Origin of the sequence: Parasphingomonas zepuensis (genome assembly GCF_036663735.1) — a bacterium.
GTDB lineage: Bacteria > Pseudomonadota > Alphaproteobacteria > Sphingomonadales > Sphingomonadaceae > Sphingomonas.
On the sequence record NZ_JAXOJO010000002.1, the window covers coordinates 224,496 to 282,166 of the forward strand.

General features: G+C 63.7%; 46 protein-coding genes and 1 tRNA gene (1 of these 47 only partly in view). 33 read left to right on the forward strand and 14 right to left on the reverse strand.

The features are described 5' to 3' along the window. The 18 genes from U1769_RS07545 to U1769_RS07630 form a co-directional block, all read left to right on the forward strand. Positions 1-6,256, forward strand: the 3' portion of a protein-coding gene (locus U1769_RS07545) for a hypothetical protein (RefSeq protein WP_332714325.1). The gene continues 3,914 nt to the left of window position 1, outside the view; the window shows 6,256 of its 10,170 coding nt (coding positions 3,915-10,170); its start codon lies beyond the left edge, outside the window; it ends in the stop codon at positions 6,254-6,256. Between the two features lie 117 nt (positions 6,257-6,373). Further along, positions 6,374-7,078, forward strand: coding sequence for a hypothetical protein (locus tag U1769_RS07550; RefSeq protein WP_332714327.1), 705 nt, complete (start codon positions 6,374-6,376; stop codon positions 7,076-7,078). 75 nt (positions 7,079-7,153) lie between these two features. Further along, positions 7,154-7,876: a hypothetical protein gene (locus U1769_RS07555; protein ID WP_332714329.1), complete on the forward strand. Its 723-nt coding sequence runs from the start codon at positions 7,154-7,156 to the stop codon at positions 7,874-7,876. A 32-nt stretch (positions 7,877-7,908) separates the two neighbouring features. After that, positions 7,909-8,619 (forward strand): hypothetical protein, encoded by a 711-nt coding sequence (locus U1769_RS07560; RefSeq protein WP_332714331.1) that lies wholly within the window; start codon positions 7,909-7,911, stop codon positions 8,617-8,619. Between the two features lie 160 nt (positions 8,620-8,779). Continuing rightward, on the forward strand, positions 8,780-9,316 hold the full coding sequence (locus U1769_RS07565; RefSeq protein ID WP_332714333.1) for an RNA polymerase sigma factor: 537 nt from the start codon (positions 8,780-8,782) through the stop codon (positions 9,314-9,316). After that, a complete protein-coding gene (locus tag U1769_RS07570) occupies positions 9,313-10,395 on the forward strand; it encodes a FecR family protein (RefSeq protein ID WP_332714335.1) in 1,083 nt (360 codons plus the stop codon). Before U1769_RS07565 ends, U1769_RS07570 begins: the two co-directional genes overlap by 4 nt. Before the next feature lie 79 nt (positions 10,396-10,474). Then, on the forward strand, positions 10,475-13,654 hold the full coding sequence (locus U1769_RS07575; protein ID WP_332714337.1) for a TonB-dependent receptor: 3,180 nt from the start codon (positions 10,475-10,477) through the stop codon (positions 13,652-13,654). Positions 13,655-13,795: 141 nt separating this feature from the next. Continuing rightward, positions 13,796-14,755 (forward strand): DUF6282 family protein, encoded by a 960-nt coding sequence (locus U1769_RS07580; protein ID WP_332714339.1) that lies wholly within the window; start codon positions 13,796-13,798, stop codon positions 14,753-14,755. A 44-nt stretch (positions 14,756-14,799) separates the two neighbouring features. Beyond that, positions 14,800-15,753 carry an amidohydrolase family protein gene (locus U1769_RS07585; RefSeq protein WP_332714341.1) on the forward strand — a complete coding sequence of 318 codons (954 nt, stop codon included), beginning with the start codon at positions 14,800-14,802 and terminating at the stop codon, positions 15,751-15,753. Between the two features lie 39 nt (positions 15,754-15,792). After that, positions 15,793-16,308, forward strand: coding sequence for a nuclear transport factor 2 family protein (locus tag U1769_RS07590; RefSeq protein ID WP_332714343.1), 516 nt, complete (start codon positions 15,793-15,795; stop codon positions 16,306-16,308). Positions 16,309-16,772: 464 nt separating this feature from the next. Then, a complete protein-coding gene (locus tag U1769_RS07595; protein WP_332714345.1) occupies positions 16,773-17,621 on the forward strand; it encodes a MipA/OmpV family protein in 849 nt (282 codons plus the stop codon). A 161-nt stretch (positions 17,622-17,782) separates the two neighbouring features. Further along, complete coding sequence (locus tag U1769_RS07600; RefSeq protein ID WP_332714347.1) at positions 17,783-19,267, forward strand: efflux transporter outer membrane subunit; 1,485 nt, start codon at positions 17,783-17,785, stop codon at positions 19,265-19,267. Continuing rightward, complete coding sequence (locus U1769_RS07605; protein ID WP_332714349.1) at positions 19,264-20,412, forward strand: efflux RND transporter periplasmic adaptor subunit; 1,149 nt, start codon at positions 19,264-19,266, stop codon at positions 20,410-20,412. Before U1769_RS07600 ends, U1769_RS07605 begins: the two co-directional genes overlap by 4 nt. After that, positions 20,409-23,477 (forward strand): efflux RND transporter permease subunit, encoded by a 3,069-nt coding sequence (locus U1769_RS07610; protein ID WP_332714351.1) that lies wholly within the window; start codon positions 20,409-20,411, stop codon positions 23,475-23,477. Before U1769_RS07605 ends, U1769_RS07610 begins: the two co-directional genes overlap by 4 nt. A gap of 257 nt (positions 23,478-23,734) precedes the next feature. Then, positions 23,735-24,358 (forward strand): MlaA family lipoprotein, encoded by a 624-nt coding sequence (locus tag U1769_RS07615; RefSeq protein ID WP_332714353.1) that lies wholly within the window; start codon positions 23,735-23,737, stop codon positions 24,356-24,358. Positions 24,359-24,700: 342 nt separating this feature from the next. Then, positions 24,701-25,264: an RNA polymerase sigma factor gene (locus tag U1769_RS07620; protein ID WP_332714356.1), complete on the forward strand. Its 564-nt coding sequence runs from the start codon at positions 24,701-24,703 to the stop codon at positions 25,262-25,264. Continuing rightward, on the forward strand, positions 25,239-26,228 hold the full coding sequence (locus U1769_RS07625; protein ID WP_332714357.1) for a FecR family protein: 990 nt from the start codon (positions 25,239-25,241) through the stop codon (positions 26,226-26,228). Before U1769_RS07620 ends, U1769_RS07625 begins: the two co-directional genes overlap by 26 nt. Before the next feature lie 16 nt (positions 26,229-26,244). After that, positions 26,245-28,569 (forward strand): TonB-dependent receptor, encoded by a 2,325-nt coding sequence (locus U1769_RS07630; RefSeq protein ID WP_332714359.1) that lies wholly within the window; start codon positions 26,245-26,247, stop codon positions 28,567-28,569. Between the two features lie 278 nt (positions 28,570-28,847). On the opposite strand, the gene U1769_RS07635 is transcribed toward U1769_RS07630, so the two are convergent. Continuing rightward, a complete protein-coding gene (locus U1769_RS07635) occupies positions 28,848-29,600 on the reverse strand; it encodes a DUF2334 domain-containing protein (RefSeq protein WP_332714361.1) in 753 nt (250 codons plus the stop codon). 331 nt (positions 29,601-29,931) lie between these two features. Here U1769_RS07635 and U1769_RS07640 point away from each other — a divergent pair, with 331 nt between their 5' ends. From U1769_RS07640 to U1769_RS07660, 5 genes are read left to right on the forward strand one after another with little or no spacing between them, the layout of a single operon-like run. Further along, on the forward strand, positions 29,932-31,101 hold the full coding sequence (locus U1769_RS07640; protein ID WP_332714363.1) for a glycosyltransferase: 1,170 nt from the start codon (positions 29,932-29,934) through the stop codon (positions 31,099-31,101). A 30-nt stretch (positions 31,102-31,131) separates the two neighbouring features. Then, positions 31,132-32,070 carry a hypothetical protein gene (locus U1769_RS07645; protein ID WP_332714365.1) on the forward strand — a complete coding sequence of 313 codons (939 nt, stop codon included), beginning with the start codon at positions 31,132-31,134 and terminating at the stop codon, positions 32,068-32,070. Then, positions 32,051-32,569, forward strand: a complete 519-nt coding sequence (locus tag U1769_RS07650) for a DUF2141 domain-containing protein (RefSeq protein ID WP_332714367.1) — start codon at positions 32,051-32,053, stop codon at positions 32,567-32,569. Before U1769_RS07645 ends, U1769_RS07650 begins: the two co-directional genes overlap by 20 nt. Before the next feature lie 13 nt (positions 32,570-32,582). Next, entirely contained in the window at positions 32,583-33,743 is a 1,161-nt protein-coding gene (locus tag U1769_RS07655; RefSeq protein WP_332714369.1) for a glycosyltransferase, read from the forward strand. 8 nt (positions 33,744-33,751) lie between these two features. After that, positions 33,752-34,861, forward strand: coding sequence for an LptF/LptG family permease (locus U1769_RS07660; protein ID WP_332714371.1), 1,110 nt, complete (start codon positions 33,752-33,754; stop codon positions 34,859-34,861). 218 nt (positions 34,862-35,079) lie between these two features. Here U1769_RS07660 and U1769_RS07665 read toward each other — a convergent pair. From U1769_RS07665 to U1769_RS07690, 6 genes are all read right to left on the reverse strand, one after another. Beyond that, a tRNA-Glu gene (locus U1769_RS07665) sits at positions 35,080-35,154 on the reverse strand. Positions 35,155-35,223: 69 nt separating this feature from the next. Then, positions 35,224-36,366 (reverse strand): L-lactate dehydrogenase, encoded by a 1,143-nt coding sequence (locus tag U1769_RS07670; protein ID WP_332714373.1) that lies wholly within the window; start codon positions 36,364-36,366, stop codon positions 35,224-35,226. A 62-nt stretch (positions 36,367-36,428) separates the two neighbouring features. Continuing rightward, entirely contained in the window at positions 36,429-37,592 is a 1,164-nt protein-coding gene (locus tag U1769_RS07675; protein ID WP_332714375.1) for a lactonase family protein, read from the reverse strand. Between the two features lie 69 nt (positions 37,593-37,661). Beyond that, on the reverse strand, positions 37,662-38,690 hold the full coding sequence (locus U1769_RS07680; protein ID WP_332714376.1) for a hypothetical protein: 1,029 nt from the start codon (positions 38,688-38,690) through the stop codon (positions 37,662-37,664). A gap of 219 nt (positions 38,691-38,909) precedes the next feature. Then, on the reverse strand, positions 38,910-40,283 hold the full coding sequence (locus U1769_RS07685; RefSeq protein ID WP_332714378.1) for a class II 3-deoxy-7-phosphoheptulonate synthase: 1,374 nt from the start codon (positions 40,281-40,283) through the stop codon (positions 38,910-38,912). A 164-nt stretch (positions 40,284-40,447) separates the two neighbouring features. Further along, positions 40,448-41,881 carry an 8'-apo-carotenoid 13,14-cleaving dioxygenase gene (locus U1769_RS07690; RefSeq protein ID WP_332714380.1) on the reverse strand — a complete coding sequence of 478 codons (1,434 nt, stop codon included), beginning with the start codon at positions 41,879-41,881 and terminating at the stop codon, positions 40,448-40,450. A 56-nt stretch (positions 41,882-41,937) separates the two neighbouring features. Here U1769_RS07690 and U1769_RS07695 point away from each other — a divergent pair, with 56 nt between their 5' ends. Beyond that, positions 41,938-42,516: a TetR/AcrR family transcriptional regulator gene (locus U1769_RS07695; RefSeq protein ID WP_332714382.1), complete on the forward strand. Its 579-nt coding sequence runs from the start codon at positions 41,938-41,940 to the stop codon at positions 42,514-42,516. Between the two features lie 79 nt (positions 42,517-42,595). Continuing rightward, positions 42,596-43,648: a methyltransferase domain-containing protein gene (locus tag U1769_RS07700; RefSeq protein WP_332714384.1), complete on the forward strand. Its 1,053-nt coding sequence runs from the start codon at positions 42,596-42,598 to the stop codon at positions 43,646-43,648. An 8-nt stretch (positions 43,649-43,656) separates the two neighbouring features. Here U1769_RS07700 and U1769_RS07705 read toward each other — a convergent pair whose 3' ends face one another. The 6 genes from U1769_RS07705 to cysS form a co-directional block, all read right to left on the reverse strand. Further along, positions 43,657-45,549 (reverse strand): asparagine synthase-related protein, encoded by a 1,893-nt coding sequence (locus tag U1769_RS07705; protein WP_332714386.1) that lies wholly within the window; start codon positions 45,547-45,549, stop codon positions 43,657-43,659. 426 nt (positions 45,550-45,975) lie between these two features. Beyond that, positions 45,976-46,236 (reverse strand): PqqD family peptide modification chaperone, encoded by a 261-nt coding sequence (locus U1769_RS07710; RefSeq protein WP_332714388.1) that lies wholly within the window; start codon positions 46,234-46,236, stop codon positions 45,976-45,978. After that, positions 46,236-47,135 carry a sulfotransferase domain-containing protein gene (locus U1769_RS07715; protein ID WP_332714390.1) on the reverse strand — a complete coding sequence of 300 codons (900 nt, stop codon included), beginning with the start codon at positions 47,133-47,135 and terminating at the stop codon, positions 46,236-46,238. The genes U1769_RS07710 and U1769_RS07715 overlap by 1 nt, the downstream gene beginning before the upstream one ends. After that, positions 47,132-48,046 (reverse strand): hypothetical protein, encoded by a 915-nt coding sequence (locus tag U1769_RS07720; RefSeq protein WP_332714392.1) that lies wholly within the window; start codon positions 48,044-48,046, stop codon positions 47,132-47,134. Before U1769_RS07720 ends, U1769_RS07715 begins: the two co-directional genes overlap by 4 nt. A 104-nt stretch (positions 48,047-48,150) precedes the next feature. Next, positions 48,151-49,086: a D-2-hydroxyacid dehydrogenase gene (locus U1769_RS07725; protein ID WP_332714394.1), complete on the reverse strand. Its 936-nt coding sequence runs from the start codon at positions 49,084-49,086 to the stop codon at positions 48,151-48,153. Between the two features lie 252 nt (positions 49,087-49,338). Next, positions 49,339-50,787, reverse strand: a complete 1,449-nt coding sequence (gene cysS, locus U1769_RS07730) for a cysteine--tRNA ligase (RefSeq protein ID WP_332714396.1) — start codon at positions 50,785-50,787, stop codon at positions 49,339-49,341. Between the two features lie 246 nt (positions 50,788-51,033). Between cysS and rpsU the strand changes: the two genes are divergently transcribed. The 8 genes from rpsU to galU all read left to right on the forward strand — a co-directional run bounded on the left by rpsU (position 51,034) and on the right by galU (position 56,540). Further along, on the forward strand, positions 51,034-51,240 hold the full coding sequence (gene rpsU / locus U1769_RS07735) for a 30S ribosomal protein S21 (protein WP_034160206.1): 207 nt from the start codon (positions 51,034-51,036) through the stop codon (positions 51,238-51,240). 94 nt (positions 51,241-51,334) lie between these two features. Next, positions 51,335-51,955: an FKBP-type peptidyl-prolyl cis-trans isomerase gene (locus tag U1769_RS07740; RefSeq protein ID WP_332714411.1), complete on the forward strand. Its 621-nt coding sequence runs from the start codon at positions 51,335-51,337 to the stop codon at positions 51,953-51,955. A gap of 66 nt (positions 51,956-52,021) precedes the next feature. After that, positions 52,022-52,645, forward strand: coding sequence for an FKBP-type peptidyl-prolyl cis-trans isomerase (locus U1769_RS07745; RefSeq protein WP_332714413.1), 624 nt, complete (start codon positions 52,022-52,024; stop codon positions 52,643-52,645). Between the two features lie 124 nt (positions 52,646-52,769). Next, complete coding sequence (locus U1769_RS07750; protein WP_332714415.1) at positions 52,770-54,179, forward strand: cytochrome ubiquinol oxidase subunit I; 1,410 nt, start codon at positions 52,770-52,772, stop codon at positions 54,177-54,179. Next, positions 54,176-55,183, forward strand: coding sequence for a cytochrome d ubiquinol oxidase subunit II (gene cydB, locus U1769_RS07755; RefSeq protein WP_332714417.1), 1,008 nt, complete (start codon positions 54,176-54,178; stop codon positions 55,181-55,183). The genes U1769_RS07750 and cydB overlap by 4 nt, the downstream gene beginning before the upstream one ends. Further along, positions 55,183-55,302: a DUF2474 domain-containing protein gene (locus U1769_RS07760; RefSeq protein ID WP_332714419.1), complete on the forward strand. Its 120-nt coding sequence runs from the start codon at positions 55,183-55,185 to the stop codon at positions 55,300-55,302. The genes cydB and U1769_RS07760 overlap by 1 nt, the downstream gene beginning before the upstream one ends. A 45-nt stretch (positions 55,303-55,347) precedes the next feature. Continuing rightward, entirely contained in the window at positions 55,348-55,674 is a 327-nt protein-coding gene (locus tag U1769_RS07765) for a hypothetical protein (protein ID WP_332714421.1), read from the forward strand. After that, entirely contained in the window at positions 55,671-56,540 is an 870-nt protein-coding gene (galU, locus tag U1769_RS07770; RefSeq protein ID WP_332714423.1) for a UTP--glucose-1-phosphate uridylyltransferase GalU, read from the forward strand. Before U1769_RS07765 ends, galU begins: the two co-directional genes overlap by 4 nt. Positions 56,541-56,960: 420 nt before the next feature. Here the strand turns inward: galU and U1769_RS07775 are convergent, their stop codons facing one another. Continuing rightward, a complete protein-coding gene (locus U1769_RS07775; RefSeq protein ID WP_332714425.1) occupies positions 56,961-57,398 on the reverse strand; it encodes a FecR family protein in 438 nt (145 codons plus the stop codon). Positions 57,399-57,671 lie beyond the last annotated feature (273 nt).

A 57,671-nucleotide genomic window follows, 5' to 3' on the forward strand; every position in this document is an offset into this window, starting at 1 on the left:
GACGCTCAACGTCCAGAATCTGTTCAACTTCGAGATCACCTATACGAAGATCAGCGACAGCATCGGCCTGTTCTATGCCGAGTTCAGCCTGCCGGACAGCCTGCGCACCTATCAAGTCGGCGCGGCGTCACTGACGCTCCCGTCGATCGGGGTCAGCGTCTACACCAACGGCAACTGGAAGCTCGACGTCGGCTTCCCCAATGGCGACGACTGGAGCAAATCCTTCCGGGTCGAGGCGCAGGCCGGGCCGGTGCCCGTCACCGGAGCGGGCGGATTCTATATCGCAAGCCTCAGCTCGGCGACGACCGACGTGTTCGTTGGCGATTATGCGAGCATTCTAGCCTTCGGTTTCGCCGCCCGTCTCGGCGTCGGCAAGAATTTCGTCGCCGGCCCGCTCAAGGCCGGGGTCAGCGTCACCTTCTTCGGTATCATCCAGGGGGCGGCCGGCTATCACATCGCCAGTTCCGACGAACTGTTCAAGAAGCCCGATGCGCTCGCGCTGAACGGCCAGTTTGGCATCATCGGTGAAATCTACGGCTCGATCGACTTCGTCATCATCAAGGCGAGCGTCAATGTCCGGCTTCAGGCGAGCATCGGCATCGTCCTGAAATATGAGCCGCTGGCGGGCAATGACGGATCGATCCTGCTCTATGTCCAGGCAAGCGTCAGCGTCAGCGTATCGGTCGAGATCAACCTGTTCCTCTTCTCGATCACGATCAGCTTCAGCTTCAACGCGTCGTTCCGGTTCGACTGGCAGCTGGCCGGGCCGAGCCAGAATGCCGCGCGGCTCGAGTCCCGTAGCAGCTTCCGCCACGCCCGCATGCTGGCGCTGGCGGCGGACGATACCGTCACCATCTTGCCGCTGATCCCCGGCTTCACGACCGCGCTGCCGATCTGGTTCACGCCCGAAGGCACTGCCGTGTTCGCTGATTCGAGCACAGCCGGCGTGCCCTGGGTCGTCTCGTCGCTGGCGCTGCAATATGATCCGGCCCCGCCGAGCAGCACCACTTACGCGAGCTTCATGCCGTTCGAGAAGGTGACCACGCAATTGGTCACTTGGGCCGTGGGCCGGGCGCTCGGCGAAAGCGGCTGGAACTATAATGTCGAGCAGACCGCGCTTTCGGATCTTGACCAGGACCCGGAGCATCTGCTCGCCGGCATCGATTATCAGGCGTTGCTCGATGCTCTGGCGGTATTCAGCACGGCGACCCTCGTTGTCCCCCACGAACCGGACGGCACGGTCGTCAGCGCGGCGACCTTCCCGATGTTCCCGTTCCTCAACATCGCGACGACCGGGCGCATGGCAGGCGGGTCGGCGGCCGAGCTCAATTATGTATTCGCTTCCAAGAACATCGTCTCGGCGACGTACATCCAGGCCCTCGACGCCTATTTCAATCAGCTGTTCGTCAACCAGAGCAATGGCGCCGCCCCGATCCCCGCGCCGGCTCCTGAAGCCGCGACGACACCGCTCGTCCAGGAAATCTTCACCGAATATATGAACGGCCTGATCCGCGGCGGCGTGAACCAGCTGCTGCAGACGATGCAGAATGGCCAGCTGGCGAACGCGACGATCGACACGCTGATCCTCGACGCCGTCAAGGCCGGCCAGTTCGCCTCGCTCTCCGGGCAGATGTCGAGCTCGTTCCGCGGCGGCGTGCGACTGCCCTTTACCGCAGGGCTGACCGTGCCCGGCGGCACTGCGCTCCCCACGACCAATCCGCTTTACGCCCTGCTGTGGCAGGAATTCCCGGTGGGTGATCTGGGCAGCAGCGGCAAATATTCGATCACGCTCAGCGACCCCGACCAGAGCCAGGCCTGGCTGACGGTGACGGCGAGCTGGGATCTGACCAGCGACTGGCTCAAGCTGTTCCAGGGGATCTTGCCCTCGGCGATCGTCGCACCCTCGTTGCCGGCTCAGCTTCCCTTCACCGATATCGGGCCGCAATCCTTTGCGTTCAGCAATGCGATCGTCTGGACTCAGCCGACCGGCACGACGACCAGCCTGCGACCCTTCCCGTCGAGCCTGCAGACGCTGCAGGCCGCGCAGGGTGCGCCGATCAACATGCTGGTCGAATCGCGCGAGGGCGGGGCGCCCTATCTGCCCGGCGGCACGCCGCTGGAGTCCGGCAGCTTCGACTGGGCGACGCAGATCACCCTGCGGGTGTCGCAGGTGCCGGACGCTCTTGGCCAGCCGCTGAAGGACGTGTTCGCGCTCAACGGCGCGAGCGAGCAGGACGAACAACTGCTCGAACAGATATTGGAGGCGCTTTCGGGCGGAGACCTGATCGCCTCGATCCAGATCCTCTACCAGACGGCGGCGGGATCGAGCGGGCTCACCTCGCAGACCGTCACGCCGGCCGACGTCTTCGTCCTCCGGACCAACAGCACCACGGTTTCTGCGCCGCCGACCTTCTCGGCGCTGGCGCTGGCGGCGGTGCCGACCCCGAGCACTCCGGTCGGCGCGCAAATCGACGAGTATCAGCCGTTCCTCGAGATCGTCCAGCAGGCGGTGGTGACCAACGCGCCCGGCTATTATCTGCGCTATCTCGACAGCAGCAACAACAGCCTGCCGACGACCCTGTTCACCTCGGGCCCGGCGCCGCTGACTATCCTGATCACCTATCTGTCGGACACGACGCTCAACACGTCGGCATCGCCTGCCAGCGTCCGGCCCTTCTACAACGCGATCACGATCGACAATGCCGATCCGGCGTTGATCTACTATGCCGAGACCACCGATCCGGCGCTCACCACCCAATACAGCACGGTCGCCGCCGGCTGCATGGGCGTCGTCATGACGCGCGACGATTCCTCGATGAAGGTCGCGCCCTCGACGAAGCTGCTCAAGACGGCGGGCGTGGAGCGTGGGCGGCTCTATCAGCGGTCGGAGCTGATCGGCGCGCTGGTCGCGGGGGGCCTCGAGGATGAGGCCGAACTGCACGCCGTTCTTGCCGATGCCGGCAGCGGACCTGCGCAACTCAACGCGCTCTACAGCCTCGTCACCTATCAGGTCGCGGCGACGACAGGCTTCATCGCTAGCAATGTGTCGGCGCCGATCCAGCCCCAGCAACCCGATTCAGCCAGCAGCGCGGCCGACGGGCTTACGGGCCTGTCCGACGATACACGATCCTACCGGGTCTATGTGCCGCTTTACGGCCTGGCAACGGCCAACCAGCCGATGCCGGAGATTCCAAACCGCTATACGAGCATCGCCGACCCGGTCAGCATGGCCTTCTTCCAGAATGACGCCTTCGGCAACCAGATGCCGGGCTCGCTGCCCTTTGCCGGTACCAATTATTATTTCGATCCGATCGTGCCGGTCGATCAGTGGCAAGGCATCGTCTCGGTCTATGATTTCGATACCGCGAGCGGGCCGCAGCGCAACAGTTTCACGGTCTATCTGACGCCGAGCAAGGCAGCGTTCGACGGCTTCACGCCCGACCAGATCGCGTCGTCCCTGCAAAGCTGGACGACGATCCAGGACCAGATCACCGGCCCGGGAATCAGCTTTACGATCGAAACCAACCTGGCGCTCCAGGCCGGCGGCGGCCTGGTCGAGGTGCAACTGAGCGGGGCACAGTCGGCTGCCGTCGTCGCGATGGTCGGCAAGATGGTCGCCTGGCTCGAAAATCCGACCAGTGCCTTCCCGGCCGATCCGGTCGTGCTTACGGTTGCCGCGACGGGCGTGGGGACGATCCCGCCGATCTTCGAAATGGTCGTTCTGCTGGTCGTCGAGCGCGATCCTGCGCTGATTTCGCCGTTGCTCAAGGATCAGTTCGGCAACGTCACCTTCCCGTCGGCACAGCGCGCCAATACCACGATCGGGTCGACCGTCGGCAGCTCGCTGCCCGACGGCACGTCAGTCCCCATCACTGACTTTGCTGCCAATTTCGTCAAGGCTTTCCCGGCCTTCGCCCTGTCCGTCGGGCTCGGCGGCGCAAGTGAAACCGCGAGCACGTCAAAGGCGCAACGCAACGCCCGCCAGCTGCGCACCATGGGTGTGCAGGCCGACAGCAACGGTTCGGGGCAGGCAGTCCCGCAATCACTCTGGGCCGTCCAGCAATTGCTGCTCGACGTCTCGATCGGTGTCGGCGCCAAATCGGGCCCTTATTACGCCTCGCCGACGCCGCTCGACAACACGATCAACAGCGCCGTGGTGCCGCTGCCGACTCTGCCGGCCGGGCTGCCCGGTACCTTGCCGTCGAGCCAGCTGTTCACTGACGTCGATCTCGACGTCTTCAACAGCAGCTTCTTCGAAGCAGTCGATCTGATGCTCACCCCCGCACTCGCTGCGGCCGCCTTCGAGCAGGCACGCGATGCCTATACGACGATTGCCAACGGGCGGAGCCAGCTTGCCGATCTCTATTCGAGCAATGAGATCGACTGGCTGTTCGATGCCAATGCACCCTTTACCGGTCCCGCTACGCAACTGACCATGGCGCAGGACGCGTTCGGCCAGCAGATGCGCGCGGCGCTGGCGACCGCTTATACGACCGATACGATCATCCAGTACGGCGTGTCGTGGACGAAGCCGCTGCCGGCCGGGATCGACGGCATGTACGAATTGTTCGGCGCGGTTCGCCCGGCCTCCGGTGATGTGCTGCAAAAGGGCTTCACGATCAGCGCGCCGCACGTGCCGATCAATTCGAACGGCTCGAGCGTCCTGACCTTCCTGTTCGGCCTCAACGATGTGCGCGATGTCGCCAGCGTCAGCCTGGATCTGGCCTTCAACATCACGCACATCCAGCATTTCCTCGAGCCGGCCAGCGCGACGCCGGCCGACGAGGCGCGGCCGTCGATCTGGCTGCAGCTGGTCGATACCGCAGCAGCGCCGCATATCGGGCCGGCCGGCGAGGAGACGGTCATTCCGCTGGTGCTGCGCGCCTATCCGACGCCGCCGACGCTGATCAGGCAGACGGCGATCCAGGGCGGGGGAACGCTTCAGGCGCCCAACAGCAACCCGCTCGTCGAGGCCGCGGCGTGGCATCTCCAATATGCCTATCAGGTCCAGCTCACTGCGCACGACCAGATCCTCACGGCCGTCACCTACAACAGCGATCTCAGTGTCGCGAACGGCGGTGGAGCGCCCGCCCCGACGAGGCTTGCCGGCACGCCGGTCCAATATACGCTGTTCCAGTCGCTCGCGCGCTTCTGGGCGGCCTATGCGGTGCTGCAACCGATCCTGACGACGCCGACGGGCGCCAACTGGGTCGCTGCGATCGAGAGCTTCGCGGAACTGGTGGAGTCCGTCGTCAACAACTCGACCTGGACGCCCACTCCCAGCGCGCTCGCCGTGGGGGGACCGCTGGTGCGGATCACCGATCACTATTCGGTATCCGATGTGGCGCAAAGCGGGGCCAGCCGGGTCGCCACGCTGGGCTGGGCAGAGGCTGAATCGAGCTTTGCCGGCGTGACGGTTTCGATCGAGGCGCTCGATCCATCCAGCCTGGCGGCCTATCCCGATCAGACGCAGCAACGTCTGCCGCAATCGGTTGCCGTCACCTACACCCCGCAGCCGCCATTGGCCGACAACTGGATCGTGCACCAGATCGAGATCGACGACCTCAATGTCCTCGCCGCCGAAAACGCGCTGGCGGCAGTCCAGATTGAGCGCAACCTGATCGAGATGAGCGATCCTGGCGGCAACGAGTGGTTCGCCAAGGCCGAATTCGTCTACATGACGCCAGTCGTCAGCGCGACCCAGCCGATCACGCCGTTCGTCGACAATGCGACACCGATCAATGTCGCGACCCTGCCGGATGGCGGCGTCTGCAGCGCCTGCACCGCGACCAGCGGGACGGGCACGGCGAGCCTGTGCCAATATGTCTACAGGATCATGAACGGCCTGCTGGCGAATGATGTGTCGGGGGCCGCCCTGGCCGGCGCGCGCCTCGCCGCGGGGCTCGATGACAGCACGCCGCGGCGCATGAAGATGGCTTGCAGCTTCCAATATCCGGTGGCGAGCGTGGGTGGGGTGACGTCGGCCAATCCGGTGATGCCGCTGGTCCCGATCGTGTTGGCGAGATCCTTCCTGATCAACGGGAGCGACCCGGCGCAGCTGGGCGAATTCTCGGCGCTGTTCGCGGAGGCGATCACCACCTGGGCGACCGCCAACGCAATCGCCTTTGGCGCCGCGGAACAGGCCGGCGCTCAGCTCGTGTTCGACCTCACGCTCTTCGCTGAGCTGAGCGGCGTCAACACGCCCGTCCTTCGGCTGCGCGCACTGCAGCTGAAGACAGCGGACGTCACGCCGTGAGCCGCCATCACGAGAGGGAGAGTTAGCCGGGCCGCGAGGACGCGGCCGATAGCCGGGCGACCGAACGTCGCGCCGGGCACAGCAGATTTCGACGAAGCATAAAGCAGGAGGTTAGAAATGACGGAAAACCTATATACCCTTATCGACCAGAACACGGTCGCCGCTGCCTGGAACGGCAGCCCGCAGGTGCTGCTGACCAGCCAGAATACGGTGATCCCACAGACTCCCAATGGAACCACGATTTTCGCCGCGACCAACCAGGCGCTGCAAAACAATCAGGGCCAGATCTCGCTGACCTCGGGCGGCGGCGCACCGACGATCCTTGATGTCCCGGCGCTGACCAGCCAGCCGACGATCAACATCAACAACTGGAAGGCCAACAACCTCAGCGCCACCAATATCAGCCTGAACAACACCACGCCGATTCTGGTTCAGGCGGTCGGCCCCGGCATTCCCGGCATCACGCCGCTGCCGCTCGTCATCGGAACCCCTTTGCTGCTGGCATTGGGCCAGTCGGCGCAGGGCAATGCCTCGCCGCAATATATGCAGCTAGTAATCCAGGTGACCGGGCCGACGCTCGGCATCATCGGGTTCATCGGCGGCCCGCCGGATCCGAGCGGCAATAACGGCTACGTCGTCGCCGTAAACGCAACCTCCAATACCGGCCCCGGCACCGGCTTGCCAGCGCCTGCCGGCTATTATGCGACGACCACGTCCAACACCTATGCCTACCAGTTCAACTGGGGCAGCTCGCTGGTGTTCGTGTCCAATCTGTCGCCGAGCACGGCACAGACGGTCAGCATCCTGCTGCGCGCACTCTAGGCTCGATCAAGCCGGCCGCGCGGGCGCAAGCACGCGCCCGCGCGGCCGGCCAATCGGGCATCGACGGGGAGAGACATGCACCATCTACGCAAGCAGCGAGTGCCTTTTCAGATCATCGGCCAGAATGTGGTCAATGCGAGCTGGAACGGCATCGGCACGACGATCGCCGTGAACCAGTCACTTGCGATGCCGCAAACCCCGAACGGCACCACGATCCTTGGCTGGGTGAATCAGGCGCCACAAAATACTGCCGGACAGCTGTCAGTCACATCGGGCAGCAGCGCGCCATGCATTCTGGATGCGCCGGCACTGGCCGCGCAGCCGAGCGTGCTGATGAACAATTGGAGCGCCAATAATCTCAACGTGACCAATATCAGCGTGAACAATAACACGCCGATCTGGGTGTGCCTTTATGGCCCGGGCATTCCCGGCCAGTCGCCGATGACGCTGAAGACCGACGGAACGCCGCTCGGGCTCGCGACCGGGCAGAGCGCGATGGCGACCGCGTCGCCGCAATTTATGCGGCTTGCCCTGAGCGGAACGAGCCCGAAATTGTGCATTTTCGCCATTATCGGCGGTCCGCCCGATACCACCGGCAACAATGGCTATGTCATTGCCGTGAACGCTGCGTCCAATACCGGGCCCGGGACGGGCCTGCCCCCGCCGGCCGGATATTATGCGACCACAAGCAGCAATATCTATCCGTTTCAGTTCAACTGGGGCTCGAGTAAAATCTATGTCGTCAACATGTCCCCGGCCACCTCGTCTTCGGCCCAGGTGACCCTCAGTCCCTTGTGAATGCAGCGCTCGCCGTTGCGGGGCTGTCGCTGATGGCGCAGCCGATATCCTATCTCGTGATCGATCAGGGCACCGTCGATGCGACGTGGGACGGCGCCCCCCAGGTTCTGGTCGAAAATCAGAACGCCGTGATGCCCCAGACGCCCAATGGCACGATGATCTTCGCCTATTGGAACCTCAGCACGCAGAACAATGCCGGCTCCATCGCCATAACCTCGGGTGGCGGCACACCGACTTTCAGGAATGTTCCGGCGCTCACCAATCAGCCATCGGTGTGGATGAACAACTGGAAGAGCAATAATCTCAGCGTGACCAATATCAGCCCGAACAGCAACACGCCGATCCAAATCCAGGCGATCGGGCCAGGCATCCCGGGGACCAGACCATTGCCGCTCCCGGTCGGCGCGAGTGGCCAGCAGCTCGCCTATGGCCAGACGGCGCAAGGCCTCGCTCAACCTCAATCCATGCAGTTGCTGATCCAGTCGACCAGCTCGACCACCGGCATTCTCGGGCTCATTGGCGGGCCGGTCGATGTCGATGGCAATAACGGCTATGTGATCGCGGTGAACTATTCGAGCAACAGCGGCCCGGGTACCGGCGTTCCTGCACCCGAAGGCTATTATGCGACGACGACAAGCAACAGCTATACCTTCCCGTTAAACTGGGGCAGCGGCGTGGTGTTCGTGGCAAATCTGTCGTCTCTCAACGCAGCGTCGCTCAAGATTGTGTTGCGCGCCCTTTAGTTCCGGCGCGGGGTGAGCCATGACTTGCGACAGGTGACGCTCCAGCCCACCTGCCGGAGACGACGAAACCGGCAAACGATCCGCCGCCGCAATAAATTTGCGGTATCCGGGGCCTCGCTCGTCTTACTGGTGAACCAAAGAAAGGCTGCGGACGATCCATATGGGCGATGGGCGGGCCTCTGCTGACGATCGGCGCGATGACGCGCGCATCGATCAGCTCTCGCGTCGCTATCATGCCGCACTGCTGCGCTACTTCGCTCGGCGCGGTTTCCTGCCGAGCGATGCGCAGGATCTCACCCAGGATGTTTTCGTCCGCTTGTCGAAGCACCATGCGCTTGATGGCGTAGCCAGCGTCGAAGGGTATCTGTTCGCGATCGCCGCCAACGTCGCGATCGATTTCGCGCGCCATCACAAGGTCCGCAAAGGCCTCCCGGCGACCGACTTTTACGAGGCGGTGCAACTGACCAGCGATTTCAGCCCCGAGCGGTTGCTGGAGGGGCGGCAGGAACTCGTCCGGATCGTCGCGGCGCTGAACGAGATGCCCGAGCGCATGCGCAACATCTTCATCCTCGCCAGGCTGGAGAATCTGCCCCGCGCGGAAATCGCGCAGCGGCTGGGCATCTCGAAAAGTCTGGTCGAGCAGCAGATCGCGCTGGCGACAGCGTGCCTTGCCGAGCGCAGGAGGCGGTTGTCATGAGCGATAGTCCGTTGCGTCGACCGGGCCGGCCCAAAGCGGTCAGCGAAGCAGCTGCCGTCTGGGCGCTGCGCCAGGAGGCGGCGGCGCTGAGCGAGGCTGAAGAGCGGCGCTTCGTTGCCTGGCTGGGCGAAGATCCCAGCCACGGCCCGGCCTATGAGGATGCGATCTGGGCGCTGGACGCGGTGGCCCGGCATGCCGGCGAACCCGATATCATGGCGCTGCGCGGCGCGGCGCTCACCGCGGGCGGCAAACGGGATAGCTATTGGGGCTGGAGTGCGGCGCTGGGGCTGGCGGCCGCCTCCATCGCGGTGGTTGTGCTATCGACCGCGACCCCGATCACCAGCCCTGCGGAAAGCCCGAGGATCGGCAAGGCGACCAGGGTCGCGGAGGAAACGAGCGATCCCGCAAGGAGCATCTATCGCACGAGCATCGGCCAGCGCTCGGCGATCGAACTGCCGGACGGATCAGTTGCCACGCTGGATACCGACAGCCAGATCCGGGTCGCTTATGGGCCGACCGAACGCGGCATTTACCTGCTGAAAGGGCAGGCGCTGTTCCAGGTCGCGCACGGCAAGCGTATTCCGTTCAAGGTCTATGCGGGCAGCCAGCGGATCACCGCTGTGGGAACGATCTTCAACGTCCGCCTGGAAGGCGCCGAAGTCCAGGTGGCGATGGTCGAGGGATCGGTGAAAGTGCGCCCCGCCGCGGCGGCGGCACGCGATCTGGCATTGCCGGTCAAGGAAATGACGCTGACGGCCGGGGAGGCGCTGACCGCCGATCTCGCCTCGCCCCTGCTCGTCCGGAACGTCGATGTTGCGCAGGTGGTGAGCTGGAAGGGCGGTGTGCTCATGTTCAACGATACGCGGCTGTCCGACGCCGTGGCGGAGATCAACCGCTATACGCAGCGTCCGATCGCGATCGCGGATAGCGCCGTCGGCAATTACCGGATCAGCGGCGTGTTCAAGTCGAACGATCCAGAACATTTTTCGCAGGCTGTCGCCGAAGTCCTGCCGGTCGAGGTGACTCATGCGCCCGATGGTGCACCGATATTACGGGCGCAGCCGATAACGCCAAAATGACACCTTTTTTGTGGTGATGCGACTGTCACTCGTCCCTGTGGGCAAGAGAGATTAATCTCGGACATTGGGGGAGTGACGCATGGACAGCCGGGTAAACCAGCGGGGGAAATATATCTGGCTGACGCAGTGTCTCGCCTTGGCGTTGGTACCGGTACCAGCTAATGCGCAACGGATTCAGCGCGCCGTGTTCGATATCCAGAGCAAGGATCTCGGCACCGCACTGACCAATGTCGCGCGGCAGACCAATCGCGAAATCTATTTCTCGTCCAATCTGACCCGCGGCAAACGCGCGCCGCGTCTGCGCGGCCAGCTGACCGTCGAGCAGGCGCTGAGCCGGCTGCTGGACAATTCAGGTCTTCGGTTCAGGTTCGATCCCAATGGCTCGATCGTGGTGGAGGCGACGTCGGGAAACGCGCCGCGCGGTGATCAGAACGCCGCGTCCCAGCCGCAAAACCCACCCGCTACAGCTCCCGCTATGCCGGGCGAGACTGATCCGTCCGATGCCGAAAAGGAGATCACGGTCACCGGATCGCGCCTCGGCCGAACCACCTTCAATTCACCGACCCCGGTCAACGTGGTGGGGCAGGAGCGCGTCCAGGATCTCAACATCACCAACGTCGGCGAGGCGCTGAACCAGATCCCCGCCTTCCGTCCGCTGACGACCCCGGCGACCAACTCGTTCCGGGCAAGCGCGAACATCGCGGGCCGCAGCCTCGACCTGCGCGGCCTGGGGGCGAGCCGCACGCTGACCCTCATCGACGGCCGGCGCACCGTGCCCAGCGGTGACGACGGGAGCTTCGATCTCAACTCGCTGCCGTCGATCATGATCAGACGGTCCGAAATCGTGACCGGCGGGGCCTCGGCGGCCTATGGTGCGGATGCGGTGTCCGGGGTGGTCAACCTGATCCTCGACACGCGCATGACTGGCCTGAAAGCCGAGACGAGCTATGGCATCAGCGAGCAGGGGGATGCCCGCAAGGTCTATGCGGCGTTGATGGCTGGAACCGGTTTTGCCGATGGGCGCGGCCATATCGTCGTCGGTGGGGAATATTCCGATGAAGGCGGCGTCGGCGATTTCAACGCACGCGACTGGAGCAGGCAGTACCACAACTTCATTCCCAACCCGTTCTTCTCCACCAATCCGGCGCTGAGCAACGGGCTTCCGGCCACGGTCGCGACCGACAATGTGCTCTATGCGCTCAATCCGGCCGGCCTCATCTCCATCGTCCATCCGCTCCAGGGATCGCAGTTCGACAATGATGGCAATCTGATCCCGTTCCGCTTCGGCGAACTGTTCAACAAGGCGAAGCCGAGCAGTCTGATGGTCGGGGGCGATCCCAGCGTGCAGGATGTCTATGGCTTCAACAACACGCCACTGGTGGTGCCGACATCGCATTATTCGGCGCTGGCGCACGGTAGTTTCGAACTATCGGACTCGCTTACCGCATCGGCCGAGCTTTCCTACGCCCGCGTGATCGGCGGGCCCGCGAGCGGCTCGATCAGGGCCGACCAGGCCGGCGCGATCCGCATCCTGCGCGACAATGCCTATCTGACGCCTGCCACCGCCGCGGCGATGGACGCCGCCAAGACCAGTTTCCTGCCGATCAACCGCTCCAACACCGAACTGGGCGGATCGGACTATGTGTCGCGCAACAACACCTGGCGCGGCTTCTTCGGGCTTGAGGGGCGGTTCGGGAGCGGCTGGCACTGGGACGCCTTCTACGATTACGGGCAGACCGAGGGCACGCTCACCTCCAAGGGACAGCGCATTACCGCGCGCTGGCAACAGGCGCTGGACGCCGTGTTTGCCCCGGCCGGTATCGCCGGCATTCCAGCTGGAACGATCGTCTGCCGCTCGACGCTGACTAATCCGACCAATGGCTGCGTTCCCATCAACATCATGGGCGCGGGGAAGATCACCCCAGGCGGTGCCGCCTGGGTGCTCGCCACTGCGTTCCAGACGCGCAAATTCACGCAGCATCATGTCGGCGCAAATCTGCGCGGCACCTTGTTCAGCGGCTGGGCCGGCGACATCTCGGCCGCGGCTGGCATCGAATATCGCACCAACCGGTCGGAGGGTGCCGCCGACGCGCTGAGCGTTTCGGAGGCATTCACCTCGGTTAGCGCAAGCATCCTGCCGCGCACGACGCAGAAGGTCACCGAAGGCTATGCCGAGGTCAACGTGCCGCTGCTGAAGGATTCGGCTTTCGGCAAGTCGCTGGAGGTGGATGCCGCGGTCCGGCAGACTCATTACAGCCTGTCGGGCAGCGCCACGACATGGAAAGTCGGCGCTGCCTATGAACTGAACGACGAATATATGCTGCGCGTGACACGCTCGCACGATATCCGCGCGCCGTCACCGCTCGAGCTGAATCCGAACACGCGCACCCTGCTGCTGTCGCAGTCGGATGTGAAATACGGCGTGCAGTATCTCATGCCGTCCACTTCCGGCGGCAATCCCAACCTGAAGCTCGAAACGGCCAACACGCTGACGATCGGCGCCGTGTTCAAGCCGGCCTGGCTGCCCAGGTTCCGGCTGTCGATCGACTATTACGACATCAAGGTATCCGACGCGATCGACGTGATCAGCGCGCCGCTCGCGGTGACCCTGTGCCGCGCGGGCACCAACCCGGAAGTGTGCACGATCGGCACCGACGCGAACGGCAATCCGGATCGCATCCTCCGGCTGTTCGCCACCTATCAGAATGTGAATACGTTGCACGCACGCGGGTTCGAACTCGTCTCCAACTATTCGTTCGATCTGTTCGCCGGGACCGTCAATTTCACGCTCAACGGCAATTATGTCGACACGCTGTCGACCACCATTCCCGACGGATCGGTCAAGGAATTCTCCGACGTCACCGGCAATGCCGGATCGGCGACCGCGTTGTTTGGGGTGCCCAAATGGCGTGCCGATGCGGTGATCGGCTATCAGCGCCCGAACTGGGCTATCACAACGCAGTATCAGTTCATCCCGGCCGGTATTCTCAACCGCGATTGGATCGGCCCGGATCAGGCGCGATACAGCCCGTATCTGCCCAACAGCATCAACGACAATCGGGTCGATTCACGCCTTTACGTGAACCTGAACGGACGGGTGAAGCTGCTCGGCAAGGACGACCACAAGATCGAGCTGTTCGGGGGCATCAACAATCTGTTCGACAAGGATCCGCCGTCGAACCTGCGCCTGTCGGGCAATCCGGTCTATTTCGATCCCGTCGGCCGCAGCTACAAAATCGGGTTGCGGGCTGACTGGTAGCCGGGGGGCTGGTGCCGGCGGCCGCCCGACTGCCGGCACCTTTTTCCATCTCCGGGCGATCGTGCGCACTGCATTTTTGGGGGTTAGGTGATGATTGGATTGAGGCCATGGCCATTGTGCCTGGCGGCTGCCGCGCTTTTGATGGGAATAACGACGGCGACCGCCCAGGTGGTCCTGTCGAAACAGGAATTTCCGACGCCGGGGGCCGCCGATCGCGCCTTGCTGAAGGACGCGATAGATATCCACGCGCATCTCGATCCGGACAGCTTCGGCGCGCACAGCGCCCAGGCGGCTCGTGCGCTGGACGTCATGGACATGGCGAAGCAGGCGCGGAAGCTGCGCATGCGCGGCTTCGTGATCAAGCAGCATTACGATCAGACGGCTCAGCTGGCCTATGTGACCGCCACGGCCAACCCCGGCATTCAGGTCTTCGGGATGCTGTGCATGAACCTGACGGTCGGCGGTCTCAACCCGGATGCGGTGTATCACTTCGCCGAAGTGAAGGGCGGGCTGGCGCGCATCGTCAGCATGCCGACCTGGGACAGCGAGAATAATGTCCGCCAGTCCCGCAACCCGACGCGGAAATCCGTCGCGGTCTCGCGCGATGGCGCCTTGCTGCCTGAGGCGAAGGCAGTGATCGCGGCAGTCGCCGCCGCCAGGGTCCGCGACAGCGGTGCGGCGCTTGCGCTATCGACCGGCCATGTCTCGGCGGCGGAGGCGCTGCTGGTCGTGGCGGAGGCGCGGAAGCAGGGGATCGTCGGCATCGTGGTGACTCATGCGGTGGGCGCGCCGATCAACATGACCCTGGCGCAGATGCAGGAAGCCGTCCGGCTGGGCGCTTATATCGAGTTCGTCGGCAGCTTCGTGATCGGCGAGCACGCCAATTTCACGAGCCGCCAATATGCCGACGCGATCCGCGCGCTGGGCCCTGACCATGTCATCCTGAGCAGCGACAGCGGGCAGGTGAACCGCCCCTATCCGCCCGACATGCTGGCGTTGATGGCCGGACAGCTGCGGCGCGAGGGACTGACGGTCGCGCAATTGCGCACGATGATGGTCGACAACCCCGCGCGCCTGCTGGGCGTGGCGGCTGGCCGATGACGTCCTCGCCGATTTCGGAAAAGTCCCTCCAGGAGAGCGCCACCATGCGTCGCCGTACATTCCTCGCCTCGCTGGCGGCCGGCGCGACCGCCGCCCTGTCCAGCCCGGCATTCGGCGCCCGCCCGCGAATGAAGCTCTATGATACCCATGCCCATTTCTATTCGAACGATTTCGAGCATTACCCCCTGAGGGCTGACGTCGCGCCGGCAGCACTGGCCAGGGCCAGAGCGCATCCGATGACGGTCGAAGCGATGTTGGAGATGTGGCGGCAGGCCGGCGTCGAGCTGGGCTGCGGGGTGCAGTACAACACGACCTATGCGACCGATAATCGCTACCTGCTGGACGTCGCAGCCGCTCACCCCGACCGCATCAGGCCCGTGGTGATCCTTGGTCCGACCGATCCGGCGACCCCTGCCGCGCTCGGCCGCATGGTTAAGGACAACCGCATCTGTGGGGTCCGCTTCGCCGGTCCGCCCGACGACGCGGGCAATTTCCCTTTCCTGACAGATGCCGCCCGCGGTGCGTGGGAAGCCGCCGATTCACTCAGCCTGATCGTCGTGCTGATGCCGTACCGATCGCACCTGCCCGAAGCGATGAGCCGCATCGGCGCGCTCGCGACCCGCTACTCCAATGTGACCATCGTCCTCGACCATATCGGCTTTCCCACCCCGGCGCCCGGCCCGAATTTTGGTTTCAGCCCCGCGCACCTGGCGCTCGCGGCGCATGGCAACGTCTATTACAAATATACCAGCCTGTTGATCGAACAGCTGCAGGCCGGCGGTGTCTCGCCTCGGGAATTCCTGAAATTTGCCGTCGGCATCTACGGCGCCGAGCATTTCGTCTGGGGTTCCGACATCGGCAATACCGAGGGTGATTATGCGCATCTCGTACAGATGGCGCTCGATTCCGCGGATGGCCTGACGCGCGCCCAGCAACGCGCGATCTTCCATGACACGGCGCAGAAATTGTTCGTGCCTGGCGGCCGGGGCCGCGCCTGACCGTAGTGACCGCCGCAGGGATATGACGGGAGGGATCACATGCGAAAAGCCGTGCTTGCGCCGATGCTTTGCCTATTGTCGTTCACGGTTCCGTACGGCGCCGTGGCGAGGGCAGGGCAGGCGCATCTCCTCGACCGCGTCGCGATCGAGGATCTGATCGCGACATATCTCTACCGCCTGGATCATGGCGGCACGGCATCGCTCGCCGATCTGTTCACTTCAGACGGCGTGTTCGAAACCATATCGGGGCAGAAGCGGGGCCGCGCGGCCATCAGCGCCTATTACGCGAAGCGCTCGATCACGCGGACCACACGGCACGTCTCCACCAACCGCTATATCGTCTTCGACGACGATACCCATGCGCACGGTGTCTATACGCTGACTTATTACATGGCAGAGGGCACGCCGCCCTTTCCTGCGTCCGCCCCGGCCGGCATTGCCGACTATGCGGAAAAGTTCGAGCGCGGCGAGGATGGCAAATGGCGCTTTTCCTATCGCAAGGCGACGCCGGTCTTCGGCTTTGCCGCGGAGGCGCTGCCGGTGCCGCGTAAATAGGGGGCGCGATGGTGCTCGACTGAACTGCCGGGCGCCGTGATGTAGGCAGCGTGATCGCGTGGCGGGCGACCGGGGCTACGTGCGCATGACGCGGACGTGGCCGGGCGAGCCAGCGCGACGCTAGAAAAAATGTCGGTGTCTGCGGAGCCGAAAACTTTTTCGCATTTTCCGGTGAGGGGCTGCAATTCCGTCGGTGTCTCAGGGGGCAAATGGAGACATCGACATGCACATTGCCTCACACCGCTCGGTTTTGCGGCGACGACCCGGGTGCACCGTGACTTGGCCTCTTACTTGAGGTGCCGGCCTCGTCGCGCGCTGATTATTCGGCCTGCGGCAGGCCGGGCTCTCGCTTGCAAATCCTGAGCTTGGTCCGACCCGAGCGAAATAAACGGGGTGGCCCACAGCTTGTCCGCGGCAAGCCGCCAACGGCGGAATTTCGCGAAACCACAATATTGGGAATCGACATGCGTCAAATTCTTGGCTTCTGTAATCATGTTATCGTTTCGGCAGGCGTCCTCTTCTGGACCAATTCCGCCGCAGCCCAGACGTTAACGGAAATCGAAAAGCCGCTCACCGCTCCTGGGCAAGCGTCCGAACATCCTGGAGAATCCGGCGGACCGGACGGTGACCCCGGTGGCGATCACATCTCGATCGGCGTCGGCGGAATGTATCAGCCCACCTATATGGGCTCCAACAAATATCGGCTTCAGCCGCTGCCTGTCATCGACATCAAGCTCGGGCACTTCTTCGCCAATTTCCAGAACGGAATAGGCGTCGCGCCGGTGGACAACGAAATTTTCACGGCTGGTGTCGGTATCGTCATGGCAACTGACAACTATAGGCGCAAGGATGTGCCGAACCGGTTCAACAAGATAAGTATGGGAGCAGGCGCACGCGGCTTCGTCAGTGTTCGGCAGTTCGGCCTCGAGGCCACGGCCGGCCTTACCCAGATATTCGCAGGCGGCACAAAAGGCATGATTGCCGATTTCAGCCTGTCGCGCCCCATCATGGTGAACGAGCGGCTGTTCCTCAATCCCTCGATCGGGACGAGATGGGCAAACGCGAAACACAATGACCGCTTCTACGGGGTGGATGCGCGTCAGTCGCAGGAATCGGGTCTTCGGCAGTTTCGCTCAGGTTCGGGTTTGCTTGATGCGAAGGCAGAGCTTGGGCTGCAATATCGGCTGACGGACCATATCGGTTTGGGTGCGATGGGCGGTGTCACGACGCTGCTGGGCGACGTCAAGAACAGCCCGATCGTAACGAAGAAGACCGCCCCTTTTGGCATGGGTTTCCTGACCTACAGCTTCTGACCGGCCGGGGCATATGGGATTTCGCGTTATCCGGGCGGGTGCAGTCGTCGGGTCGCAAAGGGCGCCGGGAGCAAAACTGCCTCCCGGCGCCCGGATCCCAACGACCGATCAATTTGTCAGTGGCAGGCACGACCTGTGCTGATGGTGGACACTATATCCCTATGGCGACCTTCCTTCGCGCTGGAATGGCTTTTCCCGCCATCTTGCTTGGCGCATGCGCCCTGCAACCCGATTATCGTCGACCAGCACTCGACATGCCGACTTCATGGACCAACGGCGCTGGTGGATCGCTTCCATCGCCGTCGACGGTGCTCATGGACCGGGCAAACTGGTGGTCGCAGCTGGACGATCCGGCCATAGATCATCTCGTTTCGGTGGGTCTGATCGATAACCCGACACTGGCCGAGGCGGCCGCGCGGGTTGAACAGGCGCGTGCCCTGGTCGCGGTGCGCGGCGCTGGAAAGGTGCCGGCGATCGGTATCGAGGGCAGCGTCACGCGAACGCGTGATCGCTTCGATCCCTCGGGCGGCCCCAGCTATCAGACGTCTGCTGCCCTTGGCCCCCGGCTCTCCTGGGAACTCGATCTCTGGAGGCGGGTGCGTGAAGGCACGAATGCCGCGCGTCATCGCGTCGGCGCACGAACGGCGGAGGCGAGAAGCGCGCGACTATCGATCATCGGAGATATCGCCGACAATGCTATCGCGCTGCGTGCATGTATCCTGACGCAGGAGGTGCGCGACCGCGACATCGCCTCACGAGAAACCGAACTGACGATCAGTCGCGCCCGGCTCGCCCTGGGCAGTATCGCGCCGGTGGCACTAGCGACGGCCCAAAGCAATCTCGCTTCCACCCGCACCGATCGGATTGCGCAGGAAGAAACATGTCTGCGGCTGGTCGATGCCCTGGTGGCACTGAGCGGGCTGGAAGCATCGAAGGTTCGCAGCCTTATCGCTATGCATCCGCATGGCGCGGCCACGCACGACCCGGGTCAGGGCGTGCACGAACCCTGGCTGCCTGTACCACCGTCCTCCGGCCTCGCGCTTCCCGCGACCATATTGCTGGGAAATCCCGGCGTGATGGCGGCCGAAAACGAGGCGGCCGCGCGCTGGTCGGAAGTCGCCGTCGCCCGCGCCGAGCGGCTGCCGCGGATCGATCTGGCGGCGGTGCTCACCGGGCAGTGGATAGGGGCTCTCGGGTCGGGTACGTCCTTTACGAGCAATTCCCTCGGAGCCACGCTTTCAGCGCCGCTGTTTGATGGTGGGGCAGGAGCGGGTAACGTCCGTAGGGCGCAAGCCGCCTACCGCGAGGCGGTTGCGCAACTCTCCCTGGCTGTTCGCACCACCATCCGCGACATCGAGGATGCCCTGGCCGCCCGGCAGTCGGCCGCGCTGCGCATCGAGACCTCCCGGGAAACGCTGGATACCGCGCGCTTCGCGCTCGACGCCAACGCGGCGCGCTGGCGCGCCGGCGCGATCTCGCAGTTCGAGCTGGAAGACAGCCGCCGGCAGTTCAACCGTGCGCAGCAAGGCGTAATCGCTGCGGCGGCCGATCGCGCGCGCGCATGGGTGGCGCTGATGCGGCGGACCGGTCCCGCCGCCGATCAGGAAGCCCTGCCAACGCTGGAAAGCGAGAATAAGCCCCAATGAACGGCTCCACCACAGCGATGTCCGAAATCGATGCTGCGCCGAATGGCAACGGCTTAAGGTCGCCATCCCGAAGACGTGCTTGGGCGATCGGTATCGGTCTGGTGCTCATGCTGGCGATGGGCGTAGCGCTGTATCATATCATTCTGCGACCCGAGGACAGGCCGACGGCGTCCGGGCAATCCCGTGCCGCGCTCACCGTCACGACGGCGACGCCACGGCGCACGACATGGCCGGATGTTCTGATTGCGCAGGGCGCCATTGCACCGTGGGAAGAAGCCAGCATCGGCACCCAGATCGGCAGCTACCAGTTGATCGAGCTGCGTGCGAACGTCGGCGATCAGGTGCGGCGCGGACAGGTCCTTGCGCGGCTCAATGCGGCTCTCCTGCGCGCGGAGGAGGCGCAATTGCTGGCCCGGCGTGATCAGGCGGATGCCAATGATCGCCGAGCCCGGGGGCTCCAGGGCGCTGGCGGCATAAGCGATCAGGATGCGCTACAGTTTGCGACCGAGGCCAGGACCGCGTCAGCGCTTCTGGCGGCCAAGCGGCTCGAACTGCAATATACCTCTATTCGGGCACCGGACGATGGCGTGATCAGCGCGCGCAGCGCGACAACGGGCGCGGTCGTACCCGCGGGACAGGAGTTGTTCCGCATGATCCGCAAGAACCGTCTCGAATGGCGCGGTGAACTGACGGCGCAGCATATCGAGGTCGCGCGGCGCGATCAGATGATCACTCTCAGCCTTCCCGGCGGCAGCGATGCGCGGGCGAAGATCCGCGAGTTCGCGCCAACACTGGATGCCGCATCCCGCCTTGGAATTGTCTATGCAGATATCCTGCCCGGCAGTCGCGCGCGCGCGGGTATGTACGCCAGTGGCGCCATCGCTGTGGGCGAGTCCAAAGCACTGGTCGTTCCGGCCGAGTGCGTGGTGATACGCGACGGTCGCAGTTACGTCATGCTTCTGTCCACACCGGGCAAGAGGTCGGACGTCGCCTTGCGCGCTGTCACGACGGGACGTCGAAATGACGATCAGGTCGAGATCGTCCGTGGTCTCTCCGGCGCAGAAATTCTGGTGCGACGGGGCGCGGCATTTCTGGATGATGGCGATGTGGTCGACATCGCAGACGCCGGAAAGGCTCGACCATGAACTTCGCTACCTGGTCGATCCGCAATCCGATCCCGTCGATCCTGCTGTTCATTCTTCTGGCGATCGCGGGCCTGTTCGGCTTCTCGCGATTACCGGTGCAGGATCTTCCCGACATCAACCTGCCGTTGGTATCCGTTTCCGCGGTCCTGCCCGGGGCTACGCCCACGCAATTGGAAACCGAAGTCGCAAGGCCGATCGAGGATGCGGTCGCCGCGCTGGAAGGGGTGCGGCACGTTACGACGACGATCACGGACGGCACGGTCGGGATCGAAACGGAGTTCAGCCTCGAGACGATGTTGTCCGACGCGCAGATGCGCACCAAGGACGCGATCGACTCCATCCGTTCGGATCTGCCGTCGGCCTTGCTGCCGCCCACGGTGACGACCACCAATTTCACCATGGAACCAATATTGGTGCTGGCCGTCCAGTCTCAGCGCATGAATGAGGCGGAGCTGAGCTGGTTCGTCGATGACGCCATCGTCCGGGCGGTCCGCGCAGTCCCCGGTATCGGCAAGGTCGAGCGTGTCGGCGGCATAGAGCGCGAAGCCCAGGTCATCGTCGATCCCGTCCGTCTTTCAAGTGTAGGCGCAACCGCCAGCGATGTCTCGCGTGCGCTGCGGCAGATGCAGCAGCAATCTTCGGGCGGTCGCGGACAGCTCGGCGGGGAAGAACAATCGATCCGTACCGTCGCACTGGTCGGGCAGGCATCCGAGCTGGCGATGTTGCCGGTGATATTGTCGGATGGACGAAGGATACGGCTCGATCAGGTCGCGACGATCCGCGATAGCAATGCGGATCGCACGCAAATCGCCATGCTGGACGGCAAGCCGGTCGTCGGTCTTAATATCTATCGGGCAAGGGGAGCTGGCGAGGTCGCGGTCGCAGAAGGCGTAAGGGCCGCACTTAAAGAACTGGAGAGCCGGACACCCGGACTAGCGCTGACCCCGGTAGGAGGGTCGATCGACTATACGATCGAGCAATATGAAGCATCGATTGCAATGCTCTACGAGGGGTCGTTGCTCGCCATTTTTGTCGTCTGGCTGTTCCTGCGCGACTGGCGGGCGACGATGGTCGCGGCGACCGCGCTTCCGCTATCGATCCTGCCGACCTTCGCCGCGATCTACTGGCTCGGGTTCACGCTCAACACCCTGACCCTGCTCGCGCTGGCCGTGGTCGTAGGCATCCTCGTCGATGATGCCATCGTCGAGGTGGAGAATATCGAACGCCATCGGCGCATGGGCAAACCGGCGCTGCAAGCAACCGAGGAGGCGGTCAACGAGATCGCCAAGGCCGTCATTGCGACCACGCTTAGTCTGGTGGCTGTATTCCTGCCTACCGCCCTGATGACCGGCTATGCCGGATTGTTTTTCAAGCCTTTCGGTTGGACCGCAGTCATTGCCGTGCTTGCCTCCCTTCTGGTCGCTCGCCTGCTGACACCCATGATGGCAGCCTATTTCCTGAAGGGGAACGGGCGGACCGAAACCGAAAATGCGCGCGTCATCCAGGAACGGCTCTACATCTCGAAGGTCCGATGGTGCCTGGCTCACCCCAAAGCCACTATCGCCGCGACACTGGCGTTTCTGGCCGCGTCTCTCGCACTCCTGCCCTTGATCCCGACTGGCTTCCTTCCGTCCGACGACCGCAGCCTGACCGAAATGTCGATCGAACTGCCACCGGGAACAGCCCTGCAGACGACGGTCGAGACAAGCGAGCAGGTACGTGGGGCGCTGTCGCGAGTGGAGGGCATTACGAATGTCTTCACCACCATCGGCCAGTCGGGTGAATCGACGTCAGGGGAGATCCGCCAGGCATCTCTGAGCCTCATCCTGGCGCCGCGGGGAGACCGCCCGTCCAAGACGTCAATCGAGGCGGCCGTCCGTGAAAGCCTGACCGGCGTTCCCGGAGCCCGCTTTTCGGTCGGCGATGGCGGTAGCGAAAGGCTCGAACTCATCCTTGCCAGCGAGGACGTGCAAGCGCTCGGCCAGACTGCGCAGAGCCTGGTCCGTGAGCTGCGCGCGCTTGGCACATTGTCGAACATCAACTCGACGGCCAGTGCCGAAAGGCAGGAAATCGTGATCCGGCCCGATCTCCAACGGGCAGCCGAGCGTGGCGTAACGACCGAGGCGATCGGCGATGTGGTGCGGATCGCAACGCGTGGCGATTTCGACGCTCAGGTCGGTCGCCTCAATCTCGACAACCGACAGATATTCATCCGAACGCGCATGGCCGACGAAGCGCGCCGGAATCTTTCCACACTTGCCAATCTGCGTGTCGCCGGCCGCGATGGCGTCGTCGCTCTGGAGAGTATCGCCGACATTTCGCTGGCAAGCGATCTTTCGAGGATCGACCGCTACGATCGAAAGCGCTTTGTCGCTGTGAGTGCCGACCTGAACGGGATGGCGCAAGGTGACGCATTGGCACGGGTCGAGATGCTTCCCGCCATTCGCGCCATGCCTTCGACGGTATCGCTCATCCCGGACGGCAGTGCGCAGATTGGTGAGGATATTTCCGCGGGCTTCCTGACCGCGCTCGCCGCCGGCGTGCTGTGCATCTATTGCGTATTGGTGCTCCTGTTTCGGGATTTCTTCCAGCCTGTCACCATTCTTTCGGCTCTGCCGCTTTCGATAGGCGGGGCCTTCCTTGCGCTCTTTCTGAGCGGCAGCGCCCTGGTTCTCACGGCCATGATCGGCCTCGTCATGTTGATGGGTATCGTTGCCAAGAATTCGATTCTGCTGGTCGAATATGCGATCCTGGGGATGAAGAGCCACGGACTATCGCGTGAGCAGGCTCTGCTGGAAGCCTGCCGGATGCGGGCGCGCCCGATTATCATGACGAGCGTGGCGATGATCGCAGGCATGGCGCCGCTTGCCCTGGGCATCGGCGCAGACGCCAGTTTCCGTCAACCGATGGCGATTGCAGTCATTGGCGGCTTGCTGACCTCCACTGTGCTGAGCCTGCTGGTCGTGCCGGTCATCTTCGAGCTGGTGGACGACCTGGAGCAAAGCGCTCGCCGGCTATTCCGGCGAGCGTCTCATCAACCTCAATCTGGACATGCAACCCTATGATCTTTTCCTCCTTACTCGTGGTTGCGTACGTGGCGGCTTGGGGTTCAGTGCCCACTGCTCAGTCTGCGCCGGCAATGGATCAGGCGTCGGAAAGGCGAGCCGAGCAAAAGTCCGCCCCGCAACCTGATATGGCCAACCGATCGATGGACGGCGACCAACTCCCGAGTGCTCCGGAAAGAGAGATCCCGGCCGCCGGGACGCAGACTGAAGGGGAGATAGTGGTCACGGCCAGGCCAGCACCGCCCCGAAGCGATCCAATGCGCGGCCTCAATACGACGTCCTTCAACGTCACGCAGTCGGTCGATAAGGCCGTTACCGGGCCAGTGGCGCGCGGGTACAAGAAAACAATACCCTCGCCCGTCCGCAGTGGCTTGCGCAATGCGCTGCGCAATCTCGGCGAGCCGGCGGTGGCCGTGAATTACCTTTTGCAGCTCAAGCCGGGGAAAAGCCTGGAAACACTCGGCCGGTTGGCGATCAATTCGACGGCAGGCGTTGCCGGGCTGTTCGATGTCGCGAAAAAACGGCCCTTCAATCTGCCCTATCGCACGAACGGCCTTGCCTACACACTGGGTTATTACGGCGTGAAGCCTGGGCCATATATGTACCTTCCCCTGATCGGCCCGACGACCGTCCGCGACCTGGCGGGGCGCCTGGGCGACATTTCGCTATTGCCTGTCGCTGTGGGCAGGCCTTTCAGTGATCCGTTTTTTGTAGTCCCGACCACCGCCATAAGGTTGATCGATGAGCGCGCAGAAGCGGATGATGCCATACGGAAAAATATGACCGAAAATGCGGATCCTTATTCTGCAGTTCGATCCAAATATCTCATTCAACGGCAGGCCGAAATCGATCAGCTTAGAGGCTATGGTAAGAATGAATGATTATATCCGTGATGATTATATTAAATATTTCTACGGTGGCGCGCACCAGTGGCAAGTTTGTTGTGCGGCAACCATAAGAGGACATCGCGCCGCACCAGAAGATGAAACGCGACCCGTATGTGGAATGAACAAGCGCCTCTCTAGCGAATGCTGATCAGGGCGCGCGATTTGGGCCGCACATGCATTCTGGTCGCGTCGCCGCGCGCGTCTGCCGTGCGGTTGACGCGTTTCGATGGATGGTGCAAGCCCGCCGTACCGCGATATGATAAATCTGTGCATCGGCAGGTCCGCTATCCTCCGGCGATCCGTTTCGAGGTTTGATTGCATGCGAGTTTACCGGCGTTGAAAGACAGTGGTCTAAGCTCGCTCTTTTTTGAGATGAGACCTGCGCTGTTGCGCTTTCTCTCGAGCCGTGGAGCGTCGCCGGATGAAGCCGAGGACGCTCTTCAAGACGTTCATCTGAAGCTCCTGGGCGTGGCGACAGGTCCGATTGCCCAGCCACGGGCCTATCTATACAAGATGGTCAACAATCATTTCCTGGTGCATCGCCGCACCATCGGAAGACGTTCCAGGCGCGAGAACGACTGGGTCGCCGCGCACGGGTCTGCCGGCGAAATGGACAATCAGCCATCAGTAGAGGCGGAACTCATCGCCAGGCAGCAGGTAGAAATACTCCAGCGTGTCTTGGATAGGCTCCCCGAGCGCACCCGTCTGATCTTTCGTCGTTTCCGCATCGAGGGCGAGCAGCAACGCGTGATCGCCACCGAACTTGGCATCAGCATCAGCGCCGTCGAGAAGCATCTCGCGCGCGCCTATAAGGACATTTCGGCCGCCAGGCTGCGATTGGATGAGGAAACGCCCAGCGGGCGGAGTCTGACGGATGATAGGGATCGCCATGCCATCTGAAGCAGACGCCAGCGTGAAAGCGCAAGCCATCGAATGGCATATCCGTCTTCGTCAGGAAGACGATGACACGTGGGAGGCATTCGCACAGTGGCTGGCCGAAGACGAACGCCATGCATTGGCTTATGATAGGGTCGAGCAGGACGATCTCGCGCTGGATGATCTGCTCCCCCACGTCATCTTTCGTGAAGCGGCGAATGATGGGCCAGACGATCTTGCGCCGGAAGCACTTAAGCGCAAATGGCCGTTCGCACTCGTTGCCGGAGGGCTGGCGGCGTCGGCTGCTGCAGTAATCGCGATTGTGGTCCTGCCGACGGGGGGCCAGGATCTGTACGAGGTTGCAACCCGCGGTGGTGAAATCAAGGTCGTTACCCTCGATCGTGAGACCGAGGTTATATTGAATGGCTCGACCCGCATGAGGTTTGACAGGAAGAATCCACGCTTTGCGTCGTTGGAGGGGGGAGAAGCCTTCTTTCGAGTACGCCACGATACCGACAATCCGTTCCGAGTGACCGTCGGACGCGAGATCGTGGAGGATGCAGGAACGCAGTTCAACGTCGTGCATGACGGTGGCGAGGTCAGAGTGGCGGTTCGCGAGGGCAAAATCGTATACAACCCGTCAGGTGCCGCCATTGCGCTGCACGCTGGCCAGTCGCTGTTGGATCGCGAAGATCGGGATACGGTCATTCTCGGTGGGGTGCCAATAGATGCTGTAGGCAGCTGGCAGCACCGTTCGCTGATTTATTCCCGAGCGCCGCTTTCACAGGTGGCAGCAGACCTCGGCCGCGCGCTCGGCCTGCGTATAGAGGTTGCGCCTGGTATAGCCGCAAGGCCATTTTCGGGCAGCCTCACATTGTCGAGCAAGGATGCCGAACAACTCAAAAGGTTTGCCGTAGCGCTGGACGTCGAAATCGAGCGCACACCAGATGGATGGATCATGAAGCCAGCTGGCAGTGCAGATCGATAGGAAATGCGCGGTCGCGATGATGATTGCGACTTGCTTGGGAGGGGCCCCCGCCGCTCATGCGGCGCAATTTGATATTGCGGCCGGTCCGCTTGGTTCAGTCGTCGCGGCAATCGGCGCGCGCGCGCGCATCACGGTAGCAGTCACAGATCCGGAACTCGCTGCACGCCCTTCGCCCGGCGTCCGGGGCAATCTCTCCGCGCGCGCGGCGCTGGCGCGTGCCATCCGGGGCACTGGCGCTGAGGTGATATTTCTCGATTCGGTAACCGTGAGGATTGTTCGCAAGCGGATTATACCCAATCGATTTCCGCAGCAAACCAGTGGCTCATCCAACCCCAGCCCTGGGCCGACGGCGGACATCATTGTTACCGCCAGCAAGCAGAATGTGACAGTGACAAGATATCCTGGCTCAGTTCACATCATTGAGCCGCAGAAGCAGTGGTCTTCTGCCAATGCACATCTCGGTAGCGCGGCCCTGATGGATATGATGCCGGTTTTGAATTCAACCAATCTTGGACGGGGTCGAAACAAGATATACGTACGCGGCATTGCCGATAGCAGCTTCAATGGCCCGACACAGTCTACGGTAGGTCAATACTTCGGAGATGTCCGCCTTAACTATAACGCCCCCGATCCCGATCTCAATCTCTATGACTTGAAACGGATCGAGGTTCTCGCTGGGCCGCAGGGCACATTGTACGGCGCAGGATCTCTGGGCGGCGTGGTCCGGCTCGTTCCCAACGTGCCTGACCTGGCTGAAACATATGGCTCTGCAGCGACTGGCGTCAGCGCAACTCAATCGGGAGGGATAGGAGCCGATGTAGCAGCGATGTTCAACGTGCCGATCGGTGACAGATCGGCGGTGCGCGCTGTCATTTATGGTGCGCGCGACGCGGGCTATATCGATGACCCGGCACGTGGCCTGAGCAACATAAACAGGGGGCACAGCGCGGGTGGCCGGCTGGCGTTGCGGCGTAAGGATCTCGCCGGTTGGACGCTCGATGTCGGTGCCGTGATTCAGAATATAGACAGCAGGGACAGCCAATATGTTCTGAAGGGCGATCCGCCGCTTTCCCGTAGCAGCACTTTGGCGCAGCCTTTTCGCAACGACTATAATCTTGCCTATCTTGTCGCCCGCAAGACAATGGACAGCGGCAGTGAACTTGTCACCGCGACCTCGCTGGTCCGGCACGAACTGCAATCCGTTTACGATGCGACCGGAGCCGACGGCACGTCCGAGCCGCGCTTGTTCGACGAACTGAACCGGATCACCTTCATCGCCCATGAGACGCGACTGGCCGGCGGCAGTACGCGGGCGCCGTGGGTTGTCGGGTTATCGGGTCTTTATAACATCAGCGCGATTTCGCGTACGCTGGGCACGCCCGACGATCCGCAGCGCTTGGTGGGCGTCGAAAATGAGCGGTCCGAAATCTCGTTCTTCGGCCAAAAGTCGTTTCCGATAGGCCGTTCTCTGACTGCCACTGTTGGCGGACGGATTACCGGCGCGCATAATCTCGGCAGGCTGCTGAACGAGGCGCAAGGAGCGCCCGAGAGGGAGTCCGCGACGCGCTTCCGTTTCGCCGGTGATGCAGCGCTCAGTTGGCAGATCGCGCCGCGGCTCGCGACCTATGCCCATTTTCAACAGGGTTTTCGCCCGGGCGGTTTTACCGTTGCGAGCGAAGGATCGGCAGACGAGGGCACGAATTTCGCGGCTGACGATCTCACGCAGATTGAACTCGGTCTGCATTGGCGAAGCGGCGAGCGCGATTGGATTGAGGTGCGCGCTGCAGTCTTTGGCGTCGATTGGCAGCAGATCCAGGCGGATATCATCGATACTGCCGGCTTCATCAACACCGCAAATATCGGGAATGGGCGCATTTACGGGCTAGATGGGGAGCTGAAGTTGCGTCCCCTCAAGGGCATGAGCCTTTCCATCAGCGCTTTCCAGAACGACAGCAATGTCTATGAACCGGCACCGGGCTTCGCTGCGTCGGATGCGACCTTGCCCAATGTTCCGCGGGACGGAATCAGGATGGCCGCCGAGTGGCAGGAGAAGGTCGGGGCGGATGCGCTCGTCACCGCAAACGCCTCTTTGCGCTATGTCGGCAGGTCCTTCCTCGGACCGGCTCCACTGCTCGACATTGAGCAGGGGAAATATTTTACGGCAGATGTCGGTTTGCGGCTCGATCTGGCTCGCGTGGGTCTTTCACTCGATGTTCGCAATGTCGGCAACATAAGGGCGAATACCTTTGCATTCGGCAATCCCTTCGGTGTGACCGGACGGGATCAGATTACGCCCCTGCGTCCGCGTACGATCCGGCTGGGGCTGGACATGCGTTTCTGACGCAATCCAGGATTGCAGCGCTGCGAGACGCTTGGACTCGTGGCGCGCGGGCTGCGTCGATTTGCACCGGTGCCTTCGTGCTCGCGGCCGGCGGACTGCTCGAGGGGCAGGAACAGCAGCGTGGTTCGGGCTGAGCGCATTGCGGTCGGGCAACGAGGGCGTCTCGGTGTTCCATTCCGGGAGCTCGTCACCGCGCGCCATCCATTGCGCAGCCCCACATTGACAGGGCGCAGATACAGTATCGCCGCGACTGATCGGCCACGCTGCACGCCGGAGGCTCAACGGGCGGCTTCGTTAGACAGCAGATCGACATAGTTCGCCGGCGTGTGGGTGGCGCCGAGCGTCTTGAGGGTCGCCCGGATGCTCGCCAGCAGCGATTCGTGCCGCGTGTCCCCCGGGTGGAGGCCGACGCGTGCGACGCGGCATCGGCGCAGCGCGCGGCGGAGGACCAGAGCCGCGGCGAGCGAACTCGCCCGGCGCGACCGCGAGCGGCTGGCCCAGGTGATAACCGGGCCGGCAGCCAGCCGACGGTCTGCCTCCATTGGCGCCCAGACGCGCATATGATCTTCGGCGAGCTCGAAACCCGCCTCGCCGAGCGCGTTTCGGGCGCCTTCCGAATAGAGCCAGGCCGGCGCCACGAACCCACGCACGGGCGCGCCGATAATGTCCTCAATCAGCGCCTTGCCTTGCTGCATGCGCAGCAGCGCCTCGCCCTCGGACAACCCGAGAAACTCGCCCTCGCTCGCGGTCATGTGCCGCGCCTTGAAAGCCGCGAGGCCGACGTGACGCGAATCGTCGCGGTGGGTCCATCCGTGGGCGAACATCTCGACGCCCTGCTGCGACCAACCGCGGATCCGCGCCGCGAATGGTGAGCCGGGGCGGATCGGCTCGCTATTCCAGTGCCGGGGGACGACCAGCATGGTCACCCTCGATTGCCCGACGGTCTCGCCGATCACGTCGAGCAGGCGATCGACCTCACCCTCGAAACGAGGGGCGACGTCGTGCACCGAAACAAGGAGATGCCTGGTCATGCCGTCTCCCGCATCAGCCGCCGACAGGGAACGAACGGCTTGCTGAAATGGTCGTCCATGGTCCGTACGCCTCCGCGCGGCGTCAGTGCATCGGACATCTCATCGTTCTCCCTGCTGCCTTGAGACACCGGCAGGTCGGGAATACCTCACCAGAAATTTCCGAAGGACGTTTGCCCGTCAATGCGGAGGGGCAGTCACGATCGCCCTGGCGGAAAGTGCTTCTGAGCAGCAGCCACCTCGCCGCCCGCGTCACGTTGTTTTTTGCGAGCTCCAGCCCTGGAATGCGCCGCAGAGCAGTGTGGGTACTGGATATGGTCGGTGTCTAATCGGCATGCGTATCGCCATTCCCATCCATAGCTTCGAACCAGGAGGGGTGGAGCGTGTCGCGCTCCGTCTCGCCGAGCATTGGCGAGACGCCGGGCATGAACCTGTCATCGTCCTTGGCCGAAGGCGCGGAGCTTGTGTCGGTTCCGTTCCTGACCTCGACTATCGCGTCATGCGAGAACCGTTTTCAACCGATGGGTGGGAGACGATCTGGATGATCTGGTCCCTCTTCCAGTTCCTGCTTGTGGAAAAGGTCGATGCCGTTTTTTGTCCAGGCAACACCTACACCGTTGTTTGCGTGGCCATGAAGATTCTCCTGGGTGATCAATGCCCTCCTGTTCTCGTCAAGATCAGCAACGATCTGGAGCGGCGTGATCTACCGAAGCTTGTCCGGCCATTGTATCGATGGTGGCTAAGAGTACAGGGTGCCGTCCTCGATGACTTCATAGCGATCGCGTCCCCGATGCGCGCTGAAGTCGAGCGCGAATTGGCGCTCCCGGAAAACAAGGTCTGCGTCATTCCCGACCCAGCGTTGTCCGAATCCGAACTGCTTCAGCTTTCCGGTTCAAGATTAGCCGAAAAGGCGCAAGCTGGTTGCCGCTTCCTTACGGTTGGCCGGCTTGCCGCGCAGAAAAATCAAATACTGCTTCTCGAGGCATTTGCACACCACGCCTGGCCCGAAGACACATTGGTCATTGCCGGAGATGGTCCCGAGCGCGAACGTCTCGTCGAACGAGCAGATGCGTTAGGCCTGCGGTCGCGAGTCCGCTTTGTCGGGCACGTCGACGATGTTCGAGGCCTGTACGCAGAAGCGGACGTGTTTGTCCTCTCATCTCACTACGAAGGAGCGCCTGCAGTTATTCTGGAAGCCCTGGCCGCGGGCCTGCCGATCGCCGCTACGAACTGCTGCGTCAGCATGGAGTGGCTGACGGGCTATGGGCAGTTTGGCGTGGTGGTTTCTCCTGGAGATCCCGATACCCTGGGCACAGCGATGAACGTCGCGAGGCATTTGCGGCCGGATCGAACGGCCATGCAAGGCCTTGCCGGCAGCTTCACGTTGGAATGCTCTGGTCAGCTCTATCTGTCCAAGCTCGCGGCTTTGGTCAGCGATTCTCGCCGTCAGCGTCGGGAGAAAATGCTCAGCAGCATGAGGGTATGGCACGACGGCGGTGTCTAGCGGGCACTTACCACCGAGCAAGGCCCAGGAATGCCCACTGAAACTCTGGCGCTCGCGCCGACTGGAACGTTCGCATTCGAACCGCAGGACCGGAAGGCGATGCCGGCTCCTGGCAGCGTCCTTGGTACAATCCTGTCGCTGATCGTCGTCGGCGCCGCGATCTATCAGGCGCGCGACCTCGATTTTGCCAAGATACTCGGGCTGGTGCCCAGTTCGCTGACATTCTGGGGCCTGTTCGCCGTCAGCTACCTGATCGGACCGGCGAGCGATTGGTTCATTTTCCAACGTCTTTGGGGGATTGGAGTCAGCGCCTTCGGAGCTCTGATCCGTAAGCTCATCTACAACGAACTACTGGTCGGCTATCTCGGTGAGGCCTATTTCTACGGCTGGGCACGCCGGAACCTCAACTTCGTGACCTCTCCGTTCGGAGCGGTCAAGGACGTCACCGTGCTTTCGGCTGTTGCGGGTAATGTAACGACCCTTGTCTTCCTCGCGGTCGCATTTCCATTCGTGAGGCTGTTGCCGCTTCATGACCACGTCACCGCAATCGCTTGTTCGCTCGCGTTCGTGATCGGAAGCTCGCTTGCGGTCATGCTGCTGCGCCGTTCGCTTTTTTCGCTCGAAAGAGAAGAACTCAAGATGGTGTTCGCGGTACACCTCTTCCGAATTCTTGCAACGACCATTCTCTCGGCAGCTCTATGGCACCTTGTGTTGCCGGACGTCGCACTTGGCTGGTGGCTCGTCCTGGTGACCATACGCCTTTTGATCTCCCGGCTGCCTTTCGTACCGAACAAGGACGTCGTTTTCGCAGGAATAGCTGTCCTCGCACTCGGCGGCGAAGTCGAAATCACGGCGCTGATGGCGCTGATGGCGGGACTGATCCTTGCGACTCATGTGCTTGTCGGGCTGAGCTTCGCAATTGCAGACCTGCTTTCGAAGGGGAGAAGCCATGAAACCCCTGCTCTTTAGCCTCATGGCCAGTCCCTTTTTGGTCGCCGCTACCATCCAGTCGACGCCGGACCTTGGCACGGCTGAAGGCAGATGCCGCTCCAAGGAGCTCGGACCCTCGTTTCTGGTCAACGTTGAAGGGCTCAAGGACCGCACTGGCAAACTCAAGCTCGAAGTCTACCCGGCAAATGCCTCAGACTTCCTGGAAGATGACAATATCCTCATTTCGGCTGGCAAGACCTTCCGCAGGGTTGAACAGTTAGTCCCCGGTTCGGGGCCGGTCCAGCTCTGTGTACGGGTTCCTTCGGCAGGCAGTTATGCCGTCAGCCTGCTGCATGACCGGGACAGCAACCGGAAGTTCAGCTGGCGCGTCGATGGAATAGGCTTTGCGGGCAATCCCAGACTTGGATGGAGCAAGCCTGCCGCTGCCGATGCGAGCGCGATAGCGCGCGCGGGCCCGACACGGATCGAGATCGTGATGAACTATCGGCGCGGCTTCGGCATGCGCCCAATCCGATGACTGGAAAATGCCGATGAAGATCGTTGACGTCTGCGCGTTCTATTCTCCCAGAGGTGGTGGCGTAAAAACCTATGTCAGCCAGAAGATGGCGATAGCAGAACGCATGGGGCAGGATATCACCATCCTGGCACCCGCCGACGACGATGCAATTGTCGAGTTTGGGCCCTGCGCTCGCATACAGACGATTGCCTCCCCGCGCTTCCCGCTGGACGGGAAATACTGGTATTTCAACGACGAACGAGCGCTCCATGCCACGCTTGACAAATTGGCACCGGATTTCGTCGAAGCTTCCTCGCCGTGGCGAAGCCCCCTCATGGTTGCAAATTGGCGACCAGGGACGCCCAAGGCGCTCATCATGCACGCCGATCCTCTGTCCGCCTACGCCTACCGGTGGCTCGAACCCCTCGTCAGTCGCGAGACGATCGACCGACGATTTGCGAGATACTGGGATCACTTGCGCCAGCTAGGACGACTTTATGATGCAGTGATTTGTGCAAGCGAAGATTTGGCATCGCGGATGAAGGCCGGCGGCGTGGGCAATGTCGTAACCGTCCCGATGGGTGTCGAGGCGCAACGCTTTTCGGCCGGCAAGCGCAACGGAAACCTGCGCGCAAGCCTGCTCGCTCAATGCGGCCTCGACGCTGACGCAACCTTGCTCGTGGCCGCCGGCAGACTTGCGCCAGAAAAGCGTCTGCCGATGCTGGTCGAGGCGGTGACGATCGCTGGTCGGCATCGCCAGGTGGGCCTGGCCATCTTTGGTGAAGGCCGAGATGATACAAACATCCTGCGGTCGATAGGCGGCAATCCCCATATCCGGCTGTTTCGCCCGGAACGCGATCGGGAGAGATTTGCCAGCGTGCTCGCGAGCGCCGACGCTTTGCTGCATGGCTGTGAGGCGGAGACCTTCTGCATGACTGCAGCGGAGGCAAGCGCCAGCGGCATACCAGTCATCGTGCCGGATCGGGGCGGTGCAGCCGACTTTGCCAGGGGCGGGGTGGGGTTGTCATATCGTGCGGCGGATCATGCGGACCTGGTGCGCGCCATTCTATCTCTACCAGAAAGCTTTGCCGCGCGCTCGACCGGCTGCACAGCGCGAGCGCTGGGCGATCATTTCGCAGCCTTGTTTGCGATCTACCAAAACCTCACCTCGGGCGAACTCTCCCACGCTGCATGAGCGCGGCAATGATTTTTCGCATCCCTGTTCTTGATCGCTATATTCTGGCTCAAATACTCGGGACGATGGGCAGTGTGCTGGCCGTGGTCATTGCACTGATGATCCTTGAACATCTTCCGCGTCTTTTGGAGATCACCAGCCAGTCTGGGCACCGCGGATACATAGTGGCGCATACTGTAGCGGCCTTGCTCCCAGAGTATGGCGGCATCGGTTTACCTGTCGGACTGTTTCTGGGCATCGCCCTGACCATAAGAAAGCTCGCTCTTGGCGGAGAGCTGGACGTGATCGAGGCGTGCGGAATTGCTCCTTTGCGATGGATGCGGTTTCCACTCATGCTCGCCGCGATGGTCAGTCTCCTGACGATATTGAACCAGGGCTGGCTAATGCCTGCCGGCGAATCCAATCTGGCGGAAATCGGCAAGCGCATGGAAAACGGTGAATTCGGCCATCGACTACAGGCAGGTCAGTTCATTGATCTTGGATCCGGAAGCGTTCTATTGTTCGACCAGGTCGATGCAGTAAATGGGGAGCTTGTCGGACTGTTCCTTCGGACAGAAGAGAACACCTTCACGGCAAGGCGTGGACGTTTTTGGCAAACGCCCTCCGGGGCGACGGCTATCGAATTGCGCGATGGACAGGTCGTACAGGAACGAGATGCAAGAGTGCTTGACTTCGCACGAGTCGAGTACCGTTTTGGCGAAGCAAAAGACGCGCAACAAAGGGAGCCGATGGACGGATCTTTAAGGCGGACCGATATTAGTCTGCTTTGGTTGAGCGGCACCACTGCAAGTCGATCGGCCGTCTATGGGCGATGCCTTTGGGCACTGCTCGTCCTGCCACTACCGCTACTGGCGCTGATCCTGGGTAAGCCCCCGAGGCGACAGTCGGGGGCGGTTGGAATCCTCGTCGGGGTAATTTCGCTGGTGGTGGGTCTGAAAATGATAACGCCGTTGATTGATGGTCACTCGAGCCAGCCCGAAGTGCTGGCAGCCGGCATTCTCGTTACCTGGAGCTTATTCGTTTTCGGGCTGATCCGGGCCGAGAAGGTCTTCGGTCGGGGCTTTGTGGATCGTTGGGCCAGCCGGATTTTCAGAAGCTTCCGTTCGCCGAACGCGTAGCGCATGGTGCAACCCCCGAGCAGATAAAGACTAACCCGGGCCGAATCGGGACACCGTGGCGCCGTGTTGATACCAACAGGGTGGGTTATCAAGAAATGTGGGCGGGAATCGCGCCGTCCAATCCGGCAAAGTCCGGGTATTTCCGCTGCGCTTATTACGCGAAAATTAGACGTGTTGCGCTTTGCAGCTCATTTTTCAAGCTAAGTGCTTGAAATCGCTGGTGACCCCTACGAGAATCGAACTCGTGTTTTCGCCGTGAGAGGGCGACGTCCTAACCGCTAGACGAAGGGGCCGTGCGGTGAAGGGGCGGCATCTAAGGGGCGCGCGGGCAGGCGTCAAGACGCTGGAGCAGCCAGCACGCTTCACGACAATAATAGGTCCTCCGAAAGGTTTTTCACATCGGTCTGCCCGGTCAGGGCCATGGCCACCGCCATTTCGTGGCGCAGCAGGTCCAGCATGCGGGCGACGCCCGGCCCGCCTTGTGCCGCCAGCGCATAGGCCCAGGCGCGACCGATCAGCACGCCCTTCGCCCCGAGCGCGAGGGCGCGCAACACGTCGACGCCGGAACGGATGCCGCCGTCCATCAGCACATCGGCACGTCCCGCGACGGCCCGGACGACCGCCGGCAATGCTGAAATCGTCGATGGCGCGCCGTCGAGCTGGCGTCCGCCATGGTTGGAAACCACGATCGCCTCCGCGCCCGCATCACAGGCGGCGACGGCGTCGGCTGGATCGAGCACGCCCTTGATCACGATCCGCCCGTCCCAATGCTGGCGGATCCAGTCCATGTCCCGCCAGGTGATCGACGGGTCGAAATTGCGCGCGACCCAGGCCGTGAACTGGTCGAGCCCGGCGCCGTCCGGCATGACGGGCGCGAAATTGCCCAGCGTGTGCGGCCGCCCACGCAACCCGACATCGATCGCCCAGGAGGGGTGGGCGGCGATCTGGCAGAAGCGCTTCAGCCGGGCGGCGATGCCCTGCCGGCCGGTCAGGCTCGATCGCACGTCGCGGTAGCGCGCGCTGTGGACGATCAGGTCGACCGTCAGCACCAGCGTATCGATCCGCAGCGCCCTGGCCCGGGCCAGCATGTCCTTCATGAACTCCCGGTCGCGGATCATGTAGAGTTGGAAAGCGAAGGGCTGGTCCGCCGCCGTCGCCACTTCCTCCATACCGCAGCAGGAGGAGGCGGAGAGGATGAACGGCACGCCCGCATGGTCCGCCGCCCGCACCGCCTGGACCTCGCCGCGCCGCGCGTACATGCCGGCCAGCCCCACCGGCGCCAGCGCGACGGGCAGTGCCGCCGGGCGCCCGAACAGATTGGTGGAAAGATCGATCCCGGAAACGTCGTGCATGATCCGCTGGCGCAGCTTCAGCCGCTGCAGGTCCTCGACATTGCTGCGCATCGTCGATTCCGAATAGGAACCCCCGTCGATATAATCGAACAGGAACAGCGGCAGGCGCGCCTTGGCGAGCAGCCGGAAGTCGTCGATGCAGGCCGGTGTCACGAGCCGGGTCTAAAAGCCATGCCCTGCGTCCGCAACGTCAATATCCGCACCTCGCGGGACGCCTAACGACTGTTCGCGGTCGCGATCGCGCCCGGGCGCGCGTCGAAGCGCAACGTCGCGGCCTCGTCCCGGGCGAGCGTCCGTCCGTTGAAGCGATAGACCTCGATGTCCTTGTCGACCGCGCATTGCAGCAGGATGGTGCGGGCATCGTCGCTGAACGTTGCGCCCTGGCACCATGCGCCGGTGGCAGTCTCGGCAATCGGGGTCAGCGTCGCGCCCCGCACGCCAAAGACCTTCAGCGCGCCGTGCGGCCAGTAGCCCGGTGTACCGATCGCGCCGCCCGATCCATTGTGCACGACCACGGCGAGATAGCGCCCGTCGCGCGACAAGGTCAGGTGTTCCGGAGTGACGCCGACTTCCGTGGCCGTGACGGCGCCGCTGCGCAGGTCCACCGCCGTCACCGTGCCGATGCGCGCCTGCCCGCGCACGGGGGTCGTGCCGGCCGGCAAGGCGTTGCCCTGCAGGTTGGTGTTATAGGCATAGCGGCCATCGGGACTGAACGAGACGCCATAGGGCTGTACGCCCGTCGCGATCGTGCTGCCCTCGAGCGCCACAGTGCTGCCGGAAACGGAAAGCCGCATCAGCTGGCCGGCGCCCTGCGCGACGACGATCGCGCTCTTGCCGTCGGGCAGGAAGGCGACGTCGGTCGGCCGCGCCTTGGCCGGCAGCTGGATCTTGCCGGCCGGCGTCAGGCGCTTGGCACTGATCGTGAAGACGGAGACCATGTCGTCGCCAGTGCTGACCACCAGCGCGAGCGTGCCGGCGCGGTTGATCGCGACGCCGCTCGCGCCGGGGCCGGCCTGAACCGTCTGGACCAGTTCCGGCGCGTCCGGCCGGGCGAGATCGATGACGCTGACCTGATCGCTGAGCTCGATCGCTCCCGCCGGCGTCAGGCGCTGCGCGGCGGTAACCAGCGCAAACCCGCTATTGCGGGCGACCGCCACCGCGGCCGGCGGCCCGATCATGCTCGCCGGTGCCGCGACCGTGCCGATCGTCCGGGGCGGATAGCTGCGCAGGTCGATCACCGAAACACTGTCGGCGGTGCGGCCGGCATCGCCGGGGCGGAGCTGCTTGCCGTCATTGGCGGAGACGGCGATCTGCGCCGAAAGCGTGGCGGGCGCCGCCATGGCGATCATCGCGGCGGCCAGGCTGATCTTGGTCCTCATCGACGTTCCTTCTGGTGGGCATTCAGGCCGCGCCTCCCCGGCGCGGCCTGTGATGGTCGTGGGACAGGCTCAGAAGGGATCGGTCCGCTTGGTATAGGCGCGGCCCTTGTCGGCGGCCGGCGAGTCGCCCCCGGTGCAGATCATCACGCCGTCCTTGATCTGGTCGATCACGTCGCGCTCGCCACAGGCATTGAGGAAGCGCAGGCCGTTGGCCTTGGTCGCAGCCAGCACGCGCGCGCGCACGGCGACCATCGCCGGCTCGTCTTCCATGCGTGGCCCGCTGCCAGGCGGCGTTCCGGGCGCCCGCGGCTTGGGCGCGCCGAGCAGGTAGAAGGCGTGGTCGCCCGGGCCCCATTCGGCAAAGGCCAGGCCTGGCGTGCGCAGCGTCGATTCGACATTTGCGTCGGCGCGCGGATTTTCGATCTTCACCCCGAAGATCAGTTCGCCGTCCGGGTTGAGCGGCCAGGGCTCGGCGATCTTCATATACTCGATCGGCGATACGCCCCACACCTGCGATGCCCAGGCCTGGCTGCCATTGCCGCGGAAGCCCTGGGCCAGGCCGGGCACCACCGGCGCGAAGGGATAGCGCGACGCCTCGATCATGATCTTGGCGGCCTCGGGCGATTCGGCATTGCACAACAGGATGCCGTGCACGCCGGCGGCCAGTGCCTGCTGGATCATCCAGGCATTGGCGCGCACCGCGTCGGGCGTGCCCTGGATCGGCAGAGTGACGATCACCGCCGGGGTGCGGTGGCCGGTACGCGTCGGGCCGGCATCGACCAGCCCGCGCATGAATTCGTGCAGCTCTTTGAAATCGAGCGGGCCGTGCTCCATTTCATAAGTGATGTAATCGGCCTTGGTCGCCGCCTGCTTCTTGCCCTCTTCATATCCGCCACCGGAGATCTGGGTGTAATAGACCGGCTGGCCTTTCTGCCACATGTCGATGATGCGGTTGATATGCTTGCCCGTGCGCGTCGTCTTGGTCGGCATCGCCGGCTGAGCGTCCACCGCAAAGGCCTGGCCGGGCGCCTGTTGCGCCTGGGTCGGCATCGACAGCAGCGCGATCGGCGCGGTGGCAAGCAGGATCAACCTCTTCATGGCATGCATCTCCCTTGGTTTTCGGCTCTTTAGGCGAACCCTATAGGATATAGCATGTCACGCGATCGGCGCGCGCGCAATGGGGCCATGGTCTCAATTGACCGCCTGACGGATTTTTAACGCAGCGCTACGAACCGCGCGAAGCGACGGCACGACAGGCTATCCTGGGATGATCCCCGAGGTACAAAGCTGGCCCGACCTCGCCGGTCGGGCCCGGCCTCAGGCAGCGGCGCGCCGCCGCTCCGCCATCTCGACGTTGAGCATCTCGGCTAGCAGGAACGCGAGTTCCAGGCTCTGCCCGGCGTTGAGCCGCGGGTCGCAATGCGTGTGATAGCGGTCGGCCAGTGACTGCTCGGTCACGTCGATCGCACCCCCGGTGCATTCGGTGACATTCTGCCCGGTCATCTCGGCATGGATGCCGCCCGCGATGCTGCCTTCGGCGCGGTGCACCGCGAAGAAGCCGCGCACCTCGGCCAGGATCCGGTCGAACGGCCGCGTCTTGTACCCGTTCGCGGCCTTGATCACGTTGCCGTGCATCGGATCGCAGCTCCACACCACCGGATGGCCCTCGCGCTGCACGGCGCGGATCAGCCTGGGCAGGCCCGCCTCGATCTTGTCATGGCCGTAGCGTGTGATCAGCGTCATCCGCCCGGGCACGCGCGCCGGGTTCAGCGTGTCGAGCAGCCGCAGCAGCGCATCCGGCTCCAGGCTCGGGCCGCACTTCATGCCGATCGGATTGCCGATGCCGCGCAGATATTCGACATGCGCCGATCCCTCGAAGCGGGTGCGGTCCCCGATCCACAGGAAATGCGCGCTGGTGTCGTACCAGTCGCCGGTCAGCGAATCCTGCCGGGTCAGCGCCTGCTCGTAGCGAAGCAGCAGCGCTTCATGGCTGGTGTAGAAATGCGTCTCGGCCAGCTGCGGCACCGTCTCGGGGTTGATCCCGCACGCGTTCATGAATTCCAGCGCTTCGCCGATGCGATCGGCGGTCTCGGCGAACTTCTTCGCCCACGGGCTGCGGCCCATGAAATCATGAGTCCAGCGATGCACCTGCGCCAGGTTCGCATAGCCGCCGGTCGCGAAGGCACGCAGCAGGTTCAGCGTCGCCGCCGACTGGCTGTACGCGCGGATCATGCGCTGCGGGTCGGGCGCGCGGCCATCGGCGGTGAAGGCGATGTCGTTGACGATGTCGCCGCGATAGGCGGGCAGCTCCACGCCGTTCTGCACTTCGGTGTCGGCCGAACGCGGCTTGGCGAACTGGCCGGCCATGCGGCCGAGCTTCACCACCGGCAGCTTCGACGCATAGGTCAGCACAACCGCCATCTGCAGGATCACGCGGAACGTGTCGCGGATGTTGTTCGCGTTATGCTCGGCGAAGCTCTCGGCGCAGTCGCCCCCCTGGAGCAGAAAGGCCTTGCCGTCGACCACCTTGGCGAGATCCGCCGTCAGGTTGCGCGCCTCGCCCGCGAACACCAGCGGCGGAAAGCTGCTCAGCGTCTCGGTCGCCGCGTCGAGCGCGGCGGTGTCGGGATAGGTCGGGAGCTGTCGAGCTTCGGCTTTGGTCCAGCTGTCGGGGGCCCAATTGGCGGCCATGTCATGCGTCCAGTGATTACGGATTTGGAGCGCCCCCATGCGGGAAAACCGCTTTTGGGGCAATCAAGGAAAACTTTCGACATATTCCTCCCCGGAACGGGGAGGTCGCGCTCACCATTCGCTGAAGAAGCGAAATGTCCCGGCCGCCGGTCCCGTGCGGAGGACTAGGCGGCCGCCACCCAATTACCATGAAAGCCGGGCGGCACACGGTGGGGAATCCGAATGCTCGCCACCGGCGCGGCGGTGAAATCCTGCGCGTCGAGGATCACCAGATCGGTCGTCTCGTTCGGCAGATCGACGACCAGCCCGATCATCCAGCCATCGCCTTCCGCTGCGTCGGCCGAAGCGGGTACGAACACGAACTCCCCGGGATAGTGTCCCTCGCCGAAGTCATGCACGGCGCGCGCGCCCGTCTGCAGATCGTGCCTGAGCAGATAGCTCGCGCCGATGAACGCCTTGTCCGCGTCCGGCAGGCCCATCGTCCAGGCGTAGCGATAGGGCTGGCCGAAATGCCGCTCGTCCGGCCGCGGGAATTCCTGCGGCGTCGCGTCGATCGTGCGCCGCTCGACTGTCTTCGCCACCGGGTCGATCGTCCAGCGCTCGAACCCCTGCGATTTCGCGTCCGGCCCCTGCGTGCTGTCGGCGAACATCGTATCATAGACGCAGGCGTCGAGGATCACCTTGCCGTCAGCCGTGTCGAACGCATTGGCGACATGGAAGATATAGCAGGGATCGACATCCACCCAGATCGTCTCGTCGCCGCGTCCGTCCTTCGGCAGCAGCCCGATCCGCGCCTGATGTTCCGGGTTCCAGCGATAGGGGAAGCTGTGGCCGGCGATCAGCGTCTTCATGGAGAAGGTCACCGGCAGGTCGAGGATCAGCACATAGCGCGCCGTGATTGCGCAATCGTGGATCGACGGGCCGTGCTTCACCGCGATCGGCTCCTCGCGCGTCACCTTGCCCTCGGGCGAGATCACGATGTGGCGTACGGTTTCCGGATCGGTCGCCTCATAGGCGATGGCATGCTGCTCGCCGGTCAGCGGGTCGGGATGCGGATGCGCGGTGAAGCTGCCCGCCAGCGTGTCGTCGAACGGATTATATGTCTGTTCGTCCAGAGTGTCGGACAGCTCGACCGGATAGCTGCCGGCCTCGACCAGCGCGAAGGTGCGGCCGCCGATGCCGATCACATTGGTGTTGACCGTGTCGAAGCCGCCGTGCCGCGGGCCGGGCGCCGCGGGCACATCGAGCGCCTTCGCCACGCGTTGCGAGCGAATCCAGCGATTGCGATACCACAGCGCCTTGCCGTCCCGGATCGCGAGCCCGTGGACCATGCCGTCGCCGGTGAACCAGTGATGCCCGGCGGCATCCGGCGCCGCCGGGTTCGGGCCGATCCGCAGATAACGCCCGTCGAGCACCGCCGGGATCGTGCCGGTCACCGGCAGATCCTCCAGCGTCAGTTCCTCGGCCATCGGTGCGTGGATGCCGGTCAGGAAGGGGTGGTCGCCGACCGCCGCCATGCGCTTGCGGTTGAATTCGGCAACCGCGCCAATGCCCTTGGTCACCGTGCCGCGAATTACGCTCTCGATCATGCTTGCCATGATGCTCTCCAAACCTCACATGTTTATGGCGTTCACATTACGAGTCGAAGGTAACAGTGTCAACATCTGAATCCAGCATCGCGAAAAAGGCCTATCACCATGGCGATCTGCGCACGGCGCTGATCGAAGCCGGCATGACCCTGCTTGAATCGCGGACGGCGGACGATCTGTCGCTGCGGGAGGTCGCGCGGGCCGTCGGCGTCAGCGCGACGGCGGTCTATCGCCATTTTCCGGACAAGGGCGCACTGATGACGGCGCTGGCGGCCGAAGCGCTGCAGCGGCTGGCCGCGGCACAGCGCGCCGCCCAGGAAGCGGCCGGCGGCGGCATGGCGGGCTTCAGCGCGACCGGCGCTGCCTATGTGCGCTTCGCGCTCGCCAATCCGGCCCTGTTCCGGCTGGTCTTCGCCAATCCGGGATCGATCGCCTTGCACGCCGATAAGCCGGAAGACGATGCCATGTCCCTGCTGCGCGCCAATGCCGCGCTGCTGGCGGAAGGCAAGGGGGGTGATGCGCAGGTCATCGCGCTGCAGGCCTGGGCGATCGCGCATGGGCTCGCCATGCTGATGCTCGACGGCCAGGTCCCGGTCGACGATGCGCTGATAGAGCGCGTCATCGATGTGCGTGCGATCTCATAGCTGAGGGCCCGTACGAACCGGTCCACGCGCCATGTCGCTCCCTCGACGCGCGCGGCAAATCGCCGCACAAGGTCGGGTGATGGAGAATCTCGCGGATGGGCTGGCGGCATTGCTGCCGAGGGCGGAAGGCAATCCGCCAGCGATGATTCAGCTTGCGGGCCTGATGCGCAAGGCGGGACAGGTCGAACAGGCAATTGCCCTGTGCCGCGGCGCATTGGCGCTGGCGCCGGACGATGCGGAACTGGCAGCGCGGGCGCGGGCCTTGTTGAACGGAGACGTGCCGAACTGGCACTTCACGATCGTGGCCGATGCGGCACGCAATGCCGCCTATGACGCGGCGTTGCGCCGGGCGATCAGGCCCGGCATGCGCGTACTCGAAATCGGCACCGGCACCGGCATTCTCGCGATGATGGCGGCGCGTGCCGGCGCTGTCGTGGTCACTTGTGAAATGAATCCAGTGGTCGCCGATGCGGCGCGGCGCATCGTCGAACGCAACGGATATGGTGACGCGGTGCGCGTCTTTTCCGGCCATTCGGACAAACTTACCCTCGACGAGCTCGGCGGACGCGCCGATCTTCTGGTTTCGGAGATCGTCAGCAACAATTTGCTGGGCGAAGATGTGCTCCCGGCGCATGAAAGGGCAATACGGGACCTGCTGAAGCCCGGCGCCCAGGTTATCCCCGCGCGCGGCCGGGTGCGCGTGGCGCTGGCGGAGGATGTGCTGGGCGACACCGGGCGGATGCACATGGTGGACGGATTCGACCTGTCGCTCTTCAACGATCTGCGTGCGCCTGCACGGTCTCATTCCGTCGGCAGCAAACGGATAGAATTGCGCAGCGAGCCCGGCGAGCTTTTCGACGTCGATCTCGGTTCCGCGCGTTTCTGTACCCCGGCTAAAGCCAAGACCAGCGTTCGCGCGGCGGGTGGGCGCGTCAACGGCATCGCGCAATGGATCGCGCTCGATATGGACGAAGTCACGCAGTACGAGAACCGGCCCATGCCCGGCGCCACGTCCTGCTGGGACATGATGTTCCATGCCTTGCCCATGATCGAAACCGCGCCGGGGCAAGCGATCGCCATCGCCGGGTCACACGATCGTCGCAACCTCACGATCTGGATCGACCGGCCGTAGCAACGGCCTCATTCGTTTCCGCGTTCGACCCAGCGGATGAACTGCCCGACATGGACGGCGCGATCCAGCGCCAGGCGATATGCTGGCATCTGGGCATCCGCGGCGCGCGCATCGCTGGGCCAGTCGGCGATCAGCTGCTTCAGGCGCGGCATGTCGACCAGCCGACTGGCCAGTCGCGAGGCTTCCAGCCGCTCGACCTCAGCTTCGATCAGCGGCCGGCGCGCATTCAGCGATTCGAACCAATCGGGTGCCTGTTCGCCCTTCCGGGTTTCGTCGAGGATCTCGCGCGGCAGGCGGTCGGCGAACAGCTGGCGCGCATACCAGCGGGGCACGCCGTCGCGCAGGAACAGCGTTTCGGGAATGGTGAGGGAAAATTCTATCAGATCGCGGTCGCTATAGGGATCGCGCGTTTCGATGCTGTCGCCCTGCATCGCGATCTGGTCGCGGGAAATCTGCAACTGATCGAATATCTGGTGCGCGCGCAATTGGGCGCTGGTGCCGCGCGTACTGTAGGTCGGATCGAACCCGTCGTCCCGCCATTGCCGGGGCAGGTCGAGCGACTCGACGACATCCGGGTTGAGCAGGCTGAACCGGCTGACGTCCTCCGGCTCGCGCCCGCGCATGCGCTGGAAGGCACGGTGCAGGCCGGGCGGCAGCAACGGGACCAGCCCCAGCCGCATCACGATGCGCGGCAGGCTGCCACCCTCGCTGCGCGCCAGCGCGCGCGCCTGTCGCGCCAATTCCAGCCAGCGCCCTTGCCGCGCCAGGGACGACAGGCAAAACCGTCCATCCCAGCTGAACGTCAGGTTACCCATGATTCCCATCAGCGCCACCCGATGACCGTGCTGGACAAGCCTGTCCTGGATGCTGCTGAACCAACCCAGATTGTCCACGTTCCGGCACGGCATGGGCATGACGGTCTGGAAGAAGCGCGTGGGATCGGCCTGCATCGGATGCGCGGCCTGCGGCGTTACCAGCGTCAGGCGCAGCGCCGGATGCATGCGCGCCAGCGCCCTGACCTTGTCGCTTTCGTCGAGATACCGGTGGTCGCGTAGCGACCGGTCGAGCCCCGGCGGTGGAACGCCGCAATAGCAATCGAGCTCCGCCGACCCGAGGCGCGCGGCGGTGGCGGCCACCGCGCTGGAATCGAAGCCGCCGCTGACGCAGATCGCCGCGCGCGGCGTGTCGCGCAGAACCCGCGTCACCGCACGGTCCATCAATTCGCGTCCGCGCGCGACATAGTCCTCGTCGCGCGTAAAGGGCGGCGCTGCGTCCAGCTTTGGACTCCAGTAATGCCGCTGGGCAATGCCCCCGGGCGTGATGCGCACCACGGTGCGCGACGGCACCCGGCAGACGCCGCGATAGAATGTCGCCTCGCGTTCGCGGTGATTGAGCGCCAGGAAGTTCGCCAGCAGCCGCTCGTCGAGCTCGCACGGCACATCGGGCAGGGCCAGCAGGGTCCCCAGATGCGAGGCGAACGCCACGAAGCCCTTGCCCGCATGGTAGAAAAGGGCGCGCCCTCCCGTGCAGTCGCGAGCAAGGGTCAGCGTTCGCCCGGCTTCATCCCAGTGCGCCATGGCAAACACGCCGAGCAGTTGCGCGAGCCCGGCATCGCCGCGCTGCTCGAAGATAGCGCGCATGTAGGTCGCTTCGCCGATGCGCGACGACATGCTCACGGCGGCGGCGATATCGGCAAGATTGTCGAGCCGGCTGTCCGCCGCGAACAGCGCTCCTGGCGGCAATTCGGCCACTGGGACGGCCTGAGCGAAAACGGCATGCGCCGCGCGCTGGAAATGAAGTCGCCCGCGCTGTCGCTGACCAAGGGCAGAGGCGAGCGCCACTTCCTGCCTGTCCGAGATGGAGGCGCCGTCAAATCGAATCAGGCCGGCAAAGTTGGTCATGGAGGTTCCGGCGAGCCCCTACCGCTGGCTGGCAACGGCACCCACTGCGGCGGTCATTGTGAAGAGCCCGAAGTACCGATGCCGGACGTCGAACAACCTAATCAGGTTCAGAAGCCCGGTAGGGCATTAATGTAGCGATCCTACGAACCGGACGAAGAAGCGTAGAGATCACCTCCGCTACTCAAAAGCCCTTGGGTCTCTATGAACTCAGTGGTGACCGCAGTTGGCGTTTGCCAGGGTGCGCGCGCCGAGGCTTCGATCCTGCCGGCTTCTTCTTTCTCAACCGCCTGCATGATGCCTCCTATTAGCGCTATGATAAGCGATCGGATTTCAGCGGGCTGAAATACGTCCACAGACGAAACGCCATCGCCTGTCTTTTCGTGCTGCTCAGCTAACATGCGCCCACAGCTCGGACAAGCACTGAGGTCAGGTGGGAAGAACCGCGCCCTGGCGGATGAGGATCTCCAGAAAAGCCTGGGTTTCGACGCGGCAGATTTCGGGCGTTACGTCGAAGTCCCGGACCAGTTTCGCACAAAGTGTTTCCAGATCATGGGGTTCCGTGAGAATATCCCAGATTCGCGCACCCATCGCGTTGAGACCCACATAGGCTCCGGTCTCCACGCCCATCATCACGGTTTCGCCGTTCGCCTCGGCACAAATCCATTCGCCTGGTCCGCGTATCATCATCAGGATTGCTCGAACTTCCGATGCGGCGGAGGAGGAGAGAAGGTCAGGTCATAACCGATGGTCGCCATCATCGGGCCGTGGGCCAATTCGATATCGCGCGTCTGGCGAAGGGTCAATTCGTCCCGCCACGCGCCGGCCTGTCCGCGTCTGAAGAAGACGGCGGCCTTGCGGGCGGTTTCGCGAAACCCGGTCCGAGTCTCCTGCGCCTGCAGAGCCCCGAAATTCGCCATCTGGACGGCATGCTCCACCTGCTCTCGTGTCACCGTACGTCCGGCAAACGCCATTGCGTCGCGCAGAATATGTGCGGTGTCGCGCTGAAGGTCTTCAAACCGGACCAAATGCACCGCGATGTCGCGCTGGTTCAGCCAGCCAGCGACATGATCGCTCCAGCGGCCCAATTGCTGATGCAGGTGGCTGGGCAGACCCCGGGAACCGACACCGAAGGCTGCATCCGGATTGTCGAGAAACGTGATGGCCTCGTCGCGGCTGATATGCTTGTGACCGGCCAGCGATGACACCACGTCGCGTGGATCGCGGACGATGAGGATGGCGCCTTTCGCGCCGCGTGCGCCGGCGAGCAGGGGCTCGCCCTGCGGCGTGAGCGAATAGGCGTCGTGCGTCTTGACGAACTGGGTTGTCGGCCGGTTGCGGTGATGGCCCATGTCGGGGTCGGGGCGCTCATGGATCCGCGGCCGCAGGGCTTCGACTTCGGCGCGGGTCAGGATGTCGGAATCGAGCAGCGTGGCATCCTCGAACGGCGCACGCGCGCTGGCAATTGGTGTGCCCAGGCGATTGATGTCGAGCGTGTCGCCGGGTTCGAGATCGAGGCAGTGGATGAGGATACGAAACCAGGTGTTGCCCGACTTGGGATAGGAAGCCAGCCAAACCCGGTTGGTCACGCGAGCAGGCCGTGTTCGCGCCAATGCCCTTCCAGTCCGCCGACAATCTCCGAAATGCTCGCAAAGTCCTTTTGACGAGTGAGCAGGAAGACGCCCGCGCTTTTGGAGATGGCCATGGCGGACTGGAGATACAGCGGTTTCTGATTCATCGCCGCCACCAGGAATGGGCGGTAGGCATTGGCGATGATGGCGTGTGCGGCATCCGCGATATTGAGTTTTGCGATGCCGCTTTGACGCGACGGTTGTGCTTCGCCGAGCATGTAGACGGCACCGATCGGCAGCGTTTCGCCGATCGAGGATCGCGGCGTGACATAGTGTTTGGAAATGCCGTCGCGGACGGTCTCACCCAGGCAATCGGTCAGCCCGAGTGCATCGGCCGCCTCCTGCCAGAGCTTCAATTGCCGGCCATCGCTGTGGGTTACCGGAGTGCCCTCGCCATCGCGCCCGATAACGCTGATGTCGTCATTGAGCAGCGCGTACCCGGCAGCGCCGAGCGCCGCCGCCATGGTGGACTTGCCCGCCCCAGACCTCCCGCAGAACAGCACCGCCTTACCGCCGACGTTGACCGCGCTGGCGTGCAGCACGGCCTGCTCGCGCTGGTGCAGCAGAATGCCGAACACGGTGCCGGTCGCGAATAGGGCAATGTCCGACGGTCGCCCGTGATAGGGGTCGAAAAGAACCTCGCGTCCCGCCTGCAGCAGGAAACGCGCGACTCCCGGGACCCGCAACAGGAACTGATCGCCTGCGATCTCCCAGGTAGGACCGGAGGCGCTGGGATGCGGCAATGTCTCCGGCACCAGCCCGCGTCGGATATGAATATCGGCGGACGACGCGCTGGTCGCCATGGCGGTCATTTGTGGCAGCGGAAGATCGCTGCCGACCGTCAGCCCCGCAATCCTGAAGTACTGCACGGCGGTCTTCTTCGCTTATTGGGGGCGGACCCGTCGTCGAGTAGCGCAGGCTGGTCCCGGCGCATAGCCACGCTCGTGCGCCCCATCGAAAAGCTGCAGGACGCTCAGTATCCAGCCTCGAGATCCACCACGTTCCGCATCGTTTCGCCCGCCATGAACGCTGCCAGATTCTCCAGGAACAATGCCGCGGCGCGCGGGAACATCCTGGTCTGGCTCCGCCCCGAAAGATGCATCGAATGAATCGTATTCGGCGCCCCCCACAGCGGATGCTCGTGCGGCAGCGGCTCGGGGCTCACTGTATCGAGGAACGCACCCGCGATCCTGCGCTTCGTCAGTGCTTCGATCAGCGCCTCCTGATCGACCATGTCGCCGCGCGCGATGTTGACCAGCCAGGCGCTGCTCTTCATCGCCGCCAGTTCGTCGGCGCCGATCATCGCCTTGGTCGCGTCGGTCGACGGCGCGGCCAGGATCACCCAGTCATGCTCGCCCAGCGTCGCGCGCCACTGATCGGGCCCGAGCGTCCCGTCCCGTCCCGACCGCGTCACGCCTGTGACCGTGATGCCGAACGCCTCCAGCCGCGCACCGATCAGCGCTCCGATCGTGCCATAGCCGATCACCAAAGCGCTGGTCTCGAACAGCTCGGTCTGCCCCGGCGCCGCCTGCGGCCATTCGTGGCGGTCGGCGATGCGCACGACTTCGTCGAAGCGCTTGGCCGCGACGAGCACGCCCATCACGGCATATTCGGCGACCGCCAGCGCATTGATCCCGGCGCCGTTGGTCAGGGTCACGCCGCGCGCCCGCAACAGGTCGAGCGGGAAGGCGTCGAGCCCGGCATAAATGGTCGAAACCCATTTAAGCCTCTCGCCGCGCGCGACCGCCTCGCCGGTCCAGGCCGGGCGCTGCTGGTCGACCCAGGCGATGTCGGCGTCGACGATCATCGCGTTCGCCTCATCGTGATCGCTGAACCAGGCGACCTCCAGGCCGGCCGGCAGCCTTGATTCGAGCAACGGACGGGCGAGCGCTGGGAGAACGGCTTTCATGGCCCAGACCTAGCAGGTCATTTCCCGACCGGGGAGGGGGCTGCCGGCGGCGGCTCGGCCTGCAGGCCGGCGTTGTACAAGTTCCGGTACAACATCCGGAAAAAATGTCAGCGACATGCATGACATTCCTGACAAAACAGCTGTTTACGGGCGAATCGGACCCAACTGGTCGGCGGGCGCGGTTATCCCGTCGTCATGGCATGGCTGGGAATCGAGAAGGCTGATCGTCAGACAAAGAGTCGGGCGAGACCGTCAGAGCGCGGGTTTCCAGTCCCACCCAAGCGGATCGCCGTCCATCACCTCGACGCCGGCTGCGGCGAGCGCGTCGCGAATGGTATCGGATCGCGCGAAATCCTTCGCCGCGCGCGCTTCCTTGCGCTCGGCGAGACGGGCCTCGATCTCCTCCGCGGCAATCGTCGCGTTTGCCGGCCGTACGCGCAGATCCTTCCGCGTCAGGTCGGAAAGCCTGAGCCCGAGCACATCGTCGAACGCGGCAAGCGCCTTGAGCCGGGTCGCCGGCGACACTTTCTTGTCGGCCAGCATCTCGTCCAGCACGGGCAGGGCGCGCGGCGTGTTCAGATCGTCCGAAACTGCGGCATCCAGCGCGTCGAGGTACCGCGTCGCATCGCCGCTCTCGACGCGGTCGCTTCTGGCGCGCAGTGCCTCGGCGGTCATCACCAGCCGCTTCAGCCGCGTGGATGATGCCGCGAGATTGTCGGCGCTGAATTCCAGCTCGCTGCGGTAATGCGCGCTCAGGCACATCAGCCGATAGGCGAGGGGGTGCACGCCGGCATCGACGATCGTCTTCAGGCGCGTGAAATCGCCTTTGGACTTACTCATCTTGCCGGCCGACTCGCCGGGCCCGGATCGCTCGACCAGGAAATTATTGTGCATCCAGATCGTCGCGCCGGTGTCGGCGCAGTCGCAATGCGCCTGGTTCTGCGCGATCTCGTTGGGATGGTGGATCTCGCGGTGGTCGATGCCGCCGGTGTGGATGTCGAAACTGGCGCCGAGGAAATGCTGGCTCATCACCGAGCATTCGAGGTGCCAGCCCGGGGCGCCGCGGCCCCAGGGCGAATCCCATTCCATCTGGCGGTTCTCGCCGGGCGGGGATTTGCGCCAGATCGCGAAATCCTGCGGATGGCGCTTGCCCGCGACTGGATCGATCCGCCCCTCGCGCTCGTCGTCCGCCACGCGCGCCAGCCGCCCGTAATCGGGCACCGTCGACACGTCGAAATACAGGCCGCTCTCCAGCTCGTAGCAATGCGCCGGCGCGATCTTCTCGGCAAAGGCGATCATGCCCGCGATATGATCGGTCGCCAGCGGGAAATGCGTCGGCGTGCGGATGTTGAGGTCGGCGATATTCTCCTTGAATGCCGCGGTGTAATGCGCCGCGATATCCCAGATGCTCTGCGCGCTGGCCTTGGCGGCCGCCTCCATCTTGTCGTCGCCGGCATCCGCGTCGGAGGTCAGGTGCCCGACATCGGTGATGTTGATGACATGGGTGAGGGGGTAACCCTTCCACGTCAGCACCCGGCTCAGCGTGTCGGTGAAGACATAAGCGCGCAGGTTGCCGATATGGACATAATTATAGACGGTCGGCCCGCACGAATAGATGCGGATATTGGCGGGGTCGATCGGCCGGAACGGCTCGAGCGAGCGGGTCAGGCTGTTATACAGGGTCAGGGGCGCGCCGGTCATGCGCGCGCTTTAGCGGGCCGCGGCCAAGCTGCAAACGCCCCGCAGCCGCGGGCGCCGTCCACGCGGGCAGGATTCATGGTATGGCACATGCTGGCCCGGCGATGTTGCGCGCCGGCAACATCCCGGGCCTTGTCGCGGGGCGTTTCGGCTTGAAAACAGGGGCGAGCGCTGGTAGGGGCCTGCCCACGCGGCGCGGACCCCTGTCTGCGACGACCATATTCTATTGATTCGGAGTTCGGCGGGTTTATGCAAATCATCGTTCGCGACAACAATGTTGACCAGGCGCTGCGCGCCCTGAAAAAGAAGCTGCAGCGCGAGGGCGTCTATCGCGAGATGAAGCTGCGCCGTCATTACGAAAAGCCCAGCGAGAAGCGCGCGCGTGAGCGCGCTGCTGCCGTTCGGCGCGCCCGCAAGCTGGAGCGCAAGCGCCTGGAGCGTGACGGGGCGCGGTAAGGCCGCCGGCGCGGGTTGGCCCCACGGGCTGCCCGCGCGACCTTGTCTTCCTCAATCCCGGCCGCCTCATGGCGCCGTGTAAGGGTGCCTCCCGATGTCCACGATCACCGCCGTTCCGCTGCAGCCCGTCAAGCGGGGCGTTCTGGTGTATCTGTGGATCGGGATTCTGATCGCCGTTATCGGCGCTTTCCTGCTGGCGCGGCAGGGCGACAGCTTCCTCGCCCGCAACAGCCGCGCGGCCGACGTCGTCACCACTGCATCGGGCCTGCAGTACAAGGTGCTGACCGCCGGCAAGGGCGGCCCCAAGCCGACCGACAGCGACGTCGCGCTGGTGAATTATGAAGGCAAGCTGCTCAACGGCACCACCTTCGACAAATCGCAGCAGCCAACCCCGATGCCGGTCGCCGCAGCCGATGAGAAAACCGGCCGCCAGGGCGTCGTGCCCGGCTTCTCGGAAGCGCTCAAGCTGATGTCCAAGGGCGCGAAATACCGCTTCTGGATCAAGCCGAGCCTTGCTTACGGCAGCAAGGCGGCTGGCCCGATCCCGGCCAACTCGGTGCTGGTCTTCGATCTCGAGCTGCTCGATTTCCTTCCCGAATCGGTGATCCGTCAGATGCAGGCCCAGCAGCAGCAGATGCAGGGCGCGATCCCGCCCGGTGCTGGCGGGATCCCTGGCGCTGGTGCAATCCCCGGCGGCCCGCCCCCAGGTCAGTAATATCGCTTACTCCGCACGACCGGCGATCGTGCCGGCCGTGGCGCCACAGCTTCCAGGAATATCCCGATGGCCACCACTCCTCCGCTTCCCAAGAAGCCGTTCAATCCGCGGCCGTTGCTGTACGTCCTGGCCGGCGTGGTTCTCGGCGTGCTGCTCACGCTGCTCGCGATCCAGGGCATGGCGTACTGGCGCACGCAGAATGATCCTGCGGTGGTGTTCCTGAAGAAGAATCGCGCCGACAAGACCGTGGTCGAGACCGCGTCGGGCCTGCAGTACAAGGTGCTGACCGCCGGCAAGGGCGCCAAGCCCGCCGATACCGACGTCGCGCTGGTCAATTACGAGGGCAAGCTGATCGACGGCACGACCTTCGACAAGTCGCAGCAGCCGACGCCGATGAAAGTGAACGAGGTCGTTCCCGGCTTCTCCGAGGCGCTGAAGCTGATGCAGAAGGGTGGCAAGTACCGCTTCTGGATCAAGCCGAGCCTGGGGTACGGCGAAAAGACCACTGGCCCGATTCCGGCGAACTCGGTGCTGGTGTTCGACGTCGAGCTGCTCGATTTCCTGCCCGAGGCGGTGATTCGCCAGATGCAGCAACAGCAGCAACAGCAGCAACAGATGCAGATGCAGGGCGCCATGCCCCCGGGCGCCGGCGCACCGCCGCCATCGGCCGCACCCGCGCCGAAGAAATAAGCCGGTGTACGCCGTCCGGCTTCGCCGGGCAGCCATGCATCGGCATGGGGCGACCTGGGCGTTTGGTCCACTTGCCCCAGGGTCGGATCGGGAGCAGAGCTGAGCGAACCAGGGGGAAGCGCCCATGTTCGATGCCATCGATCCGATCGTGCTGGCCCGCGCTCAGTTCGCCTTCACCGTCAGTTTCCATTTCATCTTCCCGTCCTTCTCGATCGGGCTCGCGAGCTATCTCGCCGTGCTCGAGGCGCTGTGGCTGCGGACGGGCAAGCAGCTTTATCTCGACATATTCCGCTTCTGGCTGAAGATCTTCGCGGTGGCTTTCGCGATGGGCGTCGTGTCGGGCATCGTCATGTCCTATCAGTTCGGGACGAACTGGGCGGTGTTCTCCGACAAGACCGGCCCGGTGATCGGGCCGCTGATGGCCTATGAAGTGCTGACCGCCTTCTTCCTCGAGGCCGGGTTCCTCGGCGTGATGCTGTTCGGCATGGAGAAGGTCGGCCGCAAGCTGCACTTCGCCGCGACCTGCCTCGTCGCGATCGGCACGACCATCTCCGCCTTCTGGATTCTCTCCGCGAACAGCTGGATGCAGACCCCGGTCGGCTATGCGATCAACGCGCAGGGACAGTTCGTCGTGGCGGGGTCGTGGGCGACCGTGATCTTCAACCCCAGCTTTCCCTATCGCCTCGTCCACACCGTGATCGCTGCCTATCTGACGACCTCCCTGGTCGTGGGCGCGACGGGCGCGTGGCACCTGCTGAAGAACCGCGAGGACCCGCATGCGCGGAAGATCTTCTCGATGGCGATGTGGATGGCGGCGCTCGTCGCGCCGATCCAGATCTTCGCCGGAGACGCGCACGGGCTGAACACGCTGGAGCATCAGCCGGCCAAGGTTATGGCGATGGAAGGGCATTATCGCAGCCATCCCGACGGCGCGCCGCTGATCCTGTTCGGCATTCCGAACGCCAGGGAAAAGCGGATCGATTACGCGGTCGAAATCCCCAAGGCGTCGTCGCTGATCCTGAAGCATGATCTGAACGCGCCGCTCGCCGGCCTCGATACCGTGCCGGCCGATCGCCAGCCGCCGGTCTGGATCGTGTTCTGGTCGTTCCGGATCATGGTCGGCCTCGGCTTCGCGATCTTCGGGCTTGGCTTGTGGAGCCTGTTCGCGCGGTGGCGGGGCAAGCTTTACGACTGGCGCTGGCTGCACCGCGCCGGCATCGCGATGGGCCCGGCGGGGTTCGTCGCCGTGATCGCGGGCTGGGTTACCACTGAAGTCGGGCGGCAGCCTTGGACGGTCTACGGCTTGCTACGCACGGTCGACAGCGCGTCGCCGCTCGCGGCCCCAGCCGTCGGCGCCTCGCTGATCGCTTTCGTGCTGGTCTATTTCGCGGTCTTCGGCATCGGCACCTGGTATATCCTGAAACTGATCGACAAGGGTGTGGAGCCCGGCGAGCCGGACATCATTGACGCGCCGATCCGCACAGCGGGCATAGCGCCGGCACCGGCCAGGGATATCGCGGGGAGGGCGCCATGAGCTATAATTACGATCTGGCGATGGTCTGGGCTTTTCTGCTCGCCTTTGCCGTATTTGCGTATGTCGTGCTCGACGGCTTCGATCTCGGCATCGGTATCATCTTCCCGGCGTTCGCCGTCGGGGAGGAGCGCGACGTGGCGATGAATGCCATCGCCCCGGTGTGGGATGGCAACGAGACCTGGCTGGTGCTCGGCGGGGGCGGGCTGATGGCTGCGTTCCCGCTCGCCTTTGCGGTGCTGATGCCGGCCTTTTATCCACCGATCATCGCGATGCTGCTCGGCCTGGTGTTCCGCGGCGTCGCCTTCGAATTCCGCTGGCGCGATCCGCGGCATCGCGGGTTCTGGGATTTCGGCTTTACCGCCGGTTCGATCGTGGCGGCTCTGGCGCAGGGCATCATCCTGGGTGCGCTGCTGCAGGGCGTGAAGGTTACGGGGCGCGGATACGGAGGCGCCTGGCTTGACTGGCTGACCCCATTCAGCCTCTTGACTGGAGCCAGCGTCGTCGCGGCCTATGCCCTGCTCGGCAGTACCTGGCTGATCGCGAAGACCGAAGGGAGAGCGCAGCAGCATGCCTATCGCCTCGCGCGGCGCTTCGGCGTAATCACGCTGGTCGCGATCGTCGCGGTCAGCGCTGCGACGCCGTTCCTGACTCACGACTATTATTCGCGCTGGTTTCAGATGCCCGGTCTGCTGCTGACGGCGCCGGTGCCGGTGATGGTCGGCATCCTAGGCCTGTTGTTCTGGCGGGCGCTTGGCCGTGAGGCGCCCCATGCCCCCTTCCTGCTGACGCTGGCGCTGTTCGCGCTCTGCTTCGTTGGGCTGGGCATCAGCATGTATCCCTTCATCGTGCCCGATCGGATCACGATCTGGGATGCCGCTGCGCCCGCCTCGTCGCAGGCCTTCATGCTGATCGGGGCTGGCGTGATGCTGCCGCTGATCCTGGCTTATACCGGCTGGGCCTATTGGGTGTTCCGCGGCAAGGTCGGCGCGCACGGCTATCATTGATGGCCGACGAAGCGGGCCCCTTGTGGAAGCGGCTGGCCTGGATGGCGGCGATCTGGGCGGCGAGCGTGCTCGCGCTCGGGATCGTCGCGATGCTGCTCAAATGGTGGCTGAACGGCTGAAATCCGAATTCCTCCGGAAGGCGGGGGCCATGCTAATTCGATGACATGGGAGAGGTGGCTTCCGATCGGAACGAGGATGCGCATTTCATAACGCTCGACGTCCTGCGCTTTCCGGTGATCGTCCTGATCGTCTATCTCCACGCCTGCGGCTTCACCGCCAATTCGCCGATGGGAAGCGTGCGCTGGCGGCCTATCGGGCGCTGCAAAGACGGCGCCTGGACTCCTGCGCTTTATGACGGGCGGCAGGTAAATCTTTGGGGTCAGCGTGATCTCGGCACTTCCATTTCAGTCGGCGCCAGATTAGGGGCGGAAAGGCAAAGAACTCGTCCGATGCCACGCCATCGCCTCCAGCTACAGAGAGAGACAAGATGACGATCAAGCCGCTGCGCAAGGCCGTATTTCCTGTAGGCGGTCTCGGCACCCGCTTTCTGCCAGCGACCAAGGCGCTGCCGAAGGAGATGCTCCCGGTCGTCGATCGCCCGCTGATCCAGTATGCCGTTGACGAGGCATTGGAAGCAGGCATCGAGCAGATGATTTTCGTCACCGGGCGCGGCAAGTCCGCGATCGAGGACCATTTCGATATCGCCTATGAGCTCGAGGCGACCATGGCGCAGCGCGGCAAGTCGCTGGAAGTGCTCGACCAGACTCGTCTCAAGCCCGGCGCGGTCGCTTATGTCCGCCAGCAGGAGCCGATGGGTCTCGGCCACGCCGTCTGGTGCGCCCGTGACATCGTCGGCGACGAACCCTTCGCCGTGCTGCTTGCCGACGATTTCATGGTCGGCAAGCCCGGCTGCCTCAAGCAGATGGTCGAGGCATATATGAAGGTCGGCGGCAACATGATCTGCGCGCAGGAAGTGCCTGACGATCAGACGCATATGTACGGCGTGATCACGCCGGGCAGCCGCGACGGCGCGCTCACCGAGGTCAAGGGACTGGTCGAGAAGCCCAAGCCCGGCACGGCGCCGTCCAACCTGTCGGTCATCGGCCGCTACATCCTGCAGCCGGAAGTGATGCGCGTGCTGGAAACGCAGGAAAAGGGTGCCGGCGGCGAGATCCAGCTGACGGACGCGATGGCGCGCATGATCGGCGACCAGCCGTTTCATGGCCTCACCTTCGACGGCCGGCGCTATGATTGCGGCGACAAGGCGGGCTATGTCCAGGCCAACCTCGCCGTGGCGCTGGGCCGTTCGGATATCGGCGCGGGCGTGCGCGCCTTCGCGGTCGATCTGTTGCGCTGACGCCGTCCCACGCTGAACTGAAGGGGCAGGGGCCAGTCAGCCTGCCGGGGCGGGGCCGTCAGATCGCGTGATAGTCGCGATGCCGGTTCACGAAACGATGTACGCCCACGTCAAGCGCGATGGACGGCTCGAAAACGATGTAGCGCCTCGCGGGCCGCACGCCGCGTCCGCTAACCTCGCCTGTCTGATTGGCTGGACATTCAGGCATCAGGGATCTGAGCGGCGTCCACTCCAAGGGGGCTCTCGTATAAAATACGTGGGACTTGGGGCGCCGATTGTCGGTCAGGCGCGGGCGAATCCTTTGGACCGCACAGGCATCTTGCCGTCGTTGGGAGAGTCGGGGGGAGAAAAGACGAGGGCCCAATACGAAAAAGGGCCGGACTTTCGTCCGACCCCCAAATTCCGTCGATCCTGCGAAGCTTACGGGCTGGCAGGGGTCGAATCGTCGTTCTTGATGCCGAAATAGAGGCCGAGGCCCGCAGCAATGATGCCGAGGCCGAGAACGACCCCACCGCCGCCGCCGCCGCCTGCACCGGTATCATCGGTGCCGCCATCCTGAGCGAACGATTTCGGCGCGGTCGCGCAGCTGGACGCGCTCACCGAAAGCACCGACGTCGGCGCCATCGTGTAGTTGCAGCCCGGGAAAGCGACCTTGGCTTTGGCCTGGCCACGCGTCACGACGCGATCGCCAGCGTAGAGCGACTGACCGGCAGTCGCCGGGATCAGATTGCCCGCACGCGAGACGAAAGTGCCCTCGCTAGCGGCCGTCAGCTTGCCGACGGACTGTTCAGCACCGGCGAATAGCGGTGAAGAAAGGCTCGCCATGATGATGGCGGCGGTTACCCGCGAAAATTTCATTATCAGTCTCCTCCTGAACCGCTTGGAAGTAGGCTCACCCATTTCGATTAGCGTTAAGCCCGGATTTTGTCCACCCAAAACGTTTGCATTTGCACAACTCTCTCGACGTGATGCGACAACACCACAGTGGGCTAAAGGTTTCATCCGGCAGCGGATCGTCGCGCCATGTCGCGTTTTTACTAACGGCGGGTTAATGCGCAAGCGCAGCGGAAGGGCCGCGCCGCCGGCCGGACGCGATTCGGGATGGGCGCGGTTTTCCGCCAACGCGGCGCT

What these genes read in the sequence shown, in the direction of transcription:
- U1769_RS07550 (WP_332714327.1), top strand. Translation starts at nt 6,374, where the DNA reads ATGACGGAAAACCTATATACCCTTATCGACCAGAACACGGTCGCCGCT.
- U1769_RS07555 (WP_332714329.1), top strand. Translation starts at nt 7,154, where the DNA reads ATGCACCATCTACGCAAGCAGCGAGTGCCTTTTCAGATCATCGGCCAG.
- U1769_RS07560 (WP_332714331.1), top strand. Translation starts at nt 7,909, where the DNA reads ATGGCGCAGCCGATATCCTATCTCGTGATCGATCAGGGCACCGTCGAT.
- U1769_RS07565 (WP_332714333.1), top strand. Translation starts at nt 8,780, where the DNA reads ATGGGCGATGGGCGGGCCTCTGCTGACGATCGGCGCGATGACGCGCGC.
- U1769_RS07570 (WP_332714335.1), top strand. Translation starts at nt 9,313, where the DNA reads ATGAGCGATAGTCCGTTGCGTCGACCGGGCCGGCCCAAAGCGGTCAGC.
- U1769_RS07575 (WP_332714337.1), top strand. Translation starts at nt 10,475, where the DNA reads ATGGACAGCCGGGTAAACCAGCGGGGGAAATATATCTGGCTGACGCAG.
- U1769_RS07580 (WP_332714339.1), top strand. Translation starts at nt 13,796, where the DNA reads ATGGGAATAACGACGGCGACCGCCCAGGTGGTCCTGTCGAAACAGGAA.
- U1769_RS07585 (WP_332714341.1), top strand. Translation starts at nt 14,800, where the DNA reads ATGCGTCGCCGTACATTCCTCGCCTCGCTGGCGGCCGGCGCGACCGCC.
- U1769_RS07590 (WP_332714343.1), top strand. Translation starts at nt 15,793, where the DNA reads ATGCGAAAAGCCGTGCTTGCGCCGATGCTTTGCCTATTGTCGTTCACG.
- U1769_RS07595 (WP_332714345.1), top strand. Translation starts at nt 16,773, where the DNA reads ATGCGTCAAATTCTTGGCTTCTGTAATCATGTTATCGTTTCGGCAGGC.
- U1769_RS07600 (WP_332714347.1), top strand. Translation starts at nt 17,783, where the DNA reads ATGGCGACCTTCCTTCGCGCTGGAATGGCTTTTCCCGCCATCTTGCTT.
- U1769_RS07605 (WP_332714349.1), top strand. Translation starts at nt 19,264, where the DNA reads ATGAACGGCTCCACCACAGCGATGTCCGAAATCGATGCTGCGCCGAAT.
- U1769_RS07610 (WP_332714351.1), top strand. Translation starts at nt 20,409, where the DNA reads ATGAACTTCGCTACCTGGTCGATCCGCAATCCGATCCCGTCGATCCTG.
- U1769_RS07615 (WP_332714353.1), top strand. Translation starts at nt 23,735, where the DNA reads ATGCGCGGCCTCAATACGACGTCCTTCAACGTCACGCAGTCGGTCGAT.
- U1769_RS07625 (WP_332714357.1), top strand. Translation starts at nt 25,239, where the DNA reads ATGATAGGGATCGCCATGCCATCTGAAGCAGACGCCAGCGTGAAAGCG.
- U1769_RS07630 (WP_332714359.1), top strand. Translation starts at nt 26,245, where the DNA reads ATGATGATTGCGACTTGCTTGGGAGGGGCCCCCGCCGCTCATGCGGCG.
- U1769_RS07635 (WP_332714361.1), bottom strand. Translation starts at nt 29,600, where the DNA reads ATGACCAGGCATCTCCTTGTTTCGGTGCACGACGTCGCCCCTCGTTTC.
- U1769_RS07640 (WP_332714363.1), top strand. Translation starts at nt 29,932, where the DNA reads ATGCGTATCGCCATTCCCATCCATAGCTTCGAACCAGGAGGGGTGGAG.
- U1769_RS07645 (WP_332714365.1), top strand. Translation starts at nt 31,132, where the DNA reads ATGCCCACTGAAACTCTGGCGCTCGCGCCGACTGGAACGTTCGCATTC.
- U1769_RS07650 (WP_332714367.1), top strand. Translation starts at nt 32,051, where the DNA reads ATGAAACCCCTGCTCTTTAGCCTCATGGCCAGTCCCTTTTTGGTCGCC.
- U1769_RS07655 (WP_332714369.1), top strand. Translation starts at nt 32,583, where the DNA reads ATGAAGATCGTTGACGTCTGCGCGTTCTATTCTCCCAGAGGTGGTGGC.
- U1769_RS07660 (WP_332714371.1), top strand. Translation starts at nt 33,752, where the DNA reads ATGATTTTTCGCATCCCTGTTCTTGATCGCTATATTCTGGCTCAAATA.
- U1769_RS07675 (WP_332714375.1), bottom strand. Translation starts at nt 37,592, where the DNA reads ATGAGGACCAAGATCAGCCTGGCCGCCGCGATGATCGCCATGGCGGCG.
- U1769_RS07680 (WP_332714376.1), bottom strand. Translation starts at nt 38,690, where the DNA reads ATGAAGAGGTTGATCCTGCTTGCCACCGCGCCGATCGCGCTGCTGTCG.
- U1769_RS07685 (WP_332714378.1), bottom strand. Translation starts at nt 40,283, where the DNA reads ATGGCCGCCAATTGGGCCCCCGACAGCTGGACCAAAGCCGAAGCTCGA.
- U1769_RS07690 (WP_332714380.1), bottom strand. Translation starts at nt 41,881, where the DNA reads ATGGCAAGCATGATCGAGAGCGTAATTCGCGGCACGGTGACCAAGGGC.
- U1769_RS07700 (WP_332714384.1), top strand. Translation starts at nt 42,596, where the DNA reads ATGGAGAATCTCGCGGATGGGCTGGCGGCATTGCTGCCGAGGGCGGAA.
- U1769_RS07705 (WP_332714386.1), bottom strand. Translation starts at nt 45,549, where the DNA reads ATGACCAACTTTGCCGGCCTGATTCGATTTGACGGCGCCTCCATCTCG.
- U1769_RS07710 (WP_332714388.1), bottom strand. Translation starts at nt 46,236, where the DNA reads ATGATGATACGCGGACCAGGCGAATGGATTTGTGCCGAGGCGAACGGC.
- U1769_RS07725 (WP_332714394.1), bottom strand. Translation starts at nt 49,086, where the DNA reads ATGAAAGCCGTTCTCCCAGCGCTCGCCCGTCCGTTGCTCGAATCAAGG.
- cysS (WP_332714396.1), bottom strand. Translation starts at nt 50,787, where the DNA reads ATGACCGGCGCGCCCCTGACCCTGTATAACAGCCTGACCCGCTCGCTC.
- rpsU (WP_034160206.1), top strand. Translation starts at nt 51,034, where the DNA reads ATGCAAATCATCGTTCGCGACAACAATGTTGACCAGGCGCTGCGCGCC.
- U1769_RS07740 (WP_332714411.1), top strand. Translation starts at nt 51,335, where the DNA reads ATGTCCACGATCACCGCCGTTCCGCTGCAGCCCGTCAAGCGGGGCGTT.
- U1769_RS07745 (WP_332714413.1), top strand. Translation starts at nt 52,022, where the DNA reads ATGGCCACCACTCCTCCGCTTCCCAAGAAGCCGTTCAATCCGCGGCCG.
- U1769_RS07750 (WP_332714415.1), top strand. Translation starts at nt 52,770, where the DNA reads ATGTTCGATGCCATCGATCCGATCGTGCTGGCCCGCGCTCAGTTCGCC.
- cydB (WP_332714417.1), top strand. Translation starts at nt 54,176, where the DNA reads ATGAGCTATAATTACGATCTGGCGATGGTCTGGGCTTTTCTGCTCGCC.
- U1769_RS07760 (WP_332714419.1), top strand. Translation starts at nt 55,183, where the DNA reads ATGGCCGACGAAGCGGGCCCCTTGTGGAAGCGGCTGGCCTGGATGGCG.
- U1769_RS07765 (WP_332714421.1), top strand. Translation starts at nt 55,348, where the DNA reads ATGGGAGAGGTGGCTTCCGATCGGAACGAGGATGCGCATTTCATAACG.
- galU (WP_332714423.1), top strand. Translation starts at nt 55,671, where the DNA reads ATGACGATCAAGCCGCTGCGCAAGGCCGTATTTCCTGTAGGCGGTCTC.
- U1769_RS07775 (WP_332714425.1), bottom strand. Translation starts at nt 57,398, where the DNA reads ATGAAATTTTCGCGGGTAACCGCCGCCATCATCATGGCGAGCCTTTCT.